The sequence below is a fragment of the Dietzia sp. oral taxon 368 genome (genome assembly GCF_002999155.1).
GTDB classification, from domain to species: domain Bacteria; phylum Actinomycetota; class Actinomycetes; order Mycobacteriales; family Mycobacteriaceae; genus Dietzia; species Dietzia cinnamea.
Window position 1 is genome coordinate 1,529,653 of record NZ_CP027238.1, and the last position, 57,671, is coordinate 1,587,323.

At 71.1% G+C, this 57,671-nt stretch carries 47 protein-coding genes and 1 pseudogene (2 of these 48 only partly in view); 28 read left to right on the plus strand and 20 right to left on the minus strand.

The features are described 5' to 3' along the window. From C3V38_RS07215 to glp, 3 genes are all read right to left on the minus strand, one after another. Positions 1 to 1,347, minus strand: partial view of an MDR family MFS transporter gene (locus C3V38_RS07215; protein WP_254426109.1) — the 5' portion only. 375 nt of this gene lie to the left of the window's left edge; only the first 1,347 of its 1,722 coding nucleotides appear in the window; its start codon is at positions 1,345 to 1,347; its stop codon lies beyond the left edge, outside the window. Next, a complete protein-coding gene (locus C3V38_RS07220; RefSeq protein WP_106385399.1) occupies positions 1,344 to 2,000 on the minus strand; it encodes a TetR/AcrR family transcriptional regulator in 657 nt (218 codons plus the stop codon). Before C3V38_RS07220 ends, C3V38_RS07215 begins: the two co-directional genes overlap by 4 nt. A 117-nt stretch (positions 2,001 to 2,117) precedes the next feature. Next, complete coding sequence (gene glp, locus C3V38_RS07225; RefSeq protein ID WP_165001079.1) at positions 2,118 to 3,371, minus strand: gephyrin-like molybdotransferase Glp; 1,254 nt, start codon at positions 3,369 to 3,371, stop codon at positions 2,118 to 2,120. 206 nt (positions 3,372 to 3,577) lie between these two features. On the opposite strand from glp, the gene C3V38_RS07230 reads away from it, so the two are divergent. The 6 genes from C3V38_RS07230 (at position 3,578) to C3V38_RS07255 (ending at position 8,648) form a co-directional block, all read left to right on the plus strand. Then, entirely contained in the window at positions 3,578 to 4,951 is a 1,374-nt protein-coding gene (locus C3V38_RS07230) for a uracil-xanthine permease family protein (protein WP_254426146.1), read from the plus strand. A gap of 47 nt (positions 4,952 to 4,998) precedes the next feature. Next, the gene (moaA, locus tag C3V38_RS07235; RefSeq protein WP_106385400.1) at positions 4,999 to 6,069 is read left to right on the plus strand and encodes a GTP 3',8-cyclase MoaA; all 1,071 of its coding nucleotides are present in this window, start codon (positions 4,999 to 5,001) and stop codon (positions 6,067 to 6,069) included. 31 nt (positions 6,070 to 6,100) lie between these two features. Further along, complete coding sequence (locus C3V38_RS07240; RefSeq protein ID WP_232303011.1) at positions 6,101 to 6,382, plus strand: MoaD/ThiS family protein; 282 nt, start codon at positions 6,101 to 6,103, stop codon at positions 6,380 to 6,382. Positions 6,383 to 6,385: 3 nt separating this feature from the next. After that, positions 6,386 to 7,192, plus strand: coding sequence for a substrate-binding domain-containing protein (locus tag C3V38_RS07245; RefSeq protein WP_106385401.1), 807 nt, complete (start codon positions 6,386 to 6,388; stop codon positions 7,190 to 7,192). A 121-nt stretch (positions 7,193 to 7,313) separates the two neighbouring features. Then, the gene (locus C3V38_RS07250; protein WP_254426110.1) at positions 7,314 to 7,541 is read left to right on the plus strand and encodes a hypothetical protein; all 228 of its coding nucleotides are present in this window, start codon (positions 7,314 to 7,316) and stop codon (positions 7,539 to 7,541) included. A 210-nt stretch (positions 7,542 to 7,751) separates the two neighbouring features. Beyond that, entirely contained in the window at positions 7,752 to 8,648 is an 897-nt protein-coding gene (locus C3V38_RS07255; RefSeq protein ID WP_106385402.1) for a VOC family protein, read from the plus strand. A 375-nt stretch (positions 8,649 to 9,023) separates the two neighbouring features. On the opposite strand, the pseudogene C3V38_RS18015 reads toward C3V38_RS07255, so the two are convergent. Continuing rightward, a pseudogene (locus tag C3V38_RS18015) lies at positions 9,024 to 9,155 on the minus strand (respiratory nitrate reductase subunit gamma); the annotation flags it as partial. 24 nt (positions 9,156 to 9,179) lie between these two features. Continuing rightward, positions 9,180 to 9,332 (minus strand): hypothetical protein, encoded by a 153-nt coding sequence (locus C3V38_RS07265; RefSeq protein ID WP_254426111.1) that lies wholly within the window; start codon positions 9,330 to 9,332, stop codon positions 9,180 to 9,182. 47 nt (positions 9,333 to 9,379) lie between these two features. On the opposite strand from C3V38_RS07265, the gene C3V38_RS17580 reads away from it, so the two are divergent. Next, positions 9,380 to 9,517: a hypothetical protein gene (locus C3V38_RS17580; protein ID WP_165001080.1), complete on the plus strand. Its 138-nt coding sequence runs from the start codon at positions 9,380 to 9,382 to the stop codon at positions 9,515 to 9,517. 61 nt (positions 9,518 to 9,578) lie between these two features. On the opposite strand, the gene C3V38_RS07270 is transcribed toward C3V38_RS17580, so the two are convergent. Continuing rightward, positions 9,579 to 11,450 (minus strand): NTP transferase domain-containing protein, encoded by a 1,872-nt coding sequence (locus C3V38_RS07270; RefSeq protein ID WP_254426112.1) that lies wholly within the window; start codon positions 11,448 to 11,450, stop codon positions 9,579 to 9,581. Beyond that, on the minus strand, positions 11,447 to 12,034 hold the full coding sequence (locus C3V38_RS07275) for a TetR/AcrR family transcriptional regulator (RefSeq protein ID WP_106386398.1): 588 nt from the start codon (positions 12,032 to 12,034) through the stop codon (positions 11,447 to 11,449). Before C3V38_RS07275 ends, C3V38_RS07270 begins: the two co-directional genes overlap by 4 nt. 102 nt (positions 12,035 to 12,136) lie before the next feature. On the opposite strand from C3V38_RS07275, the gene C3V38_RS07280 reads away from it, so the two are divergent. Then, positions 12,137 to 13,690: an MFS transporter gene (locus C3V38_RS07280; RefSeq protein WP_106385403.1), complete on the plus strand. Its 1,554-nt coding sequence runs from the start codon at positions 12,137 to 12,139 to the stop codon at positions 13,688 to 13,690. Positions 13,691 to 13,719: 29 nt separating this feature from the next. On the opposite strand, the gene fdhD is transcribed toward C3V38_RS07280, so the two are convergent. Both fdhD and C3V38_RS07290 read right to left on the minus strand, forming a co-directional pair. Then, positions 13,720 to 14,541, minus strand: a complete 822-nt coding sequence (gene fdhD, locus C3V38_RS07285; RefSeq protein ID WP_106385404.1) for a formate dehydrogenase accessory sulfurtransferase FdhD — start codon at positions 14,539 to 14,541, stop codon at positions 13,720 to 13,722. Further along, a complete protein-coding gene (locus C3V38_RS07290) occupies positions 14,489 to 14,947 on the minus strand; it encodes a hypothetical protein (RefSeq protein ID WP_174705763.1) in 459 nt (152 codons plus the stop codon). Before C3V38_RS07290 ends, fdhD begins: the two co-directional genes overlap by 53 nt. 69 nt (positions 14,948 to 15,016) lie before the next feature. On the opposite strand from C3V38_RS07290, the gene C3V38_RS07295 reads away from it, so the two are divergent. Continuing rightward, positions 15,017 to 16,606, plus strand: a complete 1,590-nt coding sequence (locus C3V38_RS07295; protein ID WP_106385405.1) for an IS1182 family transposase — start codon at positions 15,017 to 15,019, stop codon at positions 16,604 to 16,606. 425 nt (positions 16,607 to 17,031) lie between these two features. On the opposite strand, the gene C3V38_RS07300 is transcribed toward C3V38_RS07295, so the two are convergent. The 5 genes from C3V38_RS07300 to cysK form a co-directional block, all read right to left on the minus strand. Further along, entirely contained in the window at positions 17,032 to 17,790 is a 759-nt protein-coding gene (locus tag C3V38_RS07300) for an ATP-binding protein (protein ID WP_106385343.1), read from the minus strand. Continuing rightward, complete coding sequence (gene istA, locus C3V38_RS07305; protein WP_254426098.1) at positions 17,787 to 19,448, minus strand: IS21 family transposase; 1,662 nt, start codon at positions 19,446 to 19,448, stop codon at positions 17,787 to 17,789. Before istA ends, C3V38_RS07300 begins: the two co-directional genes overlap by 4 nt. 138 nt (positions 19,449 to 19,586) lie before the next feature. Next, on the minus strand, positions 19,587 to 20,345 hold the full coding sequence (locus C3V38_RS07310) for a glycosyltransferase 87 family protein (protein WP_254426113.1): 759 nt from the start codon (positions 20,343 to 20,345) through the stop codon (positions 19,587 to 19,589). Positions 20,346 to 20,562: 217 nt separating this feature from the next. After that, entirely contained in the window at positions 20,563 to 21,171 is a 609-nt protein-coding gene (gene epsC / locus C3V38_RS07315) for a serine O-acetyltransferase EpsC (RefSeq protein WP_007629538.1), read from the minus strand. Beyond that, complete coding sequence (gene cysK / locus C3V38_RS07320) at positions 21,171 to 22,106, minus strand: cysteine synthase A (RefSeq protein ID WP_007629536.1); 936 nt, start codon at positions 22,104 to 22,106, stop codon at positions 21,171 to 21,173. The genes epsC and cysK overlap by 1 nt, the downstream gene beginning before the upstream one ends. Before the next feature lie 173 nt (positions 22,107 to 22,279). Between cysK and C3V38_RS07325 the strand changes: the two genes are divergently transcribed. Beyond that, positions 22,280 to 24,088, plus strand: a complete 1,809-nt coding sequence (locus C3V38_RS07325; RefSeq protein ID WP_106385406.1) for a long-chain fatty acid--CoA ligase — start codon at positions 22,280 to 22,282, stop codon at positions 24,086 to 24,088. 61 nt (positions 24,089 to 24,149) lie between these two features. Here the strand turns inward: C3V38_RS07325 and C3V38_RS07330 are convergent, their stop codons facing one another. Continuing rightward, on the minus strand, positions 24,150 to 25,940 hold the full coding sequence (locus tag C3V38_RS07330) for a long-chain fatty acid--CoA ligase (RefSeq protein WP_106385407.1): 1,791 nt from the start codon (positions 25,938 to 25,940) through the stop codon (positions 24,150 to 24,152). Between the two features lie 136 nt (positions 25,941 to 26,076). Between C3V38_RS07330 and C3V38_RS07335 the strand changes: the two genes are divergently transcribed. From C3V38_RS07335 to C3V38_RS07350, 4 genes are all read left to right on the plus strand, one after another. Continuing rightward, positions 26,077 to 27,273 (plus strand): GAF domain-containing protein, encoded by a 1,197-nt coding sequence (locus C3V38_RS07335; protein ID WP_129591172.1) that lies wholly within the window; start codon positions 26,077 to 26,079, stop codon positions 27,271 to 27,273. A gap of 147 nt (positions 27,274 to 27,420) precedes the next feature. Continuing rightward, positions 27,421 to 28,944, plus strand: coding sequence for an aldehyde dehydrogenase family protein (locus C3V38_RS07340; RefSeq protein WP_106385409.1), 1,524 nt, complete (start codon positions 27,421 to 27,423; stop codon positions 28,942 to 28,944). 30 nt (positions 28,945 to 28,974) lie between these two features. Next, positions 28,975 to 29,523 (plus strand): DUF779 domain-containing protein, encoded by a 549-nt coding sequence (locus tag C3V38_RS07345; protein WP_106385410.1) that lies wholly within the window; start codon positions 28,975 to 28,977, stop codon positions 29,521 to 29,523. Between the two features lie 74 nt (positions 29,524 to 29,597). Next, positions 29,598 to 30,230, plus strand: coding sequence for a hypothetical protein (locus C3V38_RS07350; protein ID WP_106385411.1), 633 nt, complete (start codon positions 29,598 to 29,600; stop codon positions 30,228 to 30,230). Between the two features lie 58 nt (positions 30,231 to 30,288). On the opposite strand, the gene C3V38_RS07355 is transcribed toward C3V38_RS07350, so the two are convergent. The 3 genes from C3V38_RS07355 to C3V38_RS07365 form a co-directional block, all read right to left on the minus strand. Beyond that, positions 30,289 to 31,866, minus strand: a complete 1,578-nt coding sequence (locus C3V38_RS07355; RefSeq protein ID WP_106385412.1) for an FMN-binding glutamate synthase family protein — start codon at positions 31,864 to 31,866, stop codon at positions 30,289 to 30,291. A gap of 77 nt (positions 31,867 to 31,943) precedes the next feature. After that, entirely contained in the window at positions 31,944 to 33,065 is a 1,122-nt protein-coding gene (locus C3V38_RS07360) for a glycerate kinase (protein WP_106385413.1), read from the minus strand. Between the two features lie 520 nt (positions 33,066 to 33,585). After that, positions 33,586 to 34,026 (minus strand): hypothetical protein, encoded by a 441-nt coding sequence (locus C3V38_RS07365; RefSeq protein ID WP_254426114.1) that lies wholly within the window; start codon positions 34,024 to 34,026, stop codon positions 33,586 to 33,588. Positions 34,027 to 34,713: 687 nt separating this feature from the next. On the opposite strand from C3V38_RS07365, the gene C3V38_RS07370 reads away from it, so the two are divergent. Both C3V38_RS07370 and C3V38_RS07375 read left to right on the plus strand, forming a co-directional pair. Next, positions 34,714 to 35,793 (plus strand): AAA family ATPase, encoded by a 1,080-nt coding sequence (locus C3V38_RS07370; protein WP_254426115.1) that lies wholly within the window; start codon positions 34,714 to 34,716, stop codon positions 35,791 to 35,793. A gap of 77 nt (positions 35,794 to 35,870) precedes the next feature. Beyond that, complete coding sequence (locus tag C3V38_RS07375) at positions 35,871 to 36,467, plus strand: hypothetical protein (protein ID WP_254426116.1); 597 nt, start codon at positions 35,871 to 35,873, stop codon at positions 36,465 to 36,467. A 42-nt stretch (positions 36,468 to 36,509) separates the two neighbouring features. Here C3V38_RS07375 and C3V38_RS07380 read toward each other — a convergent pair whose 3' ends face one another. After that, positions 36,510 to 37,850: a DUF4921 family protein gene (locus C3V38_RS07380; RefSeq protein WP_254426117.1), complete on the minus strand. Its 1,341-nt coding sequence runs from the start codon at positions 37,848 to 37,850 to the stop codon at positions 36,510 to 36,512. Between the two features lie 72 nt (positions 37,851 to 37,922). Between C3V38_RS07380 and C3V38_RS18185 the strand changes: the two genes are divergently transcribed. From C3V38_RS18185 to C3V38_RS07420, 9 genes are all read left to right on the plus strand, one after another. Further along, complete coding sequence (locus C3V38_RS18185; RefSeq protein WP_256386858.1) at positions 37,923 to 38,045, plus strand: hypothetical protein; 123 nt, start codon at positions 37,923 to 37,925, stop codon at positions 38,043 to 38,045. Between the two features lie 262 nt (positions 38,046 to 38,307). Next, entirely contained in the window at positions 38,308 to 42,909 is a 4,602-nt protein-coding gene (gene gltB / locus C3V38_RS07385) for a glutamate synthase large subunit (protein ID WP_106385416.1), read from the plus strand. Next, positions 42,902 to 44,374, plus strand: a complete 1,473-nt coding sequence (locus C3V38_RS07390; RefSeq protein ID WP_106385417.1) for a glutamate synthase subunit beta — start codon at positions 42,902 to 42,904, stop codon at positions 44,372 to 44,374. Before gltB ends, C3V38_RS07390 begins: the two co-directional genes overlap by 8 nt. Positions 44,375 to 44,469: 95 nt before the next feature. Then, positions 44,470 to 51,627: a DUF11 domain-containing protein gene (locus C3V38_RS07395; RefSeq protein WP_106385418.1), complete on the plus strand. Its 7,158-nt coding sequence runs from the start codon at positions 44,470 to 44,472 to the stop codon at positions 51,625 to 51,627. Positions 51,628 to 51,673: 46 nt separating this feature from the next. Next, complete coding sequence (locus tag C3V38_RS07400; protein WP_129591173.1) at positions 51,674 to 52,105, plus strand: hypothetical protein; 432 nt, start codon at positions 51,674 to 51,676, stop codon at positions 52,103 to 52,105. Positions 52,106 to 52,347: 242 nt separating this feature from the next. Continuing rightward, positions 52,348 to 52,719, plus strand: coding sequence for a hypothetical protein (locus C3V38_RS07405; protein ID WP_174705764.1), 372 nt, complete (start codon positions 52,348 to 52,350; stop codon positions 52,717 to 52,719). Positions 52,720 to 52,729: 10 nt separating this feature from the next. Beyond that, positions 52,730 to 53,023 carry an RNA-binding S4 domain-containing protein gene (locus tag C3V38_RS07410; RefSeq protein WP_106385420.1) on the plus strand — a complete coding sequence of 98 codons (294 nt, stop codon included), beginning with the start codon at positions 52,730 to 52,732 and terminating at the stop codon, positions 53,021 to 53,023. Then, a complete protein-coding gene (locus C3V38_RS07415; RefSeq protein WP_106385421.1) occupies positions 53,020 to 53,565 on the plus strand; it encodes a hypothetical protein in 546 nt (181 codons plus the stop codon). Before C3V38_RS07410 ends, C3V38_RS07415 begins: the two co-directional genes overlap by 4 nt. A 69-nt stretch (positions 53,566 to 53,634) precedes the next feature. After that, positions 53,635 to 53,988, plus strand: a complete 354-nt coding sequence (locus tag C3V38_RS07420; RefSeq protein WP_106385422.1) for a hypothetical protein — start codon at positions 53,635 to 53,637, stop codon at positions 53,986 to 53,988. 13 nt (positions 53,989 to 54,001) lie between these two features. On the opposite strand, the gene rraA is transcribed toward C3V38_RS07420, so the two are convergent. Then, a complete protein-coding gene (gene rraA / locus C3V38_RS07425) occupies positions 54,002 to 54,484 on the minus strand; it encodes a ribonuclease E activity regulator RraA (RefSeq protein ID WP_106386399.1) in 483 nt (160 codons plus the stop codon). A gap of 54 nt (positions 54,485 to 54,538) precedes the next feature. On the opposite strand from rraA, the gene C3V38_RS07430 reads away from it, so the two are divergent. The 3 genes from C3V38_RS07430 to C3V38_RS07440 all read left to right on the plus strand — a co-directional run. Continuing rightward, entirely contained in the window at positions 54,539 to 55,750 is a 1,212-nt protein-coding gene (locus C3V38_RS07430) for an amidohydrolase family protein (RefSeq protein ID WP_254426118.1), read from the plus strand. Continuing rightward, positions 55,747 to 57,267 (plus strand): phospholipase D-like domain-containing protein, encoded by a 1,521-nt coding sequence (locus C3V38_RS07435; protein WP_106385423.1) that lies wholly within the window; start codon positions 55,747 to 55,749, stop codon positions 57,265 to 57,267. Before C3V38_RS07430 ends, C3V38_RS07435 begins: the two co-directional genes overlap by 4 nt. Before the next feature lie 72 nt (positions 57,268 to 57,339). Continuing rightward, positions 57,340 to 57,671 carry the 5' end (the start) of a hypothetical protein gene (locus C3V38_RS07440; protein ID WP_106385424.1) on the plus strand. Its footprint extends 763 nt past the window's final position, so the window shows 332 of its 1,095 coding nt (coding positions 1-332); it begins with the start codon at positions 57,340 to 57,342; its stop codon lies beyond the right edge, outside the window.

A 57,671-nucleotide genomic window follows, 5' to 3' on the forward strand; every position in this document is an offset into this window, starting at 1 on the left:
GGTGAGGTTGTCGATCAGCCGACCCGTGAACAGCGAACCGAACCAGGCGGTGCCGATCGCCGCACCGATCTCGCGGAAGTAGTTGTTCGAGCTCGTGGCCACGCCCACCTCGCGCGGGTCGACCGCGTTCTGAACCGCCAGCACGATCACCTGCATGACCAGGCCCAGGCCGGCGCCGAAGAACAGCAGCATGCCCATGATCTGCCAGATCGGGGTCGAGCCTGTCATCTGGGTCATCACCGCGACCGTGGCCGTGGTCAGCGCCATGCCGACGATCGGGTAGATGCGGTAGCGGCCCGTCTTGGTGATGGCTAAACCGGAGCCGATCGAGGTGGCCATGAGGCCGACCATCATGGGGATCATGAGCAGGCCCGAGCCCGCGGCCGAGGTTCCGGTGGCCATCTGCAGGAAGGTCGGGATGAAGCCGATCGCCGCGAACATCGCCACGCCGAGCACGAACGCGATGGCGGTGGCGACGATGAACACGCGACCGGTGAACAGGTGCAGCGGCAGGATCGGTTCCTCGGCGCGGCGCTCGACCACCACGAGGGCGACGATGCTGGCGCTGGTTCCGGCGATCATCGCGAACATGCCCGGCGAGTCCCAGGCCAGCTGGTCGCCGCCGAGGTCGGTGACCAGGACCAGGCCCGCGGTGCCCAGGACCATGAACAGGATGCCGAGGCGGTCCACCTTGGCCGCGCTGCGCTTGGTGGGCAGCTTCATGAACCTCCACGCCAGCGCGAACGCGATGATGCCGACCGGCACGTTGATCCAGAAGCACCACCGCCAGTGGGCGGTGTCGGTGAAGAAACCGCCGAGCAGCGGGCCAGCCACCGCCGAGATGCCGAAGACCGCGCCCATCGGGCCCATGTACTTGCCTCGCTCGGAGGCGGGCACGATGTCGGCGATGATCGCCTGCGACAGGATCATCAGGCCGCCGCCGCCCAGGCCCTGGACGCCGCGCCAGGCGACGAGTTCCCAGAAGCCCGCTTCGGTGGCCGGGTCGGTGAGGAAGCCGGCCGAACCGGAGCCGATCGACCCGAGGGTGAAGATCGCGATCGCCAGCAGGAAGAGGTTGCGACGGCCGATGAGGTCACCGAACTTGCCGTACAGAGGCATGGTGATGGCCACGGCGAGGATGTAGATCGTGATGATCCACGCCTGGTGCTGGACGCCGTTGAGCTCGCCGACAATGGTGGGCAGGGCCGGGCCCAGGATCGACTGGTCGAGGGAGGCGAGGAACATTCCCGCCATGAGAGCGCCGAAGATGATCCAGACCGAACGCGGGGTGAGGGTGATCGGGTCGTCCCCGGCAGGCGCGGGTGGTGCCGTGGAGGTGCTGGTCAAGGAAGTGGCCTTTCATCGGTGAATGCGGTCTGTAGGAGGTCGAAGTAGTGGGCGACCAGCTCCGTGAGTGGGGCGTCGGTGAGCCCGGCGCGGGCACTCTGCATGGCCGTCTGGGTGAGGCCGAGCGCGACGCTCAGGCCCACGCGGGCCAGATCGCGGTCGGCGACTGAGGCGTAGTGCGCCGTGAGGGCGGCCTCGAACTCGGCGCCGACCGCCGCCATCGACGTGTGCAGCGTCCCGAACAGGGAGGGATCGCGCTCGAGGGCTTCCCGGACGAGGTCGTCATCGGCGGAGGCGTCCGGGTCGGACTCGGACTCGCGGAGGAAGTCCAACATGACGTCGCGGATCCGCAGGACCGGATTGGCGGCGGGCGCGGTGGCCTCGGTTGTGTCGGCGAAGAGGCGCAGCATCAGTCGGCGGAACCTATCGGCACCGAGGTGGACGACCGCCTCGTCCTTGGAGTCGAAGTAGTTGAAGAACGTCCGTGGCGAGACGTCGGCGCGGGCGGCGATCGCCTCGACGGTCGTGGCGTGGAGGCCTTCCTCGGCGACCAGCTGCAGCGCGGCGCGGGCGAGGCCGGAGCGGGTGCGGGCTTTTTTCGCCTCGCGCAGGCCGGCAGGGGCCGGGTCGGCGGAGGGGTCTTCGGTGGCCACCAGGCGATGATGCGCCACAAGTTGCAGTCTGTGCAAGTTTGCACAAGATGCAAAAAGGAGTGCTCGGTCACGTGCCTTCTGGTCTCAGATCTGTCGCCTGCTCGCAGGCATCGGCGGCTACAGCGCCACCGCGTCGACCTCGGTCCCGGCGGCCAGCGAGGTCACGTCGGCGGGGATCTCCACCAGCACGTCAGCGCGCGCCATCGAGGCGACCAGGTGTGAGCCGGGACCGGAGACCGGCTCGACGACGGGGATGCCAGCACCGAAGTCAGGGCCGAGCGCCGCCCGCAGGAACTGGACCTTCCCTGCGGGGGAGGTGACGTCGCGCGAGAGCCGGGCCCGCACCGGTTGGACAGGCGACCGCCCCACCGCCTCGAGGATGACCGGTCGCAGCAGCACCACGAACGACACCAGCGCGCTCACAGGATTACCCGGCAGGCACACGACGGGCGTGTCCCGCCATGTCGAGATCCCCTGCGGTCCTCCGGGTTGCATGGCGATCGGCGCGAAACGCGAACCGTCGCGTCCGTCGAGCACCTGCCGCACCACCTCGGCATCACCCATCGACACCGCGCCAACGGTCACCACCAGGTCCGCGCCGGAGACCGCGGAATCGAGGGCGGCGGAGAACTCGTCGCGGTCGTCGCTGCTGGTCAGCGTGGCCGTCACATCGCAGCCGCAGGCCTTGAGCGCGGCCGTCAGGGTCAACGAGTTGGACTCCCAGATCTGCCCCGGCCCCAGCGGCCGCCCGGGCGCGACCAGCTCGGAACCCGTGGCCACCACCCCGACCCGGGGCCGCGGCCGCACGTCCAGCGCCGACTCCCCGAGGGAGGCCGCCGCAGCCAGGTGACGCGCCCGGAGCTGCGCGCCCGCCGGGATCACCACGTCGCCGGCGCGGACGTCGTCGCCGGGACTCCGGACGAACTCGCCCCGCGCGCGAGGTGCCCGCACCAGCACCACCGAGCTCTCGTCCGGGTCCGGCGAGGTGTCCTCCACGGGAACGACACAGTCCGCGCCCTCGGGGAGGGGTGCCCCGGTCATGATCTTGCAGGCCTCGTCGTCGTCGACCCGTGAACCCGGCTCCTGGCCGGCGTGTACCGCCCCCACCACCCGTAATCGCACGGGCACGTCGGGGCTCGCCTCGGCCACGTCCGCCGACCGCACCGCGTAGCCGTCCATCTGTGAATTCACGAACAACGGCAGGTCCACGGCGGCGCGTAGGTCGCGGGCCAGCACAGAGTCGGCGCACGCGACCAACGGCAGTCGGGTGGACTGCGCTGCGCGGGCCAGCATCGGCGCCAGGTGCGCCCGCACGAGCTCGCGGTAACCGTCAGGGGACGAGCTCGCGGTGTCGCTGTGGGAGGAAGCCATACTCCCACGGTAACCGCGTTGTAGTGTTCCTACGGCCCGCGCGCGGCGGTCCGCGGACGGTGAAAGGTGACGGGCGAGACGTGGCGGAGAAGAAGAACGACGGTAGGACGACGACGCCAACGCCAGATAAGACGTCCGCGCGCACCGGCCTGTGGTCGGTCCACGGTGACGGCAGGAACATCAGGCCCGGCGGGGTCGTCGCCCCGATGGAGCGGCTGAGCTGGCCGCGCACCATCGGGATCGGCGCCCAGCACGTGGTGTCGATGTTCGGCGCGACGTTCGTGTTCCCCATCATCATGGGGCTCAACCCGCAGCTGGCGATCCTGTTCTCCGGCGTGTGCACCCTGCTGTTCCTCGCCGTGGTCAAGGGGCAGGTCCCCAGTTATCTCGGCACCTCGGTGGCGTTCGTCGGCGCGGTCGCCGCGATCCGCGCCCAGGGCGGCACGAGCGCCGAGGTGACCGGCGCGATGCTCGTGGCCGGCGCCGCGCTGCTCGTGGTGGGCCTGATCGTCCACGTGGTGGGCGGCCGGGTGGTGACGGCCGTGCTGCCGCCGGTCGTCACCGGCGCCGTGGTGATGCTGCTCGGCTTCAACCTCGCGCCCGTCGTGGCGGAGACGTACTGGCCGCAGGACCAGTGGGTCGCGTTGTCGGTGATGATCGTGCTGATCGGGATGACCGTCGGGCTCAAAGGCTTCGCGGGGCGCATCGCGATCTTCCTCGCGCTGATCTTCGGCTACGTCCTGTCCTGGGTGCTGGACGTGCTCACCGGGCCCATCACGTCGTTCAGCGCCACCGCCGGTGAGGTGACCGAACACCTCCGCGTGGACTGGTCGGGCGTGTGGGACGCGCCGTGGATCGGGCTGCCGCCGATGACCGACGAGGCCGCCGGCGTGGTGGGTATCCACGCCCCCGACTTCTCGCTGGCGTTCGTACTGCTGGTGGTGCCCGGCGTGATCGCGCTGATCGCCGAGAACGCGGGGCACGTCAAGGCGATCGGCGAGATCACGCGCACCGAGACCGACGGTCTGATGGGCCGTGCCCTCGCCGCGGACGGTGCGGGGACCGTGCTGGCCACCTCGTTCGGCGGGTCGGCGACGACGACGTACGCCGAGAACATCGGCGTGATGGCAGCGACCAAGGTGTACTCGACGGCCGCCTACGTGGTGGCCGCGCTGACCGCGATCGTGCTGGGGTGTTCCCCCAAGCTGGGTGCGGTGATCTCCGCAACCCCGGGCGGTGTGCTGGGCGGGATCACGGTGGTGCTCTACGGGATGATCGGCCTGCTCGGCGCGAAGATCTGGAAGGAGAACCGGGTCGACTTCGGCAATCCGTTGAACCTCGTGCCGGTCGCGGCGGGTGTGGTGATCGCGATCGGCGGCACGACCCTGCAGATCACCGACGACTTCCAGCTCGGCGGCATCGCCCTGGGTACCCTGGTGGTCGTCCTGGGGTACCACCTGGGCCGGGCGATCGCCCCGCAGCTGCGCGGCCAGGCCGAGCGCGACGAGGTGCACGAACTCACGCTGCTGGGGCCCACCCCGGACGTCACCGCGCTGGAACGGCGGCCGGAGGACGAGTGAGCGGCGTGGGCCCCTACACTCGGGGCCACCGACACCGCAGAGGGGAGGTGGGCCACGTGACCGTCCCGGACACCCGCCGCACACCGGGAGCGGGCCCGCACCCGCGCCCCGCGACGCCGCTGCTCGTCGACTCCTTCGGCCGCGTCGCCCGCGACCTGCGGGTCTCACTCACCGAGAAGTGCTCGCTGCGCTGCACGTACTGCATGCCCGAGGAGGGCCTGCCGCCGATCCCCGACGCCGCGCGGATGACCGCCGACGAGGTGGTCCGGCTGGTGACGCTGGCGCACCGCGAGCTCGGGGTGCACGAGGTCCGCTTCACCGGCGGCGAGCCGCTCATGCGGTCCGACCTCGAGCGCATCATCGCCGGCACCCGTGCGGCCTGCCCGGACCTGCCCATCGCCATGACCTCCAACGGGGTCGGCCTCGAGCACCGCGTCGGTCGGCTCGTCGAGGCCGGGCTGAACCGCATCAACATCTCGCTGGACACGGTCGACCGCGCCGAGTTCGCCGAGCTGACCCGCCGCGACCGGCTGCCCTCGGTCCTGCGCGGTGTGCGGGCCGCCGTCGAGGCCGGGCTGGATCCGGTCAAGGTCAACGCGGTGCCCCTGCGCGCGACCCTGCACGGCGCGCCCGACCTGCTGGAGTGGGCGCTGGCCGAGGGGGTGCAGCTGCGGTTCATCGAGGAGATGCCCCTCGACGCCGAGGCCACCTGGTCACGCGCGGAGATGGTCACCGCCGCCGACGTGCTGGACTCGCTGCGGACCCGGTTCGAGCTGGTCGCGGCGGGGCGCGAGGATCCGTCCGCGCCGGCCGAGCTGTGGCGGGTCGCCGGCCGCACGGTCGGGTGCGCGCCCGCGACGGTCGGGGTGATCGCGACCGTGACCCGCAATTTCTGCGCGGCCTGTGACCGTACCCGCCTCACCGCCGAGGGCACGGTGCGGTCGTGCCTGTTCAGTGACGACGAGACCGACGTACTCGGCGTGCTGCGCTCGGGCGCCCCGGACGACGAGGTCGCCGAGGTCTGGCGGGGCGCGATGTGGGGCAAGCAGGCCGGGCACGGGATCGGCGGTACGGCCTTCCACAGGCCGCGGCGGTCCATGGGAGCCATCGGTGGTTGACGTGTCAGTGTCGGGCGATAGGGTTGATGATGTGAGCAGCACACCGGATGTGGGACGAGCCCCGCGGGTGATCACCGTGGGCTACTACGCCGCGGCGGAGGACGCCGCCGGTACCGCCCGTGAGCGACTGCACACCCACGCCACCACCGTCGGGGAGTTGGCGCGCGAGGTGTGCGAGCGGCACGGTGAGCCGCTGGCCAGCATCGTGACAGTGTCCTCCTTCCTGGTGGGCGACGAGACCACCCGGGATCCGAAAACCCCGATCGACGGCGTCTCCGCCGTCGATGTTCTGCCCCCGTTCGCCGGCGGCTGAGCGATGAACCGGAGCCGGGGGGTCAGTGCGCTGACGGTCGCCCTGGCGTGCACGGTGGTCGGCGCCTGCGCGCCGAAGGAGCCCGAGAACGAGACCATGACCATCGGTGTCGCGGCCGCCCCGTCGTTGTCCGCGGCGTTCACGGAGATGATCGACATCTTCGAGGGCGAGCATCCCGGGGTCACCGTCAGCCTCGAGCTGGGCCGGTCGGACACGATCGCCGCCGGGTTGCCCGGGCGGGACGACATCAACGTCTTCGCCTCCGCGAGCGAGGACGCCATGCAGCAGGTGGTGGACGCCGGAGTGGCGGTCGATCCCCGCGTCTTCGCCCGCAATCATGTCGTGGTGGCCGTGCCGTCCGGAAACCCGCTCGGGATCACGGGGCTACGCGACCTCGAACGCCCGGGCCTGCGGGTCGGCCTGTGCGCGATGGACGTGCCGTGCGGGAAGGCCGCGGAGTCGCTGCTGTCCGCGGCGGGCGTCGAGCCGGCGGGGGTCGAACGCGACTCGGGCTCGCGCGCCCTCGCCGCGCGCCTGGCCGACAACGACATCGACGTGGGCATCGTCTACCGGACCGACGTCGCCGCCTCGCACGGTTGGGTCGAACAGGTCGAGACCCACGAGCGGGACCGCGAGCTCGCCCAGGCGGCGGGAACTACGCGGTACTCCGTGGCCAGGGTCGCGAGTGGCGAGCTGGGGGCCGACGCGGAGGGGAAGCGCGCTGCGACGGACGACTTCCTGGAGCTGGTCGTCTCCGATCGGGGCCGGCGCGCCCTCGAGAACTCCGGACTGGCCCCGCTGCCGCAGTGAGCGGGGAAAATACCCACGTCGGGGAGGTAAGAGTTCGGGCCTAGACTCGGCGGTATGAGCAGCCCCCCGCCCCGCTCCCCGTCCCGACGGACGGGATCGTGGCATCGGCGGGGAGTGGGGCGTGCGCCTGCGGGCGTTCCACCTCGCCGTCAACGTCCTGGGATTCGTCGGTATCACGGTCCGCACCACGCTGGTCACCTTCTGGGCCACGGTCCTGCGCACCCCGATGGCGCGGGGCCAGGACACCGCGGCGACCCGTTCCCTGGCCGTCATGGCGGCGGCCGTCGTCGCGGCGGCAGGGCGCAGGCGCTGGGCCTGGCGCCGTCCCAGGGAGGGTTCGTCGAGATGACCCCCGCCGAGTCCGGCCGCTACGTCTTCGTGGACCACTCCTTCGCTGACGCGGAGAAGGGCGCGACGGGCTTTCTCGACATGAGCGGCTGGCCGGTCCCGGCCGGGGTCTTTGATGCGTCAAGGAATAGACTGCGTCCCTCTCCGGTTTTGTAGATGACGCGTCAGATAGTGTCGACCGCTGTTCGACCCGACGAACCAGGAGAGCACCGTGCCCGTCTACGTCCAGAACCCCGACCCCCGCAGCCTCGTCGAGCGGCCCGCCGACGACCTCCTCGCCCCGGACACCCGCATGGGAGCCGTGGAGCTGCTGGTCCGTGATTTGGACGCGATGATCGGCTTCTACGCCGAGGGCGTGACCCTGGAGGTGCTCGAGCATTCGGGCGAGGCCGCGGTGCTCGGCCGCGCGGGCCTCCCGCTCGTGCGGATGCGCCGGATGCCCGACCTGCCGCCGCGGAAGTCCGGCGAAGCGGGTCTGTTCCACACCGCCGTGCTGTTCGACGACGAGGCGTCGCTGGCCGCCGCCGTCGCCTCGGTCGCCCGGTACGCGCCCCGGTCGTTCACCGGGAGCTCGGACCACCTGTACAGCCAGGCGTTCTACTTCGACGACCCGGAGGGCAACGGCGTCGAGCTGTACGCGGACCGGCCCCGGGAGACCTGGGCCACCGAGCCGCACGGTCTGCTCAAGGTGGCCACCGATCCGCTGGATCCCAACGCGTTCCTGCGCACCCACCTGCCCGAGGCGTCCGCGACCCTGCCGGGCGCGACCCTCGGCCACGTCCACCTGCAGGTCGGCGACATCGGTGTGGCCCGCGACTTCTACGTGGACGCCCTCGGATTCGAGGTGATGAGCGATGTCGGCTCGGCCCTGTTCATCGCCGCCGGTGGGTACCACCACCACATCGCCGTCAACACGTGGGGCACCGCCGGGGCGGGCCCACGCGCGGCCGCCCTCGGGCTGGGGCAGGTGAACATCGACCTGCCGACCGCCGACGACGTCGACGCGCTCCAGCAGCGCCTGACCGACCACGGGTTCCGGGCCCGGCACGACGGCGCCGTCCTGCGGGTAGACGACCCGTGGGGCACGCTCATCCAGGTCGGGGCGTAGGACACGGTCGCGGGCAGCTGACACGGCGGCGGGCGGCTGGCGCGGTCGCGGGCAGCTGACGCGGTAGGCGCTGCGTTTGCCCGCGCGGTGGGTCCGGCATCCGCCCCTGCGCATGACCGCCGAATCCGCAGCCGCCCCTGCGCCTGGCGTCTGGCCCGCACCGCGCGGTGCGCGCGAGACGCCATGCCCGGGTCCGGCTGTGCGGAGCCGATCCGTCCCGAGTGTGCCGCGGTGTCTGCCCGGCGGGCTGCGTCGTCGGCTACCGCTTCGTGCTGACGGTCCGGCTGACGTCCGCCACGTACTCGCGGGACCAGCCTCGCCGATAGTGGCGGTTGCCGATGATCGTGTTGCTCATGCCGAAAAAGTCGTCAGCGCGAGGAAGACGTACATCACCTTGTCGTCGAGCGTTGTCGCCGAGAACACCGGCCCGACGGTGCGGCGGCGGTAAATGAGGATGATCAGCCCGACGACCGTGCGGAAGCCGGCGATCGCGCCGATCACCACAGAACACGTCGATCCAGGTCACATCGGTCATGGGTGGGCCTGGCTCTCCAGGTAGGACGATGACGTGAACGCCTCGAGGCCGACGTCCTCGTCGGGCGGGCCCTGGGCGATGAGCTTGCGGACCGCCTCGTGGCCCTCGCCGTCGATCAGCGGGAGGGTGGCGGTTCCGGCCGAGACCACCGCGCGCCGGTAGACTTGCTACACCGCCGATCGATAAAGGGTGAACGATGGGATTCCTACGGAACGCACTGCGGAGCGGAGTGGCGCTCAAGGCCGTCCAGGTGGTCAAACGCGAGGCCTCGAAGCCGGAGAATCAGCGCAAGGCCCGCGAGTTCGTTGGGAAGATGCGCAACCGGCGGCGCTGACGACGCTGAGGGCGGCGCGGACCCGGCGAGACCGGGCGGCCCGCGCCCGCCCCGCCCGGTGTCAGATCCAGTCGACGAGCTCCACACGGCCGCCAGAACCCTGGGCCATGCCCGAGCCCTTAGCCGAGCGCGAACCTCCTGAGCTCGCAACCGTCCCCGCGTCCTCGCCCTCGGGCACCACGGCCAGCGCGGGGGCGCCCGCGAGGTCGGCGAGGTGTGCGGTGCGGACGCGGTGGGCGAGCCGCCAGCCCCCGGTGCCGTCGGGCCGGGCGGGCAGGATCCGCGCGCGGCCCGGACTCGCCACGTCCTCCAGCCCCGGCAGCTCGGCGGTCACGGGCGTGCGCTGCCGGCCGGTGAGCGCGTCGACCAGGGCACGACCCGTGGTGGCGGCCGCGCACACCGCGGCCAGCGGGTTCCCGGGCAGCGCCAGGAGGACGCGCCCGTCGGGCAGCTCCGCGACGAGCTGCGAGCCGCCCGGGCGGACACGGACCCCGTCGATCACGACGCGCGCACCCACCCGCTCGAGCGCCGACCGCAGGTGATCGGCGACGCCGCGGCCCGTCGCGCCCACCAGCACGAGCACATCCGCATCGGCAGCGGGGCCACCGAGCAGGTCGTCGACCGCCTCGGCCGTGTCCCGGCAGTGCCGCAGCGGACCCACCACCTCGAACCCCGCCCGCGCCAGGACCCCGGCGGGCCCACCCAGCAGGGGACCCACGGTGTCGCGGATCCGACCCGGCGGCAGCGGCGGGGGCGTGTCCGCGGGCAGGACCTCGTCACCCGTGGTCACCACCGCCGCCCGCACCGGACCGCGCACGGACACCCGCTCGACCCCCGCCGACAGGGCCGCCGAGGCCAGCGCCGCGTCGAGCACCGTGCCGTCCGCGGCCAGCGCGTGCCCGGCGGGCCAGTCCTCGCCGACCGGGCGCAAGTCGTTGACCCCGCCGGCGCCGGCCGACGCGGTGACGACGGCGTCGCCGGGCGCCGTCGCGTCGCCCGGGACCGTCGCGTCGCCCGGGACCGCCGCGTCGCCGGAGCCCGGGTCGCGCGCCTCGACCAGCTCGTGCCGCAGCACGCGGTCGGTGCCGCGCGGGGCGAGCGCACCCGTCGCGATCCGCGCCGCCGTCCCCTCGGCCAGGGATGCGGGGGAGTCGTCCCCGGCGCGGCGGGCGGCCCCGGTCAGCCGCCACGGTCCGGGCCCGGCCAGCGCGTAGCCGTCCATCGCGGAGACGGGCCCCCTCGGCATCGGGTCCGCCGCGATCAGCGGCGCCGCGAGGACCGCCCCGACCGCGTCGAGGGGCGCGCGCCCGACCGCCGGTACCGGTGTCAGCCCCGCCCGCAGGACGGCCCCCACGTGCGCGAGGCCTACCGGTCCGCGTCCGGCCAGGTCGGCCCACGTGTCGACGTCCCGCGCGGGGGCGCCGACGGGGACGCGGACCACCTCCTCGTCGTCGTACAGGGCCCGGACGGCGCGCCCACCGACGCCGCCGGAGGCCTCCAGGGCGGCCAGGCGCGCGGCGAGGGCGCGGCGGTGCCACGCGGCCAGGAGGTACTGGTCGTGCCCCGCGGCGTCCACGGCGAGCGCGACGCGGGGCGCGGAACCCGGCGCGGGGCGGCGCAGCGCGGCGACGAGGGCACGGAGGGTGCCGGCGTCGAGGTCGGGGAGGTCACAGGCGACGACGACGACGAGCTCCACCGCCCCCGGCAGTCCCGCCAGTCCCGCGGCGATCGCGGCGACCGGCCCGGAGTGGGGCGGATCCTCGCGGGTGTCACCACCGGGGCCCACGGTGATGACGGGCCCGGCCACGTCCCGGGCGGCGCCGACGACGCTCTCGATCATCGGTCGCCCCGCCACCGTGACCCGGGCCTTGTCGACGCCCCCGAGGCGGCTCGCGCGGCCACCGGCGAGCACGATCGCGCCGACGGCGGTCACGTCTCGTCCGCCAGTCGACCGCGGAGGAAGTCGTCGACCAGCCGCTCGACGTCGGTCGGCGTGAACGGGCGCAGGCCGATCATGCGCGCGACCACCACCGGCCCGGCGAGCTGCGCCACCGCGAGGTCGCGGTCGCCGGGGACGAGGGTGCCGTCGGCCTCCGCGGCGGAGAGCGCCGCGTGCAGCGGCGCCGTGTAGGAGTCCACGACCCCGCGTCGGAGCTGGCCGACCTCGTCGTCCTCCGAGGCGCCGCGGCCCATCGCCAGCCATCCCAGCATCGACTGCTGCAGGGGCGCGTCCTGGATGAGGCGGGTCATCGACGCGCACAGGTGCAGCAGCTGCTCGCGCAGCGGGAGGTCCGCCGGCGGCGGCTCCGGGGCGGGCAGCAATCGGCGGAACGCGGCCGCGATGAGCGAGTCCGTCGACGGGAAGTTGCGGTACAGCGTGGTCCGCGCGACCCCGGACAGCCGGGTGACCGCCTCGACCGTCACCGCCGCCGCGCCGCCCGAGACGAGGAGGTCCGCCGCGGCGTCCAGGAGCTTTCCGCGGGAGCGGGCGCGGCGGGGGTCGGTCGGCGTGGACATGGCCCCCATTGTGACCCGCCGCGCCGGGCGGGTCGTGCGTTACGGTGGCGGGACGAACGATACCGCCGGTATCGTTTTCCGTACCGCTCCCCGGGAGGCTCCGTGCTGGAACTGTCCACCGGACGACGCCGCTGGCTGCTGTTCGTCAACGTCGTCGCGGTCTCGCTGGTCGTGGCCACCATGTCCGCGCTGTACACGTCGCTGCCCGACATCGCCGTGGCCATCGGCGCCACCCAGGCCGAGCTCACGTGGATCGTCGACGCCTACACGCTCGCGCTGGCCGCGCTCGTGCTCACCGCCGGCGCGCTGGGCGACCGCTTCGGCCGCCGCGCCACCCTCATCGTGGGGCTGGCCCTGTTCACCCTGTCCTCCGCGCTGCCGCTGTGGCTCGACTCACCGCTCTGGCTCATCATCCTGCGCGCGGTCGCCGGCGTGGGCGCCGCGTTCGTCATGCCGTCGACGCTCTCGCTGCTCACCGCGAGCTTCCCGCCCGAGCGCCGCGGGACCGCCGTCGGCACCTGGGCGGGCTTCGCCGGCATCGGTGGGATCGTCGGACTGATCGGCTCCGGGCTCATGCTGCAGGTGTGGTCCTGGAAGTCGATCTTCCTCGTCTACTCGGTGATCGGCCTGGTCGTGTTGGTGGCGGCCTCCACGATCGGCGAATCCGTCGCGTCCCGTCGTGGTCGGCCGGACGTCGGCGGCGCCGTGTTCTCCGCACTGGCCGTCGGAGGGGTGGTGTTCGGGCTCATCGAGGGGGCGCACACCAGCTTCTCGGAGGTCCCCGTCGTCGTCGCCCTCATCACCTCCGCCGTGAGCCTGGCCGCCTTCGTGCTGGTCGAACTCCGAGCCGACGACCCGATCCTCGACGTGCGCTACTTCCGGCGCCGCGGCTTCTCGGCCGGCTCGGTGTCCGTGGGGATGCAGTTCCTCACGATCTTCGGGTTCTTCCTGCTCATCGTGCAGTACCTGCAGCTGGTCAAGGGCTACGACGCGATCGGGGCGTCCCTGTCGCTGGCACCGATGGTCGTGCCCGTCATGGTGTTCTCACTGCTCTCGCCCAAGATCACCGCGGGGGTCGGACTGCGGGCGGTGTCCGTGGTGGGCGTGGGCGCGATCGCCGTCGGGATGGTCTTCCTCTCGCGACTGGGCGTCGACTCGAGCTACTGGGACATCCTGTGGCCGATGGTCATCGCCAGTGTCGGCCTGGGCCTGTCCACCGCGCCCGCGACGTCCGCGATCGTCTCGGACATCCCCGTCGACGAGCAGGGCGTGGCCGCGGCGGTCAACGACGCGATGCGCGAGGTGGGGGCCGCGATCGGCATCGCGATCTCGGGCAGCATCCTCGCCGGCCGGTACGCCGCCGACATCGGCGCCGTCCTGCCGGGCGTCCCCGATCCCGCCCGTGAGGCGGTGGCCGGATCGTTCGCCGGCGCGGTGGAGTTCGGCGAGGTCGCCGGTCCCGCGGCGCAGCCGATCGTCGACGCCGCGGCCGCGATCTTCGCCTCCGGGATCGCCGACGCGCTGCTCGCGCTGGGGCTCGTCGCCGCGGGCGCCGCGCTGGTCCTGCTGGTCGTCGCGCCCGGTCGCGGGTACGTGCCGTACGGCGAGCGCGCCGAGGCCGCCGCCGAGCCGCGACGCCCGGTGGGTCAGGTGTAGTTGGCACCGGAGGCCTGCGGGCGGCGCGCTCAGTCCCGTATGCGCTCGGGATGGGCGTATACCGTCGCCCGGTCGCCCCGGCTGAACCCGACGAGGGTCACCCCGGCCTCTTCCGCCAGGTCCACGGCGAGCGACGACGGGGCGCTCACCGCCGACATCACGGGGATCCCGGCCATGGACGCCTTCTGCACGAGCTCGAACGACGCCCGGCCCGACACCTGCAGGATGGTTCCCCGCAGCGGCAGTCGCCCCTCGCGCAAAGCCCAGCCCACGACCTTGTCCACGGCGTTGTGCCTGCCCACGTCCTCGCGCAGGCACAACAGCTCGCCGGCGGCGGAGAACAGCCCCGCCGCGTGGACCCCACCCGTCTTGCCGAACAGGCGTTGGTGGTCGAGGAGTCGCTCGGGCAGCGTCAGCAGCACTTCGGCGTCGACGAGGGGCTCCACCGGCTCGGCCGGGAAGTGGGTCGAGCGCCGCACCTCGTCGATCGAGTCCACGCCGCACACCCCGCAGGCGCTGCTCATCGTGGTGGCCCGGGCGGACCGGGGTGCCGGGATGTCCGGCGAGAGGGTCACCGTGAGGGTGTTGTAGTCCTGTTCGGCCCGACCGCTGACGGTGGTGCAGTAGCAGATCTCGGGCAGGTGATCGCGGTGCCAGACCGCCCCCTCGGAGACCAGGTGCCCCGCGGCGAGATCCATGTCGTCGCCCGGGGTGCGCATCGTGACGACGAACGGCTGGCCGCCGACCCGGATTTCGAGCGGCTCCTCGACGGCGAGGGTCGTCACCTCCCGCCGTGCGTCACCCCCGGCCAGAACGCGCTGCGCCCGGTGACGAGTCGTCCGTCGTCCCATATCCGCGCAGCCTAGCGCCGTCCGAGCGTGAGCGTCGGACCAGCGCCGCCGCCAGCACCACCGTGACCAGCCAGAGCAGCGGGTAGATGTTTGTGATCACCCCGAAGACCACCGGGGGGATGTCGCCCCCGAGCATGAACAACCCGATCGCCACCCACCGGTCGTCGGGGTATTCGGGGTTGGGGAAGCTCTGCACCCAGGCGGCCGTGGCGGCCCAGAGCAGCGGCGGCAGGAGCCAGAGATACCAGCGACGGCCGACGATCGCGTGGTGCACCGCGATGACCAGCAGCGGCACGAACCAGACCCAGTGGTGGCCCCACGAGAACGGCGACACCACCGACATCGTCATCCCGGACAGCGTCAACGCAAGGAGTTGGTGGCCGGCCCGGTGCAGCAGGGCCGCCATCGCTAGGAGACTGCTGAACAATCAGGGTGTCCGCCCCGCGGGGTGACCCGGGCCTGAAATACTTGGTTCATGCAGGGTGAGTGGGATCGGCAGCGTGAGTTGCTGGATGTGGAGTCGGTGGCGGGGCATCTGCTCGAGCCCGGCAGCGTGTTCGCGTTGCTGGCCGAGCATCGGGATCGCTTGTTCCCGGCGGAGTTGTTCGCCGATCTGTTTCCCTCGGGCCGGGGCCGGCCGTCGATCCCGGGGGAGGTGATCGCCTCGGTCATCGTGCTTCAGGCTCTGTTTGGGCACTCCGACCGGGAGGCCGTGGATGCGTTGACGTTTGACCTGCGGTGGAAGGCCGCGTGCGGGTACGCGGTCGATGCCCAGGGCTTCGACTCGTCGACGTTGACTTACTGGCGGCGCCGGCTGGCCGCCAGCGAGAATCCGCAGCGGATCTTCGAGGTGGTGCGCCAGGTCATCGCCGAGACCGGAGCGGTCAAGACTAAGACCCGCCGCGCACTGGACTCGACGGTTCTGGATGATGCGGTGGCCCGTCAGGACACGATCACCCAACTCATCGCCCAGATCAGGCGGGTCGGCCGCGAAGTGCCCGGCGCGAAAGAGCTGATCGCCTCCGAGTGCACCCGGTTGGCGGCGATGTGCGGGCACGATTACTCCGAGGCCGGTAAGCCGCGTATCGCCTGGGATGACCAGGCCGCCCGCGACGAGCTGGTCTCGGCCCTGGTCGCAGACGCTCTGGCACTGCTTGAGGCTCTGGATGTTGAGGCGATCACCGCCGCCGGCGGCAGACCAGCCGAGGCGGTGGCGCTGCTGGCATTGGTCGCCGGCCAGGACGTCGAGCCCGCCGAGGATTCCGATGGCACCGACGGCCGGTGGCGCATCGCCCGCCGCACCGTCCCGGACCGGGTGATCTCTACCGTGGACCCCGATGCCCGGCACGCGCACAAGACCCAGCAGCGTCGCCAGGACGGGTTCAAAGCCCACATCGTGGTCGAACCCGATACCGGGCTGACCACTGCGGCCCGGCTGACTCGGGCCAGCGGTCCGGACAATTCCGACGCCGCCGTCGGTGCGGACCTGGTGACCACAGATCCCACCACTACAGACGTCGAACACATTGAAGTGCTCGGAGACTCGGCGTACGCCACCGGAGACATGCTGGCCACCCTCGCCGGAAAGCAGTGGCTGCCCCTGGTCAAACCCTGGCCGACCAGGCCCGCTGTGGAGGGCGGGTTTGGTCTGGATGACTTCACCTTCGATGCCGCGGCAAACACGTTGACCTGCCCGGCTGATGTCACGCGGACAGTGTCGCCGCAGGGCCGGGCGAAGTTCGGTGCGGCCTGCCGGCAGTGTCCGCTGCGCCAGCGGTGCACCACCTCACAATCCGGCCGCTCGGTGCTGCTGGGCGAGCACCATGTGCTGCACCGCCAGCACCGCCAGCGCGCACAGGGCGAGGACTTCCGGGCCACCTACCGGCAGCATCGCCCGATGGTGGAACGCTCCATCGCCTGGCTCACCCGAGGCGCCCGACGAGTGCCCTATCGCGGGGTGGATAAGAACAACAGCTGGCTCCACCACCGCGCCGCCGCCCTCAACCTACGTCGACTGCTAGCCATGGGCCTGACCCACCAGAACGGAGCTTGGGCCCTGGCCTGACCAGCAGTTAGGGGAGCCGCCTCTCGCCGATGGCCGGTGAGACCGCGCATAATCACATCAAGTGGACCGAAGGCCCTCGGTCGTCGCACCCAGAGTGCTGACCTAAAACGCCGCTCGCCATCCCACCGGTGACGCCCGGGCCCGCCGCTCACACGACCGCCAACCCCAATAGCGCCTTGTTCAGCAGTCTCCTAGCCCGACCACCGCGGCCACCGCCGCCAATGCCAGCCAGGCGGCGGTGGGAGCGGCGTCGACGCCGAGGACCCGGGCGAGGACCCCGCGTAGCGACTGGTTGGACACCACCGAGTCCTGGGCGATGCGGCCCGACTTGTTTGGGACGCCTTTCGGAAAGCGCGGTTCTGATGATCGGGTAGCGGTCGGACGGGTATCGGATAGCGGAGTGCACCCGTCCGACCGCTGGGCCGCTATGGCGTTGTCGTGGCGAGGTGTCGTCTCATGTTGGGTCCGTCGAGTGCGATGATCTCGGCGCCGGCGACGATGCGGTTGAGTATTGATTCGGCGATGACCGCGTCTTGGAGCGACTTGTACCAATCGGGCGGGTCGAACTGGGAGGTCACCAGAGTCGATCCTCGCCCTTCGCGGGCGGCCAGGATGTTGAGCAGCTCGGCCGCGGTGTGCGGGGCCACCGGGGTGGTCAGGAAGTCGTCCAGAACCAGCAGGTCACAGTTGTGCAGGTCGGTGAGGAAGTCCAGCCGGCGCTGCGAGGTCGGTTCTAGAACGGCGAGCCGGTTGGCCAGGTCGTCGAGCCGGAAGAATCTCGCGGTGTAGTACTTTCGGCACGCGGCATTGAGAAGCGCTTGGGCGAGGTAGGTCTTGCCCACGCTGGACTGGCCGAGCACGACGAGATTACGAGTGGCGTCGATCCATTGACAGCTGGAAAGTCGTGCGATTAGCTCGCGGTTGACGTTGCGGTCAGGCAGGTAGCGGATCTCTTCTACGCAGGCGTCAGGGTTTGGCGATCTGGAGGCCTTGAGTAGTTTCTGGGTCCGGCGTTCCTGCCTGGCCGTGATCTCTTTGTCCAGAGCGTGGAAGATCTTCTCGGAGAAGGTCCACTCGTCGCAGGCGGGATCGTTGGCCAGGTCAATGACGGTCTGGCCGAACGCGGTCATCCGCAACTGCGTGAACAGCGGCATGTCAGCGTCGGTGAGATGACGATCAGTCACTGCAGCTCCTCCTTCCCCGCGATGCCGGTGCTCGTACTCGGGCGTCCGGTGAGGGCGGCGAGACTGAACTGCTCAGGCCCGGCCAGATGCGCCCCCGTTGTATCCCGCCGACCCGGCGGCGGCTCCACCCGGACCGTCGTAGCCGCCACCGCCGGCTGCGTGGTGGTGGGCCGGGCGGCGGCCTGGGCCCGCAGGGCCGCCAGTTGCTGTTTGACGGCGGTGTAGCTGATAGCCCGGCGTGCGGTCTCGGAGACGAGTTGCCCGCAGGCCCGCTCGAGCAGCATCTTGTTGTCGCCGCGGGCCAGGGCGAGGATGTTCTGGCACGAACGGTAGCCCTGCGCCTCGATCCGCTGGCGATCCAGGACCTCGCTGATCGCGGCGACGGTATGCGGCCCGATCTTGTGGGCCTGGCGCACGAAGTAGGCCCGCGACCACAGGTCCGATGACTGCAGGTGCTGGGCGGGCACGTGGTCAGGGTCGGTGACGAACGCGTGCCGCCTACCGGAGACGACGTGGGAGGCGATGACCTCACCGCCAGCCATGACCGTGAGTGTGGGGCCGGTGATCTTCACATCGACGTGCTGGCCGGCGAAGGTGTACGGCACCGAGTACTTCACCGTGGCGATCTCCACGTGGTAATCCCTGTTGACCTTGGACTTCTTCCAGATGACCGGCTGCCAGCGGACCTCGGGCAGAGCGATCAACTCGGACTGCTCATGCTCGGTGAACAGCTCGCGGCGGCTCGTCTTCTGGCCGCGGAACGGGATCCGGTCGTTGATCGCCTCCACCTCGGCGGCGATCGCCTCGTTCAGATCGTCCAGGCTCGCGAACCGCCGATCGGCCAGCCGTCCGATCACCCAGTTCGTCACCACCTTCACCCCGGCCTCGACGTGTCCCTTGTCTGTCGGGCGCACCGGCCGAGTGGGCACGGCGGCGGTCTGGTGGTACTCGAGGAAGTCCCGGTACTCACGGTTGACCTCGCGGGCCCGGTCACCGCGGGCGATCTGGTTCGACGCCGTCGAGGCGTTGTCCGGGACGATCACCTGCGCCGCGCCGCCGAAGTACTCGAACGCCTGTAAGTGCGCGTCGAGCCAGTTCGGCATCTTCTCGTCCAGGCAGCCGCAGGCGAAGACCATCCCCGAGTACGGCAGCGACGCCACGAACACCGACACTGTGGTCTTGGTACCGATGACGGGGTCGAAGATGGCCATCTTCGTGCCCGCCCAGTCGACTTGCATCGTGTGCCCGGGCACGTGCGTGATCCGCATCGTCAGCTCGTTGACCTCGACGTACTCGCCGATGATCTGGCAGAACCGCTGGTAGCTGTAGTGCCGCTGCCCCGGCGTGCCGTCAGTGTCGAGGTAGTTGGCCCACAGCACCCGCAGCGGCAGCTTGTTCTTGCCCGTGCGCTTCTTCACGGTCGCCGCCACGTCGAAGGCCACGAACTCCGCCGACGGCGTCTTGCGCCCATCGGCGAACAAGACGTCGATCTCCTCGCCGCTGAGCGCCTCGACCTGGCTCGTGGCGGTCAACCCGTGCTCGTGGCAGACCTTCTTCGCCTTCGCGACCGTGCGGTGCGAGCAACCCGCGATCGCCTCGATGTCCCGGTAGGACCTGTCCTGCAGCAGTAGCGACATCACCAATCGGTAATCAGTCACCGTGCCTCCTGTTCGGAATCACGCGCAGCCTGGTTGCCACGCGTAGAACCGACACGAGCACACGATGACCGGCACCGCTATCCGATGCTCATACTCGCGCTACCCGATCATCAGAACCCTGCTTTCCGAAGCACGTCCCTAACAGCCCGACTCGAAGACCGTGCCCGACCAGTAGCGGGCGGCGTCCGAGGGGATCGCGAGGAAGCCGACCGCCACCGTCGCGAGGAAGGTGGCCACGGAGACCAGGGCGAGGCGCCACCGCCCGGTGACGACCCAGTGCGCCCAGAAGAACGCGGGCGTCAGTTTGATCCCCGCCGCGAGTCCGCTGCCGATGCCGGCGATGTGGCGCCACCGGGAGAAGCGGTGGTCAGGGCCGATCCGGGACAGGAGATGGTCGGCGAGGACGAGCGCCAGCAGGATGATGTTGATCTGGCCCAGCCAGACGGTGGTGCGCACCGGCTCGAGCGACAGGCTGATCAGGGCCAGGCACAGGGACACCTGCCGGGTGACGGTGTCGGGGGCGTAGTCGAGCGCGCGGAACGACATCCGGATGACCAGGTACAACAGCCCCAGGGTGAGGGCCGTCCAGCCGGCCATCATGAGCGGTTCGGAGAGCAGCGGCAGCGGTTGGAAGAGCAACGCGGAGAACGGCGGGTAGGTGAACGGCATCTCCGCGAAGAAGCGGGCGTTGGGCCCCCAGAGCAGGCCCTCGTAGAGAGGAGTGCCGGACCGGACGGCCTCGGCGCCCCAGCGGTAGACGTGGACGTCCAGGAAGCTCTGGGTGATCCCCCACCACGGGGTCCGCTCGTCGGGTGCGCGCAGGACCATGATCACCGACGCCAGCGCCAGCAGGGCCAGCGGTCCGCGCAGCCAGTAGGTGGTGGGAAGCACTCGCACAGTGGCAGAGCCTAGCCCTCGTCGGCGCGGGGGGGAGTCCGTCACTCCGCCACCGCCCCGAGATGGGCGCGGCCGACGCGTCGGTCGTCCCGAACTCGACGAGAAGGCAGTTCCGCACGCATCCACTCGGGCGATGTGTGCGGAACTGTCTTCTCGACGGCACGGCGGGGCCGGCGCGGCGAGGTCGGCAGGGCGTGGGCGCCGCCGGGCGGCCCGGCTAGATGTAGATGGCCGGGTCGATGTAGAACTGCGCGTCGCGCAGCTCCTCCTTGGTCGACTTGGACGGGCGGGCCTCACCGGGGACGCCTACGACGATCGAGTTCGCGGGGGCGCTCTTGACGACGACGGCGTTGGCGCCCACCGACGAGTCGTCCCCGATCTCCACGGGTCCGAGGATCTTGGCCCCGGCACCCACGGTCACGCGATCCCCGAGCGTCGGATGCCGCTTGACCTGCTTGAGCGAGACGCCGCCGAGAGTGACGCCGTGGTAGATCATGCAGTCGTCGCCGATCTCGGCGGTCTCGCCGATGACGACGCCCATCCCGTGGTCGATGAAGAAGCGCCGACCGATGGTGGCGCCGGGGTGGATCTCGATCCCCGTGAGGAACCGGGCGAACTGGGAGAGGACGCGCCCGGCGGTCCGGCCGACGCCGCCGGCGTTCCACAGCCGGTGTGAGAGCCGGTGGAACCAGATGGCGTGCAGGCCGGAGTAGACGACGGCGTTCTCGACGTCGCCCCGGGCGGCCGGGTCATGGGCGCGCGCCGCGGCGAGGTCCTCGCGCAGCGTGCGCCAGAACCCCGCCGGGCGGTCGGACGTCTGCGTCATCAGTCGCGGTAGTCCTCGAACAGCATCGTGGAGACGTAGCGCTCGCCGTAGTCGCACACGATGACGACGATGGTCTTGCCGGCGTTCTCGGGACGCTTGGCGATCTCGAGGGCGGCCCACACGTTGGCGCCGGAGGAGATGCCGGCGAGGATGCCCTCCTCCTTGCCGAGTCGCTTGGCGATCTCCAGCGAGTCCTCGAGGGTGACGTCGATGACCTCGTCGTAGATCTCGCGGTCGAGGATCTCGGGCACGAAGTTGGCGCCCAGGCCCTGGATCTTGTGCGGTCCGGCCTTGCCCTCGGTCAGCAGCGGCGAGTCCTTGGGCTCGACGGCGACGATGTGCAGGTCCGACTTCTGCGAGCGCAGGTAGTTGCCCGCGCCGGAGATGGTGCCGCCGGTGCCGATGCCGGCCACGAACACGTCGATGTCGCCGTCCGTGTCCTCCCAGATTTCGGGGCCGGTGGTGCGGCGGTGGACGTCCACGTTGGCGGGATTGGCGAACTGGCGCGCCAGGACGGCGTTCTCACGCGTCGCGGCGATCTCCTCGGCCTTGGCCACCGCACCCTTCATGCCCTCGGAGCCCGGCGTGAGGATGAGCTCGGCACCGTAGGCGCGCATCACGGCGCGGCGCTCGACCGACATGGTGTCGGGCATGACGATGACGGCCTTGAAACCGCGGGCCGCCGCGACCATGGACAGCGCGATACCGGTGTTGCCGGACGTGCCCTCGACGATCGTGCCACCGGGCTTGAGGCCGCCCGACGCCACCGCGTCGTCGATGATCGCCGCGCCGATGCGGTCCTTCACGCTCGCGGCCGGGTTGGCGGACTCGAGCTTGGCCAGGACGGTGGCCTGCAATCCCTCGGTCAGGGAGTTGAGACGGACCAGCGGGGTCTTGCCGATGGTCTCAGAGATGTCGGAGTAGATCTGCGCCATGGTGTGTTCCGTTCTGAAGAATGAACAGGTCTGTCTATTTGCGATTGTACGCGATGGGGCGACATGGCACGAGGGTGTGGTCAGGGAATGGCCCCCTGATTGCCACGAGCGCCCGTCGGGCCGATAATCGACTGCGCTCCATTTTTATCGTCGCCCGAAAGGCCGCCTCCGGCATGCGCGAGATCACCGTCCCCGCTCAGCGAACCTTCACACGTTCCGACCTGATCCCGGTGGTGGCGCGAGGGCGCGCCGCCACGGCGCCGCGGGCGGTACCGTTCGACCATTACGTCGACGGCCGGTGGCGATCCGTCTCCAACGCCGAGCTCGTCGAGCGCGTGGACAGGATCGCGGCCGGACTCATCGCGGCCGGCGTCGAGCCCGGGGACCGGGTGGCGCTCATGGCCGGGACCCGTCTCGAATGGGTACTGGTCGATCTCGCCGTCTGGACCGCCGGAGCCATCACCGTGCCGATCTACCCGTCATCCTCGGCGGGGCAACTCGAATGGATTCTCGCCGACTCCGCTGCGAAAATTCTCGTAGCCGAGAACGACGAACACGTCGTCGTCGTCGGAGACACAGCTGTCCCCGACACCTGCACCCGGATCCTCTACCTCGACGACGGCGGGCTCGAGGCCCTCGAGGCCGACGTCGAGTCCGTCGATGACGAGACCCTGGACGCCGCGGTGGCCACGCTCGAACTCGACACCCCCGCCTCGATCATCTACACCTCCGGCACCACCGGGCGGCCCAAAGGTTGCGTGATCACCCACCGCAACCTCCTGTCGGAGTGTCACGCGCTGCTCGACCACCCCATCGGGTCGATGGCGCAGCAGGGCAAGAAGGTCCTGATGTTCCTGCCACTGGCCCACGTGCTCGCCCGCGCCGTGACCTACACGGTCTACCTAGGTGACGCGACCGTCGGCTTCTGGGACGACACCTCCACCATCCTCCCGCGCTTCGCCGATTTCCGGCCGCACATGATTCTCGGGGTCCCCCGCGTCTTCGAGAAGGTGCGCGACGGGATCGCCACGAAGGCCGCCGCCAAGGGCGCGGTTCAGAGGCGGATCTTCGAGCGCGCCGAAGCGGTCGCCATCGAGGACAGCCGTCTGCGCGGCAACGACGGACTGGACGACGCGCGCCGGCCCTCGCTCCCGCACGCCGCCCGGTACAAGGCTCTCGACCTGCTCGTCTACAGGGCCATCCGCGAGGCGCTCGGCGGTCGCTGTGAGTACGCCATCTCCGGCGGTGGCGCCCTGCCCGACCGCATCTCGCACTTCTTCCGTGGAGCCGGCGTACCCGTCTACGAGGGCTACGGGCTCACAGAGAGCACCGCCGCCGCCACCGTGAACGGCCCCGGCTGCCAGCGCATCGGCACCGTCGGGCGACCCGTGGCCGGGACGAGCGTCCGGATCGCCGACAGCGGTGAGGTGGAACTGGCCGGCGAGCTGATCTTCGACCGCTACTGGAACAACGAGGAGGCCACCGCCGAGGCCGTTCGCGACGGCTGGTTCGCCACCGGTGACCTCGGCTCGCTCGACCCGGACGGTTACCTGACGATCACCGGTCGCGCCAAGGAGATCATCGTCACCGCCGGCGGTAAGAACGTCTCGCCGGGGCAGATCGAGGACGCGATCCGGGCGCATCGACTCGTCGGCCACGCGGTCCTCATCGGTGAGGCCCGCAAGTTCGTCTCCGCGCTGATCACGGTGGACGAGGACGAGCTCCGGAACTGGGCGGAAGAGAACGATTACGGCGGCCGGCCGGTCGAGGACCTGGTCACCGACCCCGCGCTGCGCGCCGAGATCCAGGCCGCCGTGGACGATGCCAATCGGCAGGTCTCACATGCCGAGGGCGTCAAGAAGTTCGTCGTACTGCCCCGCGACTTCACTGAGGACTCGGGCGAGTTGACGGCGACCCTCAAGGTCAAGCGGCACGTGGTCGAGCAGCACTACACCGAGCAGATCGAGGGCATGTACGCCTGATCGGGCGGATGTGGGAGCGCCCGGAACCCGTCCGGGCCCGGGCGCTCCCACGATCGGCGGATCAGGCGCCGGTGTACAGCGACTCGATCTCGCTGCCGAACCGGTCGTGCACGACGTTGCGCTTGAGCTTGAGGGTGGGAGTGAGTTCGCCGGACTCGACGGAGAACTCGGCCGCGAGGATCTTGAACTTGCGGATGGATTCCGCGCGGGAGACCGACTTGTTGGCCCGGTCCACCGCGTCCTGGACCGCGCCGACCAGGTCGCCGTCCTGCAGCAGGTCCGAGACCTCGCCGGTCTTGCCGTGTCTGTCCCGCCACGCCGGGAACGTCTCCGGGTCGATCGTGACGAGCGCCGCGATGTAGCTGCGGTTGTCGCCCACCACGACGGCCTGGCTGATCAGCGGGTCGGAGGTGAGCAGGTCCTCGAGCTGTGACGGCGAGACGTTCTTCCCGCCGGCGGTGACGATCAGGTCCTTCTTGCGACCCGTGATGGACAGGTAGCCGTCGGAGTCGAGCTCGCCGATGTCACCGGTGTGGTACCACTCGCCGGTCCACGCGGCCTCGCTCGCCTCCGGGTTTCGCCAGTAGCCCTTGAACAGTGTCTTGGCCTTGGCCAGGATCTCGCCGTCCTCGGCGATGCGGATTGTGACGCCCGGGATCGGCGTGCCGACGGTGCCGATCTTGGCACGGTTGGTCGGGTTGACGGTGAGCACGCCCGAGGACTCGGTCAGGCCGTAGCCCTCGAGCAGGTCGAACCCGGCGCCGCGGAAGAAGTGGCCCAGGCGGGCGCCCAGCGGCCCACCGCCCGAGATGATGCGGTCGCATTCGCCGCCCAGTGCGTCGTGCAGCTTCGAGTAGACGAGCTTGGAGTAGAGCTTCTGCTTGACCTTCAGCGCGGCCGACGGCCGGCCGCCGTTCTCGAGGGCCTTGGAGTAGTCGATGGCCGTCTGAACGGCGGCCTTGAAGATCTTGGCCTTCGCGCCACCGGCGTTCTCGGCCTTTGCCGCGGCGGAGTTGTAGACCTTCTCCAGCACGCGCGGCACCGACACCAGGAAGGTGGGGTGGATCTCGCCGAGGCGCTCGATGACCTTGGTGGTGTCCGGCTCGTGCGCCACGGCCACGCGCTTGTAGAAGCAGGCCACCTCCAGGATGCGGGCGAGGACGTGGGCCAGGGGCAGGAAGATGAGGGTCCGGCTGTTGGGCACGAACGCGTCCTGGAGTTGCTCCTCGATCGACACGACGACGCCGCCGAACCCGCCGTGCGCGATCTCGCAGCCCTTGGGGTTGCCGGTCGTGCCGGAGGTGTAGACGATCGCGCAGGGGTCCTGGTGGCCGGCGACGAGCGAGGCCTTCTCGAGATCGGCGTCCGAGACGTCGGCGCCGGCCTCGGTGAGCTGGGCGACGAGGTCGTTCTCGATCACGAGGATGTCACCGGACCAGTCGGTGCCGGCGGTGAGCACCTCGCGCAACTCGAGGTCCTCGACGACCGCGACGGTCGCCTCGGAGTCGGTGAGGATCCAGTCGCACTGCGCGGACGAGGACGTCTCGTAGATCGGCACGGTGACCGCGCCGGCGGCCCAGGCCGCCCAGGCGATGAGCGACCACTCGTAGCGGGTGTGGCTCATGATCGCCAGTCGGTCGCCGGGCTTCACGCCCCGGGCCATGAGGCCCTTGGCCACGCCCTTGACCTCCTCCAGGTACCGGGCGCAGGTGACGTCCTTCCAGTCGCCGCCGACCAGGCGCAGCACGGCGACGTCGTTCGGCGCCTCCTGTGCGTTCTTGAACACGATTCTCGACAGGTTCTCGACAGGGAAGGGGTTTGCGGCTGGCGGGGTGGCGAACTCGGTCGTCATTTCGGTCCTTAGGTCATGTGTGGCCTGCATCACTGACGAGTGTAGAGGGGTCGCCGCCCCCTATGGCAAGCACCTGTTATTCGGATTCGCTTAGGAGGGTGACGTCATGTTCTGTGACGGTCGTTACACTGGTGTCATGTCGGCGGGGAGGCCAACCGTGGCCAGCGCGATCGTCGCGCAGTCCTGGGAGCGGAGCAGGCGACGGGGGATCGACCCGGATCGGGCGGATCCGCCGGTCGACCTGCAGGGCCCCGACCTGTCCGAGCACCTGGCCGCGCACCGGATGGCGGCGGTGCTGCCCGTCGTCGAGAAGGTCCTGGTGTCCGGGGTCATGACCAGCGGCCACCTCGTGGCGGTCGCCGACGCCGACGGCCGGCTCCTGTGGCTGTACGGGGACCGCGGCGTGCGGACGCGGGCGGAGCGGATGGCGTTCGTGCCGGGAGCGCTGTGGAGCGACGACGCGGTGGGGGCGAACGCGCCGGGCCTCGCGCTGCGGCACGACGTCCCCGTGCGGGTGCGTGGTGCGGAGCACTTCCTCGCGCCCGCCCACTCGTGGAGCTGCTCGGCCGCGCCGGTCCACGACCCGGTGACGGGGCGGGTGATCGGCGGTATCGACGTGACCGGTCACGGCACCGCGGCCTCGGACGAGATGCTCGCCCTGGTCGGTGCCACCGCGCTGCTCGCCGAGGCCGAGCTGCGGTCGACCCCGGCCGGCATGCTCCTGCCCGGGCGGGCGGGGGCGGCGGTGGCGACGGCGACCGCGCCGCGCCTCCTCGAGGTCCTCGGCACCGCCCGTCCGGTGCTCGCCGACCTCGGCCCGCTCACCGGTCGTCACGCCGAGATCCTCGTCCTGCTCGCCGCCCACCCCGGTGGGCTGTCCGGCGGAGCGCTGGCCGGGCTCCTCGCCGAGGGGAGGCTCGACGCCGTCAGCGTCCGCGCCGAGATGTCGAGACTGCGCCGCGTCCTGGGGCCGGACGTCATCGGCTCCCGGCCGTACCGCCTGGCACCGGGGGTCGTGGAGACCGATGCCGACCGGGTGGTCGCCATGCTCGACGTCGACGTGGACGCCGCGGTGGCGGCCTACCCCGGTCCGCTCTTGCCGACCTCCTTCGCGCCGGGTGTCGTCGACCTGCGGGAAGAGCTGCACGCCCGGGTCCGCGCCGCCGCGTTGGGCGCGGGATCGGTGCGGGCCCTGCGCGCCTGGACCGCCGGCCCCGGGCGCGAGGACCCCGACGCCTGGCGGACCCTGGGGTCGCTGCCCGACCTCTCCCCGGCGGCGCGGTCCTCGGCCCGCTCCGTGCACCGGGTGTTGGACGACCGGCTGGGGGCCTGAGCGCCTCGTCGTCGTCCCCGGTCCTTCCCCGCCGCCCCATGCCTCACCGCGCGGCGTGCAACGTCCGTGCAACCCTCCCGTTGATAGTGTTCTGGATCACAGTCGCCGGCCGTGGGGGTCGGCGCTCGCAGACGAGAGGTGCCAGACATGACCGTCTACTCCCAGCCCGGTTCCGCCGACGCGGTGATGTCCTACGAGAGCCGCTACGACCACTACATCGGCGGCGAGTGGGTCGCGCCGGTCAAGGGCGAGTACTTCGAGAACGTCGCCCCGCAGACCGGACAGGTCTTCTGTGAGGTCGGCCGTGGTACCGCGGAGGACATCGAGGCCGCGCTGGACGCGGCCTGGGCCGCCGCGCCGGCGTGGGGCGCGAGCTCCGCCACGGAGCGGTCGCTGGTGCTGCTCCGGATCGCCGATCGCATGGAGGAGAACCTCGAGAAGATCGCGCTCGCCGAGTCGTGGGACAACGGCAAGGCGATCCGCGAGTGCCTGGCGGCCGACATCCCGCTGGCGATCGACCACTTCCGCTACTTCGCCGGTGCGATCCGCGCCCAGGAGGGTGGCATCTCCGAGATCAACGGGGATACCGTCGCCTACCACTTCCAGGAGCCGCTCGGCGTGGTCGGCCAGATCATCCCGTGGAACTTCCCGATCCTCATGGCGGTCTGGAAGCTGGCCCCGGCCCTGGCCGCCGGCAACTGCGTGGTGCTCAAGCCGGCCGAGCAGACCCCGGCATCGATCCTGTTCCTGATGTCGCTCATCGGCGATCTGCTGCCGCCGGGCGTGATCAACGTGGTCAACGGCTTCGGTACCGAGGCCGGTAAGCCGCTCGCGTCCAACCCGCGCATCCGCAAAGTGGCCTTCACCGGCGAGACCACCACGGGCCGGTTGATCATGCAGTACGCGTCCGAGAACCTCATCCCGGTGACCCTCGAACTCGGCGGCAAGAGCCCGAACATCTTCTTCGAGGACGTCATGAACGCCGACGACGACTTCCGTCAGGCCGCGCTCGAGGGCTTCGCCATGTTCGGGCTCAACCAGGGCGAGATATGCACCTGCCCCTCACGCGCGCTCGTGCAGGAGTCGATCCTCGACGACTTCACCGAGCTCGCGATCGAGCGCGTCAAGAAGATTAAGCAGGGCAACCCGCTCGACACCGAGACGATGATGGGAGCCCAGGCCTCGACCGACCAGCTCGAGAAGATCCTGTCCTACATGGACGTCGGCAAGCAGGAGGGCGCCGAGCTCCTCACCGGTGGTGGTCGCGCTGAGCTCGACGGCGATCTCGCCGGCGGCTTCTACGTCCAGCCGACCGTTTTCAAGGGTAACAACAAGATGCGCCTGTTCCAGGAGGAGATCTTCGGGCCGGTCCTCGCGTTGGGCTCGTTCACCGATTTCGACGACGCCATGATGATCGCCAACGACACCCTCTACGGTCTCGGCGCCGGCGTGTGGTCGCGCAACGGCACCACCGCCTACCGGGCCGGCCGCACCATCCAGGCCGGCCGGGTGTGGACCAACACCTATCACCAGTACCCGGCCCACGCGGCGTTCGGCGGGTACAAGCAGTCCGGCATCGGGCGCGAGAACCACCGGATGATGCTCGACCACTACCAGCAGACCAAGTGCCTGCTTGTGGGCTACTCGGGCAAGCCTCAGGGCTTCTTCTGATCCAGCGCTTGTTCTGAAAGGAGACCGGCCATGGACGACGTGTGCGGATTGCCCTCGGGCGGGAGCGTGCGCATCGCGGCACGGGCCCTCCCGCCCGAGGGGGCACCGGCGACGCTGCCGGCGCGCGTCGTGGTCACCGAGCCGGCCGCGCAGCTGATCCGCGAGCTGGTCGAGCGCCACGGGCCGGTGATGTTCCACCAGTCCGGCGGGTGCTGCGACGGTTCGGCGCCCATGTGCTACCCGGACGGGGAGTTCCGCGTGGGTCAGCGGGATGTCCTCGTGGGGGAGGTGGACCTGGCGCCGGGCGCCCGGGACGTACCGGCGGGCGACGACGACGAGGAGCGCCTGAGCTCGTCGTCGTCGTCGACCCGGGTGCGCGTCTGGATCTCGGGCCCACAGTTCGACACCTGGAAGCACACGCAACTGGTGCTGGACGCGGTCCCGGGCAGGGGCTCGGGGTTCAGTCTCGAGAACCCGACCGGGAAGCGGTTCCTGTCGCGGGCCCGCACGTTCGACGAGCTCGAACTCGCCGCCCTCGAGGAGTTCCCGCCGGCGACGGGGGCGGACCCGGGGGTGTAGGGGCGGGCCGGCGTCCACGGCCGGGACCGGCCGATCCGGCCTGCCCGGAGCGGCCACGGCGGTAGAGTCCGACCATGGACACGGACCGCACGGCCTCCGCTGACCCCCTCGACGCCACCGTCGAGTTCCTCACCGCCGAGCTGCGTGCTGACCTGCTGCGACGCTGGAACGAGCCGCAGCGGCGGTACCACAACGAGACGCACCTGCGGGCCGTCCTGCGGGCGATCGACGCGCTCGAGGCCGACGGGGAGTCGTTCGACGGCACCGAGGTCCGCCTGGCCGCCTGGCTACACGCCGCGGTGTTCGACCCCGCCGGCTCGGAGAACACCGAGAAGTCCGCGGCGCTGGCCGAGCGAGTTCTCGACCCCTCCGCTCCGGCCGCCGAGGTCGCGCGGCTGGTCCGCCTCATGGGCGGGCACCGCGTCGAGCCGGGGGACCTCAACGGCGCGGTCCTCTCCGACGCCGACCTGGCCGTGCTCGGTGCCGACCCCGACACGTATGACACCTACGCCCGCGACGTCCGCCACGAGTACGCTCACGTGCCGGGCGAGCGGTTCGTGGCCGGGCGGATCGGCGCGTTGGAGGGGTTGCTCGACCGTCGCTCGGTGTTCCTCACGCGGGCGGGCCGTGATCTGTGGGAGAAGAAGGCCCACGCCAACCTCAACCGCGAGCTGGGGCTCCTGCGCGCGGGCGTGTCCGAGAGCTGAGCGGCGCCGCGACCCCGGCCGGCTGCTGGTGCGGTCGGTGTCAGTCGCGCACGGTCGGTCAGTCGCGCGGACCGATGCCGGGTGGCGTGACCGCGGCCGTGTATTCCGCGACGCCGGAGGCGACCATGAACTCGGTGATGGCACGGGCATCGTCCTCGCCCGGCAGTCCCCAGCCGTCCCGGTACCCGTAGATGTCGGCCAGCGTGTGCGCGTCCCGGGTCCCGCGGGCGAGCTCGACGTCGGTCGGCCCGATGAGACCGGGATGCGGGACCCCGACCGCGCCGGCGACCTTGACGAGCTCGCGGCGCAGTGACCGGATGTAGTTCGAACACCGCACCGCCATCGCCGTGGGATCGACACCGCGGACGAGCCAGGGGTTCTGGGTGGCGACCCCCGTGGGGCATCCGCCGGTGTGACACTTCTGCGCCTGGATGCAGCCCACCGACAGCATCGGCTCGCGGGCCACGTTGATCATGTCGACGCCCAGCGCCAGTGCGACCACCGCGTTCTCCGGGATGCCGAGCTTGCCGGACCCGATGAACATGACGTCGTCGGTCAGCCCGGCTTCGGCGAAGATCGAGTAGACGCGTGGGAAGCCCAGGCGGAAGGGCAGGGACACGGCGTCGGTGAACACGAGCGGGCCCGCTCCGGTGCCGCCCTCTCCGCCGTCGATCGTGATGAAGTCGACGCCCCGGTCGCGCGGGACCATCGCGGTGGCGAGATCCTCCCAAAAGGTCATGTCGCCGACCGCCGACTTGATGCCGACGGGCAGTCCGGTGCGGTCCGCGATCTCCTCGACCAGGTCCAGCATCGAGTCGACGTCGTGGAACGCGGTGTGGCGGGAGGGGCTCGCGCAGTCCTCGCCCATCGGGATCCCGCGGATCGCGGCGACCTCCTCGGTGATCTTGGCCGCCGGCAGGAGCCCGCCGAGCCCCGGTTTGGCGCCCTGGCTGAGCTTGATCTCGATCGCACGGATCGGGTGCTTCTCGGTGAGGGCCACCAGCTTGTCGATGTCGAAGCGGCCGTCGTCGTCCCGGACCCCGAAGTACGCGGTGCCGATCTGGAAGACCAGGTCCGCGCCGTTCTGGTGATACGGGCTCAGGCCGCCCTCGCCGGTGTTGTGCAGGGCCCCCGAGAGGGCGGCGCCGCGGTTGAGCGCCTCGACCGCCGGGGCGGAGAGCGCGCCGTAGCTCATCGCCGAGATGCTGACCAGCGACTCCGGTCGGTACGCGCGGGCGCGGCCCCGGGCCGCGCCGAGCACCTTGGCGGGTGGGAGCGGCAGCTGCTGCCCGGCGTGCGGGCTGGCGGACAGCGTGACGTCGCTGAAGGTGCGCTGCTTGACGATCGGGTAGCCCTCGAGGAACTCGATGTCGTTGTCCGTGCCGAAGCCGAACGTGGTCGCCCGCGTCTCGGCGGATTCGTACACCCAGTCCCGCTGGTCGCGGGTGAACGGACGTTCCTCGTCGTTGCCCGCGACGATGTACTGCCGCAGCTCGGGGCCGATGGCGGTCAGTGCCATCCGGGCGTGGCCGAGGACGGGGAAGGTCCGCAGGATCGGGTAGCGGGTCTGCCGCAGATCGGTGGCCGCGACCGCGGCGAGAGCGGCCAGTGGCGCTCCGAGGAGCCATTTGCGCATGTCGACCTCCAAGGGGGCGGGGGCTGTGGGCTGTGGCCGGGGGCTGCTCCCATCATGCCGACCGGGCGCCGCTGGCATCAGGGCAGGATGCGCGAGATGACGTCGGCGGCGACGTCTTCGAGCAGCGGGCCCGCGTTGGCGATCGACCGCTCGAGGTCCGGCTCGCGTTCGGTCAAGGCGGCGGCGGCGGCGAACCCGGCCTCGGCGACCCGGTCGGCCTCGAGATCCAGGCGGCCGCAGACCGCGACCACCGGCACCGCGTGTGACCGGCAGAGGGCGGCCACGCCCATCGGGGTCTTGCCGTGCATGGTCTGGTCGTCCAGTCGCCCCTCGCCGGTCACCACGAGGTCGGCGGCGGAGAGCATGTCTTCCAGGCCGGTGAGCGTGCCCAGCACCTGGAAGCCGGGGTCCAGGGAGGCGCCGAGCAGCTCGCGGGCGGCGAAGCCCACACCGCCGGCAGCGCCCGAGCCCGGGGCGTCGGGGTGCACATCGAGCCCCTGGGCGCGCAGGACCTCGACGAGCCGGGCGAGTCCGGCCTCGAGCTCGTCCAGCTGCTCGTCGGTGGCGCCCTTCTGGGGGCCGTAGACGCGGGCCGCGCCCAGCGGGCCGAGCAGCGGGTTGTCGACGTCGCAGGCCACGAGGATCCGGGCGGCCCGGACGGCCGGGTCGAGACCGTCGAGGTCCACGCGGTCCAGGTTGATCAACGCGCCGCCGCCGTCGGGTAGCTCGGCACCGGAGGCGTCGAGGAACCGCGCGCCCAGCGCGGAGAGCATCCCGGTGCCGCCGTCGGTGGAGGCGCTGCCGCCGATGCCGAGGTGGATGTTGCCGCGACCGGATCGGAGCGCGGCCAGCATGACCTCGCCGACGCCGCGGCTCGACGCCTCGAGAGGCCGCGGCTCACCGCCGGGCAGGCGCAGCAGGCCGCAGGCATCTGCCATCTCGACGAACGCGGTGTCCGGATCGATGGCGGCGAAGGACGTCTCCACCGTCTCGCCCGTGGGCCCGGAGACGATGACGGGCACGGGGCGCGCGCCTCCGGCGACCATCACCGCGAGGCTGCCGCCCCCGCCGTCGGCGACCGGGCGCTCGACCACGTCGATCTCGGGGCGCGCTCGCCGGGCACCCTCGGCCGCGTGACGGCACGCTTCGATAGCGGTGAGTGAGCCCTTGAAGGCCCCGCAGGCCACGACGATCGTCACGCCTGCATCATCCCCCATGAGTGTCCGGCGACACACGACGGCCCGTAATCGGGAGGGGTCCGCCCACGTCCTGCGGGGGCCGGTCATCTCTGACTGCATGGAACAGGGGACGTCCCGCGACCGGGGTTGCAGCGGATCTTCACGGAGTGCCGATGGTGGTGACGTCGCCGTTCACGGTGGCCGCAGTGGAGTTCAACCCGGAGCTCTTCGAGTTCGACCGCCGCCTGGACCGGGCCGCCCGGGTCACCGGGATCAGGAACAGTTCCTGCCCTACATGGACACCGTCCCGGGCCGGGGGACCGACTGCGCAGGCCTACACGATCGCGGCCAACCACGCGGGCGGCGGCTACCACGGGTCGAGCGGGGTCTTCCCGATCAACCCGGTCGACGCCGATCCGCCGGTCGTGGCGTCGGCCGACGTCGGCGAGTACGCGGACACGCAACGGCCCGGGGCCGCGACCGTTGATCCGGTCACGACCCCGGGCCGGGTCGTAGCGCCTCAGTCGGCGCGGGGGTCTGCTCAGGCGAGCGAGCCGGTGTCGAGCGAACCGGAGGTCTCGGCGGGCTCCTCCTCGGCCTCATCGCCGGAGCCCGAGGCGGAGGCGGAGTCTCCGTCGATCAGGCCGCTGCCGGTGTTCGGGGACACGCCGAGGCTGCCGAGCTCCACGGAGCCCGGGTTGGGGGTCTCGGCGTCCAGGTTGAGGTTGAACGTGAGGCTGCCCAGGTCCACGGCGAGCTCGGTGCCGAGCGCACCCTCGACGCTGCTCTGGTCAACCGGGAGCTCCTCGAGGCTGCCGTCCTCGCCGGTGGCCTCGGCCAGGCTGGCGGTGGGATCCGTGGGGGCGTTGGTCTGCGCAGCGGCCAGGCCCGGGAACGCGATGGCGGCACCGATGCCGAACGCGCCGACGGCGGCGATCTTCGCGGTGGTGCGGTTGGTGGTCTTGCGGTGGGTGTTCGTCATAGAGGAACTCTCCGATCTGCATCGACCCCGATGAATCTCATCGCGGACACCCCGGTCGGAGCGGGGTGCGTCGGCGACCCTACAAGCGCACGAGAGTTCCGCAAGGGGTCGAGAACCTCAGCGTCCCTTGACGTAACAACCCGGTCACCGGGGCATTTCAGGTTTCTCACGCGGCGCCTGCGCGACCGGTGTGTCGCGCGTCATGCCTGCCTAGGCTGGGTGCATGGACGCTTCCGCAGCCGTCGATCCGCCGCCGCCCGGCCCGCCCGTCGTGGTGGAGACGCACAGCGCGCTCATCTTCCCTTGGGGTGACGAGGCTCACAGAGTCCGCAAGCCGGTCGACCTCGGTTTCCTCGACAACACCACCGCCGCGGCCCGCGGGGAGCAGAGCCGGCGCGAGGTCGAACTCAACAGTCGGCTCGCCCCGGACGTGTACAGGGGCGTGTTGGAGGTGAGGGGTCCCGACGGCGAGGTGATCCATCACGTCGTGGCGATGCGCCGGCTGCCGGCGCGCAGGAGCCTCGCCTCATTGGTCCGCCTCCGGGCCGAAGGCGGACCCGGGGGCGGCGATACGGACATCGTGGTGGGCCTGACCAAGGTGGCCCGGCAGATCGCGCGCCTGCACGCCGCCGGCCCACGCTCGGAGGAGATCGACGCGGCGGGCACCCCGGCGGCGGTGGCCGGGTTGTGGGAGCGGTCCTCGATCACCTGCGCCGCCTCGAGGTGGGCCGGGACGCGCCGGAGATCGTCGACGACATCGAGGCGCTCGCCACCGACTACCTGCGCGGGCGCGCGCCCCTGCTGGAGTCCCGCGTGGCGGACGGTCGGATCGTCGACGGGCACGGGGACCTGCTGGCCGCCGATGTCTACCTGCTCGACGACGGGCCGAGGGTGATCGACTGCCTCGAGTTCGACGACCTGCTCCGCTACGGGGACGCCGTGCTGGACATCGGGTTCCTGGCGATGGACCTCGACGCGTCGGGGGCGCGGGACCTCGCCGTCGTCCTCCTCGGCGCCTACAGGGAGGCCTCCGGCGACGACGCGCCGCCGTCGCTCGTCCACCACTACATCGGGTACCGGGCACTCGTCCGGTCGAAGGTCACCGCGATCCGCGCCGAGCAGGCGGCCGACGGCGACGGGGGCCTCGGCGACGCGCGACGCGCCCTCGAGCTGGCGGACCTGGCCGTCGACTCGCTGCTGCGTGGGAGGGTGCGACTGGTGCTGGTAGGCGGCGTCTCCGGGTCGGGCAAGTCCACCCTCGCGGCGCCGCTGGCCGAGGCGCTGGGCGCGGAACTGCTGCGCTCGGACGTGGTGCGCTCGGATGTGGTGCGCTCGAACGCGGTGCGCGCGCAGGCGGCCCGGGGGGGCGACAGGTATTCGGAGGAGGCGGTCGGGGCCGTCTACGCCGAGCTGCTCGACCGCGCGGCCGCGTCACTCGCCCTGGGCCGCAGCGTGGTGCTGGACGCCACGTGGCTCGAGCCGCGCCGGCGGGCCGAGGCCGAGACCGTGGCCGCCGGCGCGCACGCCGAGCTGGTGGAGATCTCGTGCACCGCGCCCCGCGACGAGCTGGTGCGGCGGATCACCGAGCGGGCGCGCGCGGGGACGGACCCGTCCGAGGCCACGATCGAGGTGCTCGACGACCAGCTGGCGCGCCCGGCGGCGTGGCCGGAGGCGATCGAGGTCGACACCGTCGGGCTCGACGTCCGCGACGGCGAAGCCGTCCGCCGGTGGGCGGAACGCGAACCGGGACCGCTGCCCTGGGCCTGAGAGCAAAGTCGTTGCCAGATCACAATTCTGGGGAAGCGGGCCCCACGCACCGAAACGAGGGGCGTATGGTCGTGCGCGTGACCCACCCCTTCGCACGGGCCGGGCGGGAGCTCGTCCCCGGCCGCTGGTTCGGCCCCGCCGCCGTCATGACGCTGGGTTGTGCGATCGCGTGGACGCTCGTCGGCTTCGGGCACGGTGCGCTGCTGGCGGCCGTGGTCCTCGTCGGGACGCTGTTCGTCGCGCTGTGGAACTCGCCGCTGCGCGCCACGGGGCACGAGTCGTTGCAGGCCGTGCGCGCCCTGGCCTCCGCCGGGCACGCGGTCGTGGTGCTGTGGCGGCCGGGCTGCCCTTACTCGGCGGCGCTGCGCCGCCGGGCCAGCCGCGAGGGCCTCAAGGTCCACTGGGTCAACATCTGGCGCGACGAGGACGCGCACGAGCTGTGTTGCACGATCAACGGCGGCTCCGAGGAGACGCCCACCGCCGTGGTGCTCGATCCGACCCTGACGACGCCCGTGGTGATCCCCGCATCCGTGCCGGGGATCCGTGAGGCGACCGCCGCGCCGATCACCCCCACTCAGGCGATCACCCCGATCACGAAGATCTGCGCCGTCCCCGCGCCCGCCACCACCCCCGCGATCGGGGCGCCCCGCAGGACCGGCTCCCGCGGCCACTGACCGGCCACGCCCGCCGGCCGGGCCGGGCGCACCTCGTCGTCGTCACCGCGCGTAGCGCAGCGCCCCCCGCACGTCCCCGCACTCGGCCCCCAACGCCATGTCCGCGATGCGGCCGTCCGCGCGGAGCCCCGCCAGGCGCGGGGCCACCCGGTCGCGCAGGCCCCACGGGTCGATCGTGTTGACGTGGATCCCGGTCGCGCCCTCGAACCCGGCCGGCGTCGAGATGCGCCACTTGAGCACGATCCGCCACGGCATCGCCGCGCCGTCCCCCGCCGAGCCCGGCGGCAGGGTGTGCCACTCCTCGTTGGACGGCACCAGCGGACCCGTCGCGGCGTGGCAGGCGTGCAGTAGATCGGAGACCCCGCGCAGCTCGGCCGCCGAGTGCTCCCACGGCCGGCCGGCCGCCGACCTGGAGTAGACCACCAGGGCCGGGTGGCGGTGACCGACCCCGACCACCGCGACGGCGTGCTCGTTGGCCGCCAGCACCAGCCCCTCGGCCGCCGCGTGATCGATGCCGGCCGTGTTGTACAGATCCGGTTCGCGGGCGAGTGCCGCCATTTCCCGGGAGATCTTGGCGGGGACCTCGTCGACCGCCACGAGCTGCTTGTGCAGGTGGGCGAACGACGCGCCGGCCGACGCGAGCCAGTTCTGGAACACCGACACGTACGCGGCGTGCGGGTTGTCGCGGTAGAGCCCCCGCATGGCACGGATAGCGAAGGCGACGTACTGCTCGTGCTCCTCCGGCGTCAGCTCCCCCGACGACGCGTGGCGGTCGCTGGACGTGGCGCCGTCGACGAGGTGGCGGCGCGCGACCACCACGTCGTGACATCCGCCGAAGAAGCTCTCCGAGTGTTCTGCGAGGGCGGCGGTGCCCATGGCGTCGGCGGCCGCAGGGTCGCCCTGTGAGGCGGCGACGCGGGTGCGGACCAGGGCACGGACGTGTTCGGCGCCAGCCGGGGACGCGAGGTAGGCAGCCTGGTGGGCGGCGGCGCGGGCGGGGATCCGGTAGCCGTGCACCGACGTCCAGTAGTCGAGGGAGACGATCTCGAAGAGATTGCCGATCAGGCGGAACTCGGGCGTGGTGGCGTCGAGCCGGTCGGCCGGGACCTCGTCGAGGACGGCCCAGGTGTCTCCCTCGCGGACGAGGCGCGCCTTCTCCGGGGTGGTCTCGCGCAGGCGCGTCGTACAGAACGCGCAGTACGCCTCCGGCTCGGCGGGATCCACCGCGACGACGTTGCCGGGCGCGTGCTCGATCGGTCGGTGCGCTCGGCCAGGGACCGTCCACACCTGGGTGCCGGTGAAGGGGCTGACCTGCTTGACGGTGCCGTCGGCCATGCGCCGCAGCAGCGCTGTCGGGCCGCCGGGCCCGGGGGTCGTGGTCACGCGGTCGAGCCTAGGGGGATCTGATTTCGGAGTGGAACTGTGACCTGGACAACAATACCTTGAGGGTGGGCTATGCTCATCAATCGGGTCGCGGTCGGGGTGAACGCGGTTGTGATCACCACCGGCTCCCTCGGTGATTACGAGGTGTTCCTCCCGGACGGGGTGACCCTGCCACCCCTGCCGTTCATTCGGTGAGAACCATGAGAGAGTTCCCGCCCCCGCCGTTCATGCGGGGGCGTGAACTGCGGTGTCGTATGAGGTAGACGGGACATGTCGCTGAGAGAAATCTCACAAGGTGGAATCGCCTTCCCACGTCAAGGTCACGGGTTTGACTTTTCCGAGTTGTGTGACCTGCCCCCCTTGCCCATATTATTTCCGGGCCGGAGGACCTCGGTCCTCTGAGTACGGGTGCTCCAGCCACCACGGAGTCCGCCCGTCGACAAGCGAAGGCGAACACATGATGACGACTCCCGGCCCCAGAAGCCTGTACCGCCCCGAATACGAACACGACTCGTGTGGTGTCGCGTTCGTGGTGGACATGTACGGACGCCAGTCCCGGGACATCGTCGAGAAGGCGATCGCCGCGCTGGTGAACCTCGAGCACCGCGGCGCCGTGGGTGCCGAGGCCAACACCGGCGACGGCACGGGCTTGTTGATCCAGGTACCGGACTTGTTCCTCCGCGAGGTGATGCGTGAGGAGCAGAACGTAGAACTGCCTGAGGCCGGTGCATATGCAACCGGCCTTTGTTTCCTCCCCCAATCCCGGATGCTGGCGATGGACGCCATGCGGATGGTCGAGCGGATCGCCGCCGAGCAGGGCGTGACCGTGATCGGCTGGCGCGAGGTCCCTGTTGACGACTCGACGGTCGGTGCGATCTCACGTGACGCGCAGCCCACCATCAACCAGATCTTCGTCGAGGCCGCGGGCCCGGGCGGGGAGCTGCTGACCGGCCTGGCGCTCGAGCGCAAGTGCTTCGTGGTGCGCAAGCGTTGCGAGCACGAGCTCGGTTCGAAGGGCGCCGGCAAGGGCGACCTGGGCTCCGAGACGGTGTACTTCCCCTCGCTGAGCCCGCGCACCTTCGTCTACAAGGGCATGCTCACCGAGAAGCAGCTCCCCGACTTCTATCTGGACCTGCAGGACGAGCGCGTCGAGTCCGCGTTGGGCATCGTCCACTCGCGCTTCTCCACCAACACGTTCCCCGCATGGCCGCTGGCCCACCCGTTCCGCTACGTCGCGCACAACGGTGAGATCAACACCGCGCGTGGCAACGAGAACTGGATGCGGGCCCGCGAGGCGCTCATGACCAGCGACCGCATCGAGGACCTGCCCGCGGCGCTGCCGATCTGCACCCCAGGAGGGTCCGACACCGCGCGCTTCGACGAGGCGCTCGAGCTGCTGACCCTGGCCGGCCGGGCCCTGCCGCACGCCGTGCTCATGATGGTCCCCGAGGCGTGGGAACGCCACGAGACAATGGACCCGGCCAAGCGGGCGTTCTACGAGTACCACGCCTCGCTCATGGAGGCCTGGGACGGCCCGGCGTCCATCACGTTCACCGACGGCACCGTGATCGGCGCCGTGCTGGACCGCAACGGCCTGCGCCCCTCCCGCATCTGGGTGACCGACGACGGCCTCGTCGTGATGGCGTCCGAGGTGGGCGTGCTCGACATCCCGCAGGACAAGGTCGTCACCAAGACCCGCCTGCAGCCCGGTCGCATGTTTCTCGTCGACACCGCCGAGGGGCGGATCATCGACGACGAGGAGATCAAGTCGCAGCTGGCCGCCGAGCACCCGTACCAGCAGTGGCTCGACGAGGGCCTGGTCCGGCTCGAGGACCTGCCCCGGGTCGAGAAGCCCTACATGGCCCACGAGCGCGTGGTGCTGCGTCAGCGCGTCTTCGGATACACCGAGGAGGAACTGCGCATCCTCATCTCCCCGATGGCAGGGAGTGGCGCCGAGGCGATCGGGTCGATGGGCACGGACACCCCGCTACCGGTGCTGTCCCAGCGTGCGCGCATGCTGTTCGACTACTTCGCGCAGCGCTTCGCGCAGGTGACCAATCCGCCGCTCGACGCCATCCGCGAGGAGCTCGTCACCAGCTACGGCGTAACGCTCGGTCCCGAGGGCGACCTCATCAACCCGGGCCCCGAGTCGTGCCGGCAGGTCAAGGTCGCCAACCCGATCCTCGGCAACTCCGACCTCGCCACGCTGCTGGAGGCCGGGGAGGCCCGTCCGAACCTGCGGTCGGTGGTCGTCCGCGGGCTCTACAACGTCGCCCACGGCGGCCGCGGCCTGCGGATCGCCCTGGAGCGCATCCGCCGGGAGGTGTCCGAGGCCATCCAGGCCGGCGCGACCCTCATCGTGCTCTCCGACCGCGAGTCCGACGAGCGCAACGCGCCCATCCCCTCGCTACTGCTCACCTCAGCGGTGCACCACCACCTGGTGCGCGAGAAGACCCGCACCCGCGTCAGCCTGGTGGTCGAGTCCGGTGACGCCCGCGAGGTCCACCACATGGCCGTGCTGTTCGGGTACGGCGCCAACGCGATCAACCCGTACATGGCGTTCGAGTCGATCGACGAGCTGGTCAAGAACGGCAATCTCATCGGAGTCGACACCGCCGAGGCCTGCGACAACTACCGTAAGGCCGCCGCCAAGGGCGTTCTCAAGGTGATGTCCAAGATGGGTATCTCCACCCTCGCCTCCTACACCGGCGCGCAGTTGTTCGACGTCACCGGCCTGTCGCAGGAACTGTGCGACGAGTACTTCACCGGCTCCGTCAGCCCCATCGACGGCATCGGCCTGGACGAGATCGCCGAGGATGTGGCCCTCCGGCACCGCTTCGCGTTCCTGCCGCGGCCCGAGGAGGCCGCGCACCGCGAGCTCGAGATCGGCGGCGAATACCAGTGGCGACGTGAGGGCGAGTACCACCTGTTCAACCCGGACACGGTGTTCAAGCTCCAGCACTCCACGCGCACGGGTCGCTACGAGATCTTCAAGGAGTACACCCGCCTGGTCGACGACCAGTCGGAGCGGCTGGCGACGCTGCGCGGGCTGTTCGAGCTCAAGAGCAACCGCCCTCCCGTGCCGATCGAGGAAGTCGAGCCGGTCTCCGAGATCGTCAAGCGGTTCTCCACGGGTGCGATGAGCTACGGCTCCATCTCGGCCGAGGCGCACGAGACGCTGGCGATCGCGATGAACCGCCTGCAGGCGCGCTCCAACTCCGGCGAGGGCGGGGAGGCCGTCGACCGCTTCGACCCCGACCCGAACGGGGACTGGCGTCGCTCCGCCATCAAGCAGGTGGCCTCCGGCCGGTTCGGCGTGACCAGCCACTACCTGGCCAACTGCACCGACATCCAGATCAAGATGGCGCAGGGCGCCAAGCCGGGCGAGGGCGGGCAGCTCCCTCCGGGCAAGGTCTACCCGTGGGTGGCCGAGGTCCGCGGCTCGACGCCGGGCGTCGGACTCATCTCGCCCCCGCCGCACCACGACATCTATTCGATCGAGGACCTTGCTCAGCTCATCTACGACCTGAAGAACGCCAACCCGGAGGCGCGGATCCACGTCAAGCTCGTGGCCGAGCAGGGCGTGGGGACGGTCGCGACGGGCGTGTCCAAGACGCACGCCGACGTCGTCCTCATCTCGGGCCACGACGGCGGCACCGGAGCGTCGCCGCTGACCTCGCTCAAGCACGCGGGCGGCCCGTGGGAGCTCGGCCTGGCCGAGACCCAGCAGACGCTGCTCGTCAACGGTCTGCGCGACCGGATCGTCGTCCAGGTCGACGGCCAGCTCAAGACGGGGCGTGACGTCATCGTCGCCGCGTTACTCGGTGGCGAGGAGTTCGGCTTCGCCACCGCGCCGCTCGTCGTGGCCGGCTGCGTCATGATGCGCGTGTGTCACCTCGACACCTGCCCCGTCGGCGTGGCCACCCAGAATCCCGTGCTGCGCGAGCGGTTCAACGGTAAGGCCGAGTACGTCGTGAACTTCATGGAGTTCATCGCCGAAGAGGTGCGCGAGTACCTGGCAGAGCTGGGCTTCCGCTCCCTCGACGAGGCGATCGGGCACACCGAGTGCCTGGACAAATCGCGGGCCTTCGCCCACAACAAGCGGGCGGCCAAGCTCGACCTGGAGCCGATCTTCGCCCAGGCCGAGTCGCCCTTCATGCACCAGGACCTGCGTCGTACCAAGGCACAGGACCACAAGCTCGACGGCGTCGTGGACCGCACGCTGATCGAGGACGCCCGCGCCGTGATCGCCGATGCGGCGAAGGGGCCGTTCACGGGCAGCTACCCGATCTGCAACGTCAACCGCTCGGTCGGCACGATGCTCAGCCACGAGATCTCCAAGGCCCACGGTGCCACCGGCCTGCCGGACGGTTCGATCGACCTGAGCTTCACCGGGTCCGCCGGCAACTCGCTAGGTGCGTTCCTCGCCCGGGGCGTGACCGTGCGCGTGTTCGGCGACGCAAACGACTACGTGGGCAAGGGACTGTCCGGTGGACGCATCGCGGTGCGACCACCGGAGGACGCGGCCCCCGACTTCGTGGCCGAGGACAACATCATCGCCGGCAACGTGATCTGCTACGGCGCGACCGCAGGTGAGGTGTTCCTGCGCGGGATGGTGGGGGAGCGCTTCTGCGTGCGCAACTCCGGCGTCACCGCGGTGGTGGAGGGCGTGGGCGACCACGCCTGTGAGTACATGACCGGTGGACGGGTGGTCGTGCTGGGCCCGACCGGCCGCAACGTCGCGGCCGGGATGTCCGGTGGCGTCGCCTACTTCTACGATCCCCGCGGTGTCCTCGCGGAGAACCTCAACTCCGAGCTCGTCGACACCGAGGAACTCACCAGTGAGGACGTGGAGTTCCTCCACGCGATAGTCGAGCGCCACGTGGAGGAGACCGATTCGGCCCGGGGCCGGGAGGTCCTCGGTGGCTGGGCCCAGAACGTGAATCACTTCGCCAAGGTCATGCCGCGCGACTACAAGCGCGTGCTGCTGGCCATCGAACAGGCGGAGAAGGACGGACGCAACGTGGACGAGGCGATCATGGAGGCCGCAAATGGCTGACCCGAAGGGCTTTCTCAAGCACACCGAGCGGGAGCTGCCCCGGCGCCGCCCCGTCGACCTGCGGATCATGGACTGGAAAGAGGTCTACGAGTCCACGGTCCTGCCCGAGGACTCGATCCGCACCCAGGCGTCCCGGTGCATGGGCTGCGGTATCCCGTTCTGCCACCAGGGCTGCCCGCTGGGCAACATCATCCCCGAGTGGAATGACCTGGTGCACCGGGGCAAGTGGGACGACGCGGTGGACCGGCTCCACGCGACCAACAACTTCCCGGAGTTCACCGGTCGACTCTGCCCGGCCCCCTGCGAGGGGTCGTGCGTCCTCGGCATCAACCAGCCGCCGGTGACGATCAAGCAGGTCGAGGTGGAGATCGCCGAGGCCGCGTGGGCCGACGGTGGCATGGAGCCGGTCATCCCGTCGTTCCGCACCGGGCAGACCGTCGCGGTCGTGGGATCGGGCCCCGCGGGCCTCGCGGCGGCCCAGCAGCTGACCCGCGCGGGGCACTCCGTCACGGTCTTCGAGCGCGACGACCGCATCGGCGGGCTCATGCGCTACGGGATCCCGGAGTTCAAGATGGAGAAGGCGGTCATCGATCGTCGCCTTGCGCAGATGGAGGCGGAGGGGACGGTCTTCCGTCCCGGCGTCAACGTCGGCAAGGACATCACCGCGTCGCAGCTGCGTGCCCAGTTCGACGCCGTGGTCCTGTGCGGTGGCGCCACCATGCGGCGGGATCTACCGGTGCCCGGTCGTGAGCTCGACGGCATCCATCAGGCCATGGAGTACCTGCCGCTGGCCAACAAGGCCGCGGTCGGGGACCCGGTCGTGGACGCCGACGGACTGCCCGCCATCCACGCGCGCGACAAGCACGTCATCATCATCGGCGGCGGTGACACCGGTGCGGACTGCCTCGGCACCGCGACCCGTCAGGGCGCGAAGTCGGTCAAGTCGTTCGAGATCATGCCCCGGCCGCCGGCCACCCGCGCTGCGTCGACCCCGTGGCCGATGTACCCGCTGATGTTCCGCACGGCCTCGGCCCACGAGGAGAACGGCGAGCGCGTCTACGGCGTGTCCACCGCGGAGTTCGTCGGCGAGGGCGGACACGTCACCGCGCTGAAGGGCTCAGAGGTCAGGATGGTCGACGGCCGTTTCGAGCCCGTGCCCGGTACGGACTTCGAGTACCCGGCCGACCTGGTCCTGCTCGCGATGGGCTTCACCGGCGCGCAGAAGTCCGGCCTGTGCTCGGACCTCGGGGTGGAGTTCACCGACCGAGGCAACGTCGGTCGTGACGACGCCTTCGCCACCAACGTCGAGGGTGTGTTCGTCGCCGGTGACATGGGGCGCGGCCAGTCGCTCATCGTGTGGGCCATCGCGGAGGGGCGTGCCGCCGCCGCCGCGGTGGACCGCTACCTCATGGGCGAGACCGCGCTGCCCGCCCCGGTCCGGCCCACGGACGTCGCCCAGCGCTGAGCCGCGGGACCGGCTCGTGCTGTCGCCCGGCGTGCCGGGCGCGTACCCCTCGAACCGTAGCGCTCGATGTGATCTGTACCCTAGATTAGAGTGGCATGAGCGTCCGCTCAGGTTCGGGCGGCGCGGGGCGCGAGTCGAAGGATCGGCGGATGGGTATGAACGGGCGGAGCGGCATCGGGCGCAGGGTGTGGAGTCTCGTCTGGACCGTATTCCTTGTCCTGGGCCTGAGCGCGGGCGTCTCCGCGTTCCCCTCGGCGCCGATGACGCCCGTCGCGGTGGCCGGGACGGGCACCTCGCCGGACAGCAAGCTCCGCGTCACCAAGACCGCCTCCGTCACGGCACTTCCCGCCGGCGGCGGTCCCGTCACCTACACGTACACGGTCCAGAACACGTCCGCCGCGCGGACCCTGTATTACTCCTCGATGACGGACGACCGGTGCGCCAACGTTGGCCACGTGTCCGGGATGAGCAGGGACGCGCGGGGCGACTTCTTCCTGCCCCCGGGCGGTACCGCCACGTTCAGGTGCTCCGTGACCGTCACCACCTCCGTAACCAACACCGTCACGGCCCAGTTCACCGACCCCGCGGATGGCAGGACCAGCACCGCGCGGGCCACGGAGTCGGTGAACGTCGCGGCCGGCGCGATCACGTGCGATCAGATCTGGTACAGCTCCTTCGGCGCCGGGCCCACCTCGCTGGGGACGGTCTCGGCCTCCGGGGCCACGTCGAGGGTGGACCCGCGCGTGACGTACAACGGAAGCGAGTACCGCTCCGTCACCTCCCTCGCGATCAACCCGCGGGACCCTCAGTGGGTGTATTACGTCCCCCGCATAGGCAATGACCCGGCGGCCAACGCCGGCACGTGGCGGTACAACGTCACCACCGTCGAGAAACAGCAGGTCACCACCCCCCACGCGTCGGCCACCAACACGAACCGCTTCGCGTTCAGCTCGGACGGCACGTTGTGGAGCTGGGCCTCCAACGGCCGGCTCTACTCCCTGTCCTCCGGGGCCACGACCTGGACCGACCGCGGCGCCGTGGTGTCCGACGCCGGGGCCAACCTCGCGAGACTCTCCTCCGGCGACATGGTCTTCGACGGCCTCGGCAACATGTGGCTCATCGCCTCCGACGGTTCGACCAACAGCCTCTACACCATTTCCGCGGCCGGGCTGGTGGGCTCTGGGACCAACACGGCCAACTTCGTCGGGTCGATGGGGACCGGGGTGACGTTCAACGGCCTCGCGTTTGCGCCCAACGGGACCCTGTACGCGTCGGCGTCAAACGTCGGCGGCGCGGCAAACTCGGTCCTCTACACCGTCAACACCTCGACGGGCGGCGCGACCCCGGTGAGCGCCTCGATCCCCAGCGCCACCTTCGGCCAGCTCGGCGACCTGGCGAGCTGCGCGCTCCCCAAGCCCGAACTGCAGGTGACCAAGACCCCCGACGTACAGACCACCCAGGCAGGGGGCCTGATCACCTACACCATCGCGATGAAGAACATCGGGACGGCGGCGGCGACGGAGGTGACGTTCCAGGACTTCATCCCGACCCACACCACCTACGTCTCCTCGACCCTCAACGGCCGGCCCGTGGGCACGAGCGGCGTGAACTACTGGGCCACCCCGCAGCCCGTCACCGGCTCCACCGCGACCGTCCCGGGGGTCGTCCCCGCCGGGGACACCGCCACCATCACGGTCACGGTGCGGGTGGACAACCCGCTCGCCGCCGACGTCACGCAGATCGTCAACTCCGGCGTCTACGACTACGTGGGGATCGACCCGACGCCCACCGACGACCCCACCCAGCCGGGCGACCAGGACCAGACGACCACGCCGATCAACCGCTCGGAGATCGCCGTCGACAAGGAGGCCGACCCCGGCACCCTCACCGAGACCGGGCAGGTCGTCTACACCTACCGGGTGGTCAACCTCGGGACGGACCCGATCCGCGACGTCGCGGTGGCCGACGACCGGTGCTCCCCCCTCACCCGTATCGGCGGGGACGCCAACAACGACGGTCTCCTCGACCTCAAGGAAACCTGGACCTACGAGTGTCGGCAGACGTTGACGCACAGCCACACCGCCACCGGCCCGGAGACGGTCACCAACACGGCCACTGTCACAGGGACCGGCACCTCCACGTCGTCGCCGGTCATGGCACGGGACACCGCGGACGTCGTCATCACGCCCGGCACACCCGGCCTCGAGCTGGTCAAGACCGTCGCGGACGCCTCGCAGAACGGGATCGCCGAGGTCGGTGAGACGCTCACCTACACGTTCACCGTCACCAACACCGGTCAGGTGCCGCTGGCGCCGGTGACGATCGACGACCCCACCCTCGGACTGGACTCCGAACCCTGCGTCGAGTCGCTGGCCCCCGGGGCCACCGCCACCTGCCCGGAGTACGCGTACACGGTGAGGCAGGCGGACGTCGACGCCGGATCGGTGGCCAACACCGCGATCGCGAGCGGCACACTGCCGGCCGGCGGCGTGCTCACGTCGGAGTCCTCGGCCACCCTCCCCACGGCCTCCACCACCGGTCTGGTGCTGGACAAGGTGGCGGATCGGACCACCGGTCTGGTGCTGGGCGACGAGGTGCGCTACAGCTTCCTCGTGACCAACGCCGGCGCGGTGACCCTGGCGCCGGTGAGGATCGCCGACGCGGCGCTGGAAATCGCGGACGCCGCGTGCGTCGACTCCCTGGCGCCGGGGGAGACGGCCACGTGTACGGCCACGGGCACGCACACGATCACCCAGGCGGACATGGACGCGGGGCAGTTCGTCAACACCGCGACTGCCACCGGCACCCCGCCCGGCGGGAACGCAGCCGTCACGGGCGAGGACTCGGTGACGGTGACGACCGCGGGCGTGCCGGCGATCAACGTGGTCAAGACCGCGGACACGTCGGCTGGCACGGAGGTCGGTGACGTGGTGACGTACACCTTCACCGTCCACAACGAGGGGACGGTGACGCTGGCGCCGGTGACGATCACCGATCCGCTGCTGAACATGACCGATGTGCCCTGCGTCGACTCGCTGGCGCCGGGGGGGACGGCCACGTGCACGGCCACGGGTACGCACACGATCACGCAGGCGGATGTGGACGCGGGGCAGTTCGTCAACACGGTGACCGCCTCCGGGACGCCCCCGACGGGACCGGCGGTGACCGATCAGGGCGTGGCCGTGGTGAGCCCCGACGGGACGGCCGGCCTGAGCGTGAACAAGCTGGCCACCCCGGCCGCCGGTCTGGTGGTGGGCGACCAGGTCAGCTACACGTTCACCGTGACCAACACAGGCGCGGTGACGTTGGAGCCGGTGAGGATCGCCGACGCGGCGCTGGGAATCGAGGACGCCGCGTGCGTCGACTCCCTGGCGCCGCGGGAGACGGCCACGTGCACGGCCACGGGCACGCACACGATCACCCAGGCGGACGTGGACGCGGGGCAGTTCGTCAACACCGCCACCGCGACGGCCACCCTGCCCCGGGGCGGGACGATCGCCGACGCCGACACCGAGATAGTCACCACGGCAGCGGCTCCGGCCCTCGAGGTGGCCAAGACCGCCGCTCCCTCCTCCGACGTGGCGGCCGGTGCCCGCGTGACCTACCGGTTCACGGTGACCAACATCGGGAACGTGACCCTGGCGCCGGTGACGATCACCGATCCGCTGCTTGACCTGGCCGCTGAGCCGTGCGCCGACTCGCTGGCACCGGGCGCCTCGGTGGAGTGCGACACCGCGGCCGAATACACGGTGTCGCAGGCCGACGTGGACGCCGGCGGTGTCACCAACACCGTCTTCGCCACCGGCACCCCGCAGTCCGGCGGGGCGGTCACCGCCCAGGGGCGAGCCGTCGTCACCACGGACGGGGAGGCGGGCCTGACCCTGGACAAGATCGCCGACCCCTCGACAGGTGTCGAGGTGGGCGAGGCGGTGACGTACACCTTCACGGTGACCAACACCGGGGACGTGACCCTGGCGCCGGTGACGATCACCGATGCCCGGCTGGGGATCACCGGACAACCGTGCGTGGCGTCCTTGGCCCCGGGAGCGACGGCGACGTGCACGACGACCGGGACCCACACGATCACGCAGGCGGATGTGGACGCGGGACAGTACGTCAACACCGCGACCGCCGCCGGCACCCCGCCCGCCGGGGGCGCCCCCGTCACGGGCGAGGACACCGAGACGGTCACGCTGACGGGCGAGGCGGCCCTCCTGCTCACCAAGACCGCGGATCTGCCGGAGGGCCGCTATGCCGGCGGCGTGGTGAACTACACCTTCACCGTGCAGAACACCGGGACCGTGACACTGGCGCCGGTGACGGTGTCGGATCCGACGCTGGGGATCCCCGACTCCCCGTGTGTGGACTCCCTCGCCCCGGGCGACACGGCGACGTGCTCGACCACCGGGCGGTACACGCTCACCCAGGCGGACGTCCTGGCGAGCCGGTTCGACAACACCGCGACCGCGACCGGCACCCCGCCCGCGGGACAGCCGGTCACCGCGACCGACACCGAGACCGTCACCATGGTCCAGACGCCCGGGCTCGCCGTCGCCAAGGTGGCGAGCCCGACATCCGGCCTCCGCGTCGGCGACGTCGTCACCTACACCTTCACCGTCACCAACACCGGCGAGTCGCGCCTGGCACCGGTGACGATCAGCGACGACGAGCTGGGCATCGAGCCGACGACGTGTGCGGAGGTTCTGGCCGTCGGGCAGAGCGTGACGTGCGCGGTCACGGGCACGCACGTGATCACCCAGGACGACGTCAACCGTGGGTCGTACGACAACACGGCGACGGCCTCCGGAACCGATCCGTCCGGCGCGGAGATCAACTCCTCCGACACCGAGACCGTGACCACCGAGTCCTCGCGGGAGCTCGAGCTGAGCAAGTCCGTGGACGATACCGGGACCGGCATGGACGGCGAGCCCGTCGAGGGGGTGTCCGCCGACGGCATCGCCCAGCTCGGGGAGCGGATCGTCTACACCTTCACTGTGACCAACACGGGGACCACGGACCTGAGGAACGTGTTCGTGGACGATCCCCGGCTCGGGCTACCGAACCACCTGTGCGTGGAGACGCTGGCGCCGGGGGCGACGGCCCCGTGTCCCGTGTCCTACGAAGTGACGGCGGCGGACATCGCGGCCGGAGCGATCCTCAACGAGGCCACCGCCACCGCCCACAACCCGGCTGATCCGGCACACCCGGTTGAGTCGCTCCCGGACGAGGCGACGATCCCGACGCAACCGGCACGGGACGGGCTAGCGCTCGAAAAGACCGTCGCGGACGCCTCGGGTGACGGGATCGCGCAGGTGGGAGAGGTGCTCACCTACACGTTCACGGTGCTCAACACCGGCGAGACCACGGTGACCGGCATCGTCGTGATCGACGACCGGCTCCCCGGGGGCCGCCTCGAGTGCCTCGCCACGCTCGCGCCGGGCGCCACGGACCGGTGCACCGCGACCTACCGGGTGACGGCCACCGACGTCGCCGCCGGGCCGACGATCGTCAACACCGCCACCGCGCAAGGGACGACCCGCGACGGCGCGACTGTCGAGTCGGCGTCCGACGACGCGACTATCTCGACCGGAACCGCCGGCCTGACCCTGGACAAGAGCGTGACGGACGCGTCCGGCGACGGCGTCGCCCAGGCGGGCGAACTGCTCAACTACACGTTCACCGTGACCAACACCGGCCCCGTCACGGTGACCGGACTGCGGATCGTGGAGACGGAGTTCAACGGCACCGGCGACAGGTCCTCCCTGGACGCCCCGTCCTGCCAGGCCACGACGCTGGCGCCGAACGCCTCGACCACGTGTACAGCGACATACCGGGTGACGCAGGCGGACTTGGACACCGTGGAGCCCCTGTTGGCCAACACCGCCGTGGCCCGGGCGACCGATCCGACGGGGGTCGAGTTCCCGTCCAACGAGGACTCGGCCACGATCCCGCCGGCCACGCAGAACCCGGGCATGGTGGTGGACAAGCGGGTCACCGACGCCTCCGGAGACGGGATCGCCCAGCTCGACGAGACGTTGACGTACACGTTCACGGTGCGCAACACCGGCGACGTGACGCTCACCCGCGTGGGCGTGACGGAGGAGTCGTTCTCCGGCACCGGGGATCTCCCGACGCCGGTCTGCGAGCCCACGACCCTGGCGCCGGGGGAGGTGGCGAGGTGCACGGCGACGTACACCGTCGTCCAGGCCGACCTGGACGCGCAGAAGCCGCTCGTCAACGTGGCCCATGCGACGGGCACCACCCCGGCCGGTGACCCGGTGGTCTCGCCGCCCGACAGCGCAACGATCCCGCCCGCCTCCCCCGCCTCGTCGTTGACGATGGTCAAGAAGGTGCGGGACGCGAGCGGCGACGGACGGGCCGACGTCGGCGAGGTGCTCACCTACACCTTCACCGTCATCAACACCGGCGACGTCCCGCTACGGAACGTCGAGGTGGTGGACCCCCGGGTGTCCGCCACGCCGATCCCGTGTGTCGCCGAGCTCGCCGCCCGCGGCACCGAGACGTGCGTGGTCGAGTACACCGTGACGCAGGCCGATCACGACTCTGGCGCCGTGCGCAACATCGCCACCGCCGAGGGGACGCCCCCGTCCGGCGGCACCACCACGTCGCCGCCCGACGAGGCGACGATCCCGAGCTCGTGCGACTGTGGGCCGCCCGGCCCCGGCGACGGATCCTCGGGCGGGTCCTCGGGCGGGTCCCTCGACTGGCTGGCCGGGGTCATCGGGCTGATCACGGGCTCGGTCGGGTCTGCGGGGTCAACGGGCTCGACCGGGTCTGCGGGGTCAACGGAGTCGGCCGGCTCGGACGTCCCGGAGGCGTCGGGCTCGCTGGGTGGCATGGTCGGTTCGCTCGCGCTGGCGTCGCTGGGGCTCGGGTCGGCTCCCGGGTCCGCGGGCAGCGAGGCGCCCGGCAGCGGGGTGCCCGGTAGCGAGGCGCCCGGCAGTGTGCCGCCGGTCGCCACGCCGGAACAGGGCGCCCCGGGTGGCGGCGCAGTGACGCCCCAGTCTCCGGCTCCGTCTTCGGCCACGCAGGGACCGCCGTCGCGGCCACAGCCCGGGCCGCTCACGACGGTGACCACCGGCGGTTCCTCTACCGCGGGCGGGGGCGGCAAGGGCAGCGCGCTGGCGAACACCGGCGTGACCGTGGCTGCGCTCGCGGGGGCGACCGCGCTCCTCGTCGTCGTCGGTGTCGGGCTGGTCCTGGTGTCGAGGAAGCGGCGGACGGAGGAGTGACCACCGTGAGAGGGCGAAAGCAGCTCGGGAGAATCGGAGTGAACCGATGACACACACGACTCGCCGTGGGCTGGCTGTGGTCTCGGCCCTGGCGCTGTGCGCGGGCCTGGCGGCCTGTGGCTCGGACGACAGTCAGTCGGAGGAGTCCGAGGCCGGCCCGACGTCGACGTTCACGGCGACCGCCGCCCCCACGACGCACCCCGCCGGGGCCGGCGCGCGGGCCGACCTCACCGGGTCGACGTGTGAGGCGGACGACGGAGCGTGGTCGTTCCGGGGCGTCCTCACGAACCCGGGGGAGACGGCCGTGACGTACACGGTGACGGTGTCGGTCGCGGAGATCGACGGCGGCAACGTCAAGGGGTCGACGGAGATCGTCGAGACGGTGGAGCCGAGCGAGGAGAAGGAGATCGAGGCGGCGTCGTTCTTCACCGACCCGTCGGGGGGCCTGCGCTGCGCGATCTCCGTGCACCGCAGGTAGACGGGGCGCCACACCACGCGCGGGCTCAGTCCGCCGGCGGAGGAGCCGGGGCCAAAGAGTAGGGCCCCGGCTCCCGACCGTGGTGGCTCTGCTCGGGGCCCGTAGGCCTTCGCGGGACCCGCCGCCGTCCTCGCGTCGGAACGGCGGAATCGGCCCTGACGTGGCGCACGACCTGAGAAGATCCTAAGATCATCAGTGTCGTGAATCCGCGGTCGCCCGGCCGCCGTCCCGGAAGGCCACACATGCACCGCCGCCCCGCCGCGATGATCGCCGCCGCCTGTACGGCGGTAGCGCTCGTCGGAGCGCCGGCGGCCGCGGCGCAGTCGTTCGGCGTGGGCGACGCCGCACCGGCGATCGACTACCCCGTCCTCAGCGAATTGCCGCCCCTCCCGGCCGACGGCGGCGAATCCGCGGGGGACGAGGCCGGTTCCTCGGACTCCACCTTCTCCGGCATCCAGGCGGCCGCGTTCGTGCTCGCGGGCGTGGTCCTCGTGGCCGGTGCCGCGGGGCTGACGCTCGTCACCCGGCGGGGCCGGGGAGAGGACCAGCCCGCGGCGCACGAGCGGTCGGAGCCGCACGGGGCGGGACTGCGGTCGGACGGCCCGTCCCGATAGGCTCGGCGGCATGAGCCGCCACATCGCAGGACGAGGCCGCCTCGGCCGCGCCACCCGGTCCCAAGCCGGCCCCCCGGCCGAGCCCGTCGAGTGCGACCTGACCAGCAAGCTCACCCTGGGGCAGTTCCTCAAGCTCGCCTCGCTCCTCGACTCGGGGGCCGAGGCCAAGGACGCCGTGGCCGCCGGTGAGGTCGCCGTCAACGGCGAGGTCGACACGCGACGCGGGCGGGGGCTCGCCGACGGCGACGTGGTCACGTACGCCGACCGCGCGGCCCGCGTGGTGGCCCGGGGAGGGGCCCGATGACCGCCCCCGGAAACCAGGCTCCGGTGGTCCTGCACGACGACGACGTCGGCGCGCGCCGCTACGCGGTCTGGCTGGCCGAGGAGTTCGACACCGCCGCCTCCCACCACGACGCCGCCGACCCCATGGAACTCGTCGTGGCGGGGACGGTCGTGCTCGTGACCGGCATCCGCTCCGACGGCGGCCTCGGCGGCTCGACGTTCATCAAGGACAACTGGGCGGCGCTCGTCGAGGCCGGACGCCGCGTCGCCGTCGTCATGGTGGGTCCCACGCCCGTCACCGACCAGTCCCGCATCGACCTCATGTCGGCCGAGTTCTCGGCCGACCAGCTGCGCGAGCTCAAGCTCTTCCAGCTCCGCGGCGTGGTGACTCCCGATCTGCTGGGCTTTCGCCAGCGGCTCGGCCTCAAGACGGCACTGGCCGCGCTGCGCCGCAAACCCGATCGCACGCCGGACGAGGAGGCCATGCTCGAGATGGGTGGCCTCGACCTCACCGACCGTGCCTCGCTAGGGCCGCTGCTGCGCTGGATCCGCCGGGAGGCCTGACCGCAGGGGTGTGACGCGGGCTACTATCACAGCGTCGTCACCGCCCCCTCTCACCTCCCCGGAGGACCCATGCGCTCGACTCGTCGCACCGCCCTCGCCGCCGTCCTGGCCGCCTCAGCTCTTGTCGCCGGAGCCGGCACGGCCGCCGCGGAGGACGTTGGCGAGAAGGGGACCGTCGGCGGTCTCACCCCCGTCGAGGCGCTCGAGACGCTCGGCGGCTCCCTCGGCTACGGCTCGCTGGGCACCGGCTCGCTCATGGACCTCGTCTCGCTGATCGTCTCCACCGGCTCGGCCGTCCTGTCCCTGGAGATCCCCAACGCGACCGGCTCCTACGCCCCCGGCTCGCTCGGCAGCTACGGCCCCGAGGCCTCCCTCGGCCACCTCTCGGCCACGCTCACCGGCAGCCTCGGGCCGGGGTCCTGATCCGCCGGCCGGCTCAGCGGACGACGATCCCGTCGGAGTCCGCGTAGAGGGTGTCGCCGGGGACGAAGTCGACCCCGCCGAAGCTCACCGTGACGTCGCGCTCGCCGGCGCCCGTCTTGGTGGACTTGCGCGGATTGGTGCCCAGCGCCTTGCAGCCGAAGTCCATCCCGGCGATCACGGCCGAGTCGCGGATCGCGCCGTGGACCACGACGCCCGCCCAGCCGTTGGAGCGGCCCAGTTCCGCGATGAGGTCGCCCACAAGCGCGGTGTGCACGCTCGCGTCGCCGTCGATCACCAGGACCCGGCCCTCGCCGGGCTCCCCCAGCACGCTCTTGAGCAGGGCGTTGTCCTGGAAGCAGCGCACCGTGGAGATGCGGCCGAAGAACTCGGTGCGCCCACCCAGGTCGCGGAATTGGGTGTCACAGCTGCGGACGTCCTCGCCGATCTCGTCGACGAGGTCGGCGGTGGGGACGAATCCGGTGGGGTTCTCAGTCATGGCCACCACGCTATCGGGCATCACTGCCGCGGGGGAGCACCGACGTGGGGGACAATGGCGGACGCGACCAGATCGCCCGACCCGCAGGAGGACTCACCCGTGGCCCAGTACGAACTCCTGATCCACGCTCACCGTGCGGTGGTCGACGGCCGCATCCAGAAGGCCGCCGTCACCGTCGACGGCGGCATGATCTCGTCGGTCCGCACCGGGTCCGACGCCCGCGACATCGGATTGGCGGGGGAGCACATCATCGACCTGGGCGACGACGTGGTACTCATGCCCGGGCTGGTGGACCCTCACGTCGGCTCCGAGGACGTGGCGGTGGCCACCCGCTCCGCGGCCGTCGGCGGCATCACCACCGTCGTCGACTACGGCACCGACCACGCCCCGGTCGCCACCGACCCGGCCCACATCGACGCCTGGCGCGACGCCGTCACCGGCGAGTCCACGGTCGACGTGGGTCTGTGGGGGACCGCCGTCCCCGGCAACCTCGGTCGCCTCGGCGCGCTGCTCGACCGCGGCGTCTTCGGCATCACCGCGATCGGCACCGGCGTCGGCGTGGACGGCGCTCCCACCCTCGACCGCGACGAGCTCGCCGCCGCCGCCGAGGAGGTCGCCGGGCACGGCGGGCTGTTCGCCGTCGACGTGGTCCCCGACGACCTCCCCGCGCTCCTCGACGTGACCCGCCGCACCGGTGGCCGCCTTCACGTGCGGAACGTGGCCGACGCCGAGCTCCTGCCCCTGCTCCGCGACGCCAGGGCCGAGGGCCTGGCCGTCACCGCCGCGACCTGCCCGCACATGCTCGCCCTGGTCTCCGAGGTCACCCACGGCGGATCGGTGGTCGCGCGGCTCGATCCTCCGATCCGCGACGCCGCCAACCGCGAGCTGCTGTGGGGCGCGCTGGGGGACGGCACCATCGACGCGGTGGCCTCGGCCCGGCTGGGGCTGTCGGTGGTGTGGACCGAGGCGCGGCGCCGCGGGTTCGATCTGGCGGACGTCGCGCGCTGGATGGCCGGTAGCCCGGCGGAGGTGGTGGGGCTGCGCGACCGCGGGGAGATCCGGGAGGGATTGCGGGCGGACTTCGCCGCGGTCGCCGACGACGAGGCGTTCGTGGTGCTGCCCGGGGCCCGCGAGCTCGGCTCCGCGGACTCGGTGTACGCGCAGCGGGCGTTGGCGGGCGTGGTGCGGTGGACGATGCGCGGGGGCGCGGTCATCGACCCCCGCGCCCTGGCGCTCGGCACGGTCCTGACCCGTCCGACGGCGTGAACCCCGCCGTCGATCGCCTCGCCTTCCTCCCCTTCCCCGAGGGCGTCACCTCCGCGCTGCTCATCACCGAGTACGTCATCAAGGTCCTCGCGCTGGGGATGGTGCCGGAGAACCGGCAGCCGTCCTCGTCGCAGGCCTGGCTGCTGGCGATCCTGTTCATCCCGGTCGTCGGGGTGCCGCTGTTCCTGCTGCTGGGCAATCCGTACATCACCGGCCGGCGCCACATCATCCAGGCCGAGGCCAACCGGCTGTACGCCGACGCGCTGAGGCAGCGGCCCACGGTCCCCGACGGCGTGGGAGTCGCGCAGGGCGTGCGCACCATCCTGGAGATGAACCGGACCCTCACCGCGATCCCCGCCATGTCCGGGGATTTCGTCGCCCTGCACTCGGACTACAGCCGGTCGCTGGCGGCGATGACGGAGGCGGTGCGCGCGGCCCGCGACCACGTGCACATCGAGTTCTACGCCCAGTCGTGGGACGGCGAGACCGACGAGTTCTTCACGGCCGCTGTCGAGGCGGCGGAGCGGGGCGTCGCGGTGCGGGTCCTGGTGGACCACCTGGGTTCCCTGCGCTACCGGGGGTTCACGAGGCTGCGCCGGAAGCTCCGCAGGACCCCCGTGGCGGTCCACCTCATGCTGCCGGTCAACCCGTTCCGCGGCCGCTTCCGGCGTCCGGACCTGCGCAATCACCGCAAGATTCTCATCGTGGACGGCCATCACGGCTTCGTCGGATCGCAGAACCTCATCGAGCGCCACTACGGCAGCACCCGCAACGCCCGGCTCGGTCGCGAGTGGGTCGACCTGATGATGGAGGTCCGCGGGGAGATCGTGCAGGCGATGGACGGTGTCTTCGCGGTGGACTGGTTCACCGAGTCCGGCGAGGTCATCGGGACGCTGGAGCAGCTGGCGCTCGGCGCGCCGCTGGCGCCGGGCCGCAAGGGCGGTGACCCGACGGCGGGCGACCCGGTCAGCGCGTTCCAGTTGGTGCCGTCGGGGCCCGGCTATCGCACGCAGCCGGGCCTGCGGATGTTCACCCAGCTCATCACGCACGCGCAGGAGCGCGTCCGGATCGTCAGCCCGTACTTCGTGCCCGACGAGGCGCTGCTGCACGTGCTCACCTCGGCGTCGTACCGCGGGGTGTCGGTGGAGGTGTTCGTGCCCGAGCACGCCGACCAGTTCCTCGTCCACCACGCGCAGCGGTCGTATTTCCGGGCGCTGCTGGAGGCCGGGGTGGTGATCCACCGCTTCCGCTCGCCGGCCGTGCTGCACACCAAGACGGTGCTCATCGACGACTACGCGGGCGTGGTGGGTTCGAGCAACCTGGACCAGCGGTCGTTCAACCTCAACTTCGAGGTGAGCATGCTGGTGCTCGGTGGCGAGGCGGTGTCGGCACTCAACGACGTGGTGGACGCGTACCTCGAGGAGTGCACGACCCTGGAGCTGGACGTCTGGATGAGCCGGCCGTGGGCGGGCAGGTACGTGGACAACGTCGCGCGGCTCACGTCGGCTCTGCAATAGCCCGGGGCCGCAGTAGTACGCTCACCGGTGCGCGGGTCGCCCGGCCCGGCATGTGACGAGAGGCCTGTCGTGATGCCCCAGACCAGTGGTTCCGGAGCCCGGACCAGGCGCCTCGGCGCCGCTGTCACCGCCACCGTGCTGGCGGCCGTCGCCGTGCCCGCCGTGGCGCAGGCCCAGGACGAACCGACACCGGGCACCGGGACGGGGTCGACGGTGCCCGAGACGGGCGTGTCGAGCGTGGACCAGCTGATCGGCCAGCTGCCGGACGAGATCGTCATCGGCGGCGGGGGCCTGGGCTCGGAGGCCCTGCGGGACACGGGCAGCGCCCCGGTGGTCGACGGCGCGCAGTCGGTCGGCGAGGTCGTGGGTTCGGTGGCGCCGCTCGAGGCCGTGGGCGTGGCGGG

What these genes read in the sequence shown, in the direction of transcription:
- C3V38_RS07345 (WP_106385410.1), top strand. Translation starts at nt 28,975, where the DNA reads ATGGACGACGTGTGCGGATTGCCCTCGGGCGGGAGCGTGCGCATCGCG.
- C3V38_RS07245 (WP_106385401.1), top strand. Translation starts at nt 6,386, where the DNA reads ATGAACCGGAGCCGGGGGGTCAGTGCGCTGACGGTCGCCCTGGCGTGC.
- cysK (WP_007629536.1), bottom strand. Translation starts at nt 22,106, where the DNA reads ATGGCGCAGATCTACTCCGACATCTCTGAGACCATCGGCAAGACCCCG.
- C3V38_RS17580 (WP_165001080.1), top strand. Translation starts at nt 9,380, where the DNA reads ATGGGATTCCTACGGAACGCACTGCGGAGCGGAGTGGCGCTCAAGGCC.
- C3V38_RS07325 (WP_106385406.1), top strand. Translation starts at nt 22,280, where the DNA reads ATGCGCGAGATCACCGTCCCCGCTCAGCGAACCTTCACACGTTCCGAC.
- C3V38_RS07355 (WP_106385412.1), bottom strand. Translation starts at nt 31,866, where the DNA reads ATGCGCAAATGGCTCCTCGGAGCGCCACTGGCCGCTCTCGCCGCGGTC.
- C3V38_RS07350 (WP_106385411.1), top strand. Translation starts at nt 29,598, where the DNA reads ATGGACACGGACCGCACGGCCTCCGCTGACCCCCTCGACGCCACCGTC.
- rraA (WP_106386399.1), bottom strand. Translation starts at nt 54,484, where the DNA reads ATGACTGAGAACCCCACCGGATTCGTCCCCACCGCCGACCTCGTCGAC.
- C3V38_RS07230 (WP_254426146.1), top strand. Translation starts at nt 3,578, where the DNA reads ATGGAGCGGCTGAGCTGGCCGCGCACCATCGGGATCGGCGCCCAGCAC.
- C3V38_RS07275 (WP_106386398.1), bottom strand. Translation starts at nt 12,034, where the DNA reads ATGTCCACGCCGACCGACCCCCGCCGCGCCCGCTCCCGCGGAAAGCTC.
- C3V38_RS07335 (WP_129591172.1), top strand. Translation starts at nt 26,077, where the DNA reads ATGTCGGCGGGGAGGCCAACCGTGGCCAGCGCGATCGTCGCGCAGTCC.
- C3V38_RS07410 (WP_106385420.1), top strand. Translation starts at nt 52,730, where the DNA reads ATGAGCCGCCACATCGCAGGACGAGGCCGCCTCGGCCGCGCCACCCGG.
- C3V38_RS07390 (WP_106385417.1), top strand. Translation starts at nt 42,902, where the DNA reads ATGGCTGACCCGAAGGGCTTTCTCAAGCACACCGAGCGGGAGCTGCCC.
- C3V38_RS07330 (WP_106385407.1), bottom strand. Translation starts at nt 25,940, where the DNA reads ATGACGACCGAGTTCGCCACCCCGCCAGCCGCAAACCCCTTCCCTGTC.
- C3V38_RS18185 (WP_256386858.1), top strand. Translation starts at nt 37,923, where the DNA reads ATGCTCATCAATCGGGTCGCGGTCGGGGTGAACGCGGTTGTGATCACC.
- gltB (WP_106385416.1), top strand. Translation starts at nt 38,308, where the DNA reads ATGATGACGACTCCCGGCCCCAGAAGCCTGTACCGCCCCGAATACGAA.
- C3V38_RS07365 (WP_254426114.1), bottom strand. Translation starts at nt 34,026, where the DNA reads ATGACGAACACCCACCGCAAGACCACCAACCGCACCACCGCGAAGATC.
- C3V38_RS07295 (WP_106385405.1), top strand. Translation starts at nt 15,017, where the DNA reads ATGCAGGGTGAGTGGGATCGGCAGCGTGAGTTGCTGGATGTGGAGTCG.
- C3V38_RS07415 (WP_106385421.1), top strand. Translation starts at nt 53,020, where the DNA reads ATGACCGCCCCCGGAAACCAGGCTCCGGTGGTCCTGCACGACGACGAC.
- fdhD (WP_106385404.1), bottom strand. Translation starts at nt 14,541, where the DNA reads ATGGGACGACGGACGACTCGTCACCGGGCGCAGCGCGTTCTGGCCGGG.
- C3V38_RS07405 (WP_174705764.1), top strand. Translation starts at nt 52,348, where the DNA reads ATGCACCGCCGCCCCGCCGCGATGATCGCCGCCGCCTGTACGGCGGTA.
- epsC (WP_007629538.1), bottom strand. Translation starts at nt 21,171, where the DNA reads ATGACGCAGACGTCCGACCGCCCGGCGGGGTTCTGGCGCACGCTGCGC.
- C3V38_RS07340 (WP_106385409.1), top strand. Translation starts at nt 27,421, where the DNA reads ATGACCGTCTACTCCCAGCCCGGTTCCGCCGACGCGGTGATGTCCTAC.
- C3V38_RS07430 (WP_254426118.1), top strand. Translation starts at nt 54,539, where the DNA reads ATGGCGGACGCGACCAGATCGCCCGACCCGCAGGAGGACTCACCCGTG.
- C3V38_RS07290 (WP_174705763.1), bottom strand. Translation starts at nt 14,947, where the DNA reads ATGGCGGCCCTGCTGCACCGGGCCGGCCACCAACTCCTTGCGTTGACG.
- C3V38_RS07395 (WP_106385418.1), top strand. Translation starts at nt 44,470, where the DNA reads ATGAGCGTCCGCTCAGGTTCGGGCGGCGCGGGGCGCGAGTCGAAGGAT.
- C3V38_RS07400 (WP_129591173.1), top strand. Translation starts at nt 51,674, where the DNA reads ATGACACACACGACTCGCCGTGGGCTGGCTGTGGTCTCGGCCCTGGCG.
- glp (WP_165001079.1), bottom strand. Translation starts at nt 3,371, where the DNA reads ATGGCTTCCTCCCACAGCGACACCGCGAGCTCGTCCCCTGACGGTTAC.
- C3V38_RS07420 (WP_106385422.1), top strand. Translation starts at nt 53,635, where the DNA reads ATGCGCTCGACTCGTCGCACCGCCCTCGCCGCCGTCCTGGCCGCCTCA.